Source organism: Pseudomonas sp. B20 (genome assembly GCF_020515755.1).
Classification (GTDB): domain Bacteria; phylum Pseudomonadota; class Gammaproteobacteria; order Pseudomonadales; family Pseudomonadaceae; genus Aquipseudomonas; species Aquipseudomonas syringae.
In genome coordinates this window covers 114719-171654 of record NZ_JAHPJG010000010.1, presented here as the reverse complement: position 1 = coordinate 171654, position 56936 = coordinate 114719, and the positions used below count along the sequence as shown (strand labels likewise).

Annotated in this window: 49 protein-coding genes and 3 pseudogenes (1 of these 52 cut by a window edge); 21 read left to right on the top strand and 31 right to left on the bottom strand. The window is 59.1% G+C overall.

Annotation, left to right across the window (positions count from 1 at the left end):
- The 9 genes in view from nudK to LIX91_RS13325 are tightly spaced (at most 38 nt apart) and all read right to left on the bottom strand, a layout consistent with a single transcriptional unit that may run on beyond the window.
- A protein-coding gene (gene nudK, locus LIX91_RS13365; RefSeq protein WP_100073240.1) for a GDP-mannose pyrophosphatase NudK crosses the window boundary here: on the bottom strand, positions 1 to 560 show its 5' portion. It extends 37 nt beyond the left edge of the window; the window shows 560 of its 597 coding nt (coding positions 1-560); the start codon lies at positions 558 to 560; its stop codon lies off the left edge, out of view.
- A complete protein-coding gene (gene mtnP, locus LIX91_RS13360) occupies positions 557 to 1462 on the bottom strand; it encodes an S-methyl-5'-thioadenosine phosphorylase (protein WP_100073239.1) in 906 nt (301 codons plus the stop codon). The genes nudK and mtnP overlap by 4 nt, the downstream gene beginning before the upstream one ends.
- Positions 1459 to 2571, bottom strand: a complete 1113-nt coding sequence (locus tag LIX91_RS13355) for a fatty acid desaturase family protein (protein WP_226488600.1) — start codon at positions 2569 to 2571, stop codon at positions 1459 to 1461. Before LIX91_RS13355 ends, mtnP begins: the two co-directional genes overlap by 4 nt.
- 2 nt (positions 2572 to 2573) lie before the next feature.
- On the bottom strand, positions 2574 to 3272 hold the full coding sequence (locus LIX91_RS13350) for an HAD family hydrolase (protein ID WP_003417731.1): 699 nt from the start codon (positions 3270 to 3272) through the stop codon (positions 2574 to 2576).
- Complete coding sequence (locus LIX91_RS13345; protein WP_226488599.1) at positions 3269 to 4639, bottom strand: NAD(P)/FAD-dependent oxidoreductase; 1371 nt, start codon at positions 4637 to 4639, stop codon at positions 3269 to 3271. The genes LIX91_RS13350 and LIX91_RS13345 overlap by 4 nt, the downstream gene beginning before the upstream one ends.
- Entirely contained in the window at positions 4620 to 5726 is a 1107-nt protein-coding gene (locus tag LIX91_RS13340) for a DegT/DnrJ/EryC1/StrS family aminotransferase (RefSeq protein ID WP_226488598.1), read from the bottom strand. Before LIX91_RS13340 ends, LIX91_RS13345 begins: the two co-directional genes overlap by 20 nt.
- Entirely contained in the window at positions 5723 to 6235 is a 513-nt protein-coding gene (locus LIX91_RS13335) for an NUDIX hydrolase (RefSeq protein WP_003417728.1), read from the bottom strand. The genes LIX91_RS13340 and LIX91_RS13335 overlap by 4 nt, the downstream gene beginning before the upstream one ends.
- Positions 6236 to 7348: a DegT/DnrJ/EryC1/StrS family aminotransferase gene (locus LIX91_RS13330; protein WP_004410948.1), complete on the bottom strand. Its 1113-nt coding sequence runs from the start codon at positions 7346 to 7348 to the stop codon at positions 6236 to 6238.
- 38 nt (positions 7349 to 7386) lie between these two features.
- Positions 7387 to 8406: a Gfo/Idh/MocA family protein gene (locus LIX91_RS13325; RefSeq protein ID WP_004410946.1), complete on the bottom strand. Its 1020-nt coding sequence runs from the start codon at positions 8404 to 8406 to the stop codon at positions 7387 to 7389.
- A gap of 835 nt (positions 8407 to 9241) precedes the next feature.
- Between LIX91_RS13325 and LIX91_RS13320 the strand changes: the two genes are divergently transcribed.
- A complete protein-coding gene (locus LIX91_RS13320; RefSeq protein WP_003417725.1) occupies positions 9242 to 10393 on the top strand; it encodes an MFS transporter in 1152 nt (383 codons plus the stop codon).
- 6 nt (positions 10394 to 10399) lie between these two features.
- On the opposite strand, the gene LIX91_RS13315 is transcribed toward LIX91_RS13320, so the two are convergent.
- Complete coding sequence (locus LIX91_RS13315; RefSeq protein WP_226488597.1) at positions 10400 to 11233, bottom strand: PhzF family phenazine biosynthesis protein; 834 nt, start codon at positions 11231 to 11233, stop codon at positions 10400 to 10402.
- Positions 11234 to 11336: 103 nt separating this feature from the next.
- Positions 11337 to 11816: a multidrug/biocide efflux PACE transporter gene (locus LIX91_RS13310; RefSeq protein WP_226488596.1), complete on the bottom strand. Its 480-nt coding sequence runs from the start codon at positions 11814 to 11816 to the stop codon at positions 11337 to 11339.
- Between the two features lie 99 nt (positions 11817 to 11915).
- Between LIX91_RS13310 and LIX91_RS13305 the strand changes: the two genes are divergently transcribed.
- The 3 genes from LIX91_RS13305 (at position 11916) to LIX91_RS13295 (ending at position 15443) form a co-directional block, all read left to right on the top strand.
- Positions 11916 to 12800, top strand: a complete 885-nt coding sequence (locus LIX91_RS13305; protein ID WP_024649341.1) for a LysR family transcriptional regulator — start codon at positions 11916 to 11918, stop codon at positions 12798 to 12800.
- A gap of 108 nt (positions 12801 to 12908) precedes the next feature.
- On the top strand, positions 12909 to 13133 hold the full coding sequence (locus LIX91_RS13300) for a DUF6434 domain-containing protein (protein WP_032703038.1): 225 nt from the start codon (positions 12909 to 12911) through the stop codon (positions 13131 to 13133).
- Between the two features lie 216 nt (positions 13134 to 13349).
- Positions 13350 to 15443, top strand: coding sequence for a PAS domain-containing sensor histidine kinase (locus tag LIX91_RS13295; protein ID WP_226488595.1), 2094 nt, complete (start codon positions 13350 to 13352; stop codon positions 15441 to 15443).
- A 12-nt stretch (positions 15444 to 15455) separates the two neighbouring features.
- Here the strand turns inward: LIX91_RS13295 and LIX91_RS13290 are convergent, their stop codons facing one another.
- Together LIX91_RS13290 and katB are read right to left on the bottom strand one after the other, a co-directional pair.
- On the bottom strand, positions 15456 to 16031 hold the full coding sequence (locus LIX91_RS13290; RefSeq protein ID WP_003412261.1) for an ankyrin repeat domain-containing protein: 576 nt from the start codon (positions 16029 to 16031) through the stop codon (positions 15456 to 15458).
- Between the two features lie 60 nt (positions 16032 to 16091).
- On the bottom strand, positions 16092 to 17597 hold the full coding sequence (gene katB, locus LIX91_RS13285; RefSeq protein ID WP_003344123.1) for a catalase KatB: 1506 nt from the start codon (positions 17595 to 17597) through the stop codon (positions 16092 to 16094).
- Positions 17598 to 18172: 575 nt separating this feature from the next.
- Between katB and LIX91_RS13280 the strand changes: the two genes are divergently transcribed.
- The 4 genes and pseudogenes from LIX91_RS13280 to LIX91_RS13270 all read left to right on the top strand — a co-directional run bounded on the left by LIX91_RS13280 (position 18173) and on the right by LIX91_RS13270 (position 21749).
- Complete coding sequence (locus LIX91_RS13280; RefSeq protein ID WP_226488594.1) at positions 18173 to 18898, top strand: GNAT family N-acetyltransferase; 726 nt, start codon at positions 18173 to 18175, stop codon at positions 18896 to 18898.
- A gap of 118 nt (positions 18899 to 19016) precedes the next feature.
- Positions 19017 to 19871 (top strand): annotated as a pseudogene (locus tag LIX91_RS25840) (MCP four helix bundle domain-containing protein); the annotation flags it as partial.
- Positions 19866 to 20729 (top strand): methyl-accepting chemotaxis protein, encoded by an 864-nt coding sequence (locus LIX91_RS25835; protein WP_404944258.1) that lies wholly within the window; start codon positions 19866 to 19868, stop codon positions 20727 to 20729. The pseudogene LIX91_RS25840 and the gene LIX91_RS25835, both read left to right, overlap by 6 nt.
- A gap of 138 nt (positions 20730 to 20867) precedes the next feature.
- Entirely contained in the window at positions 20868 to 21749 is an 882-nt protein-coding gene (locus LIX91_RS13270) for a CAP domain-containing protein (protein ID WP_003412256.1), read from the top strand.
- Between the two features lie 88 nt (positions 21750 to 21837).
- Here LIX91_RS13270 and LIX91_RS13265 read toward each other — a convergent pair whose 3' ends face one another.
- Together LIX91_RS13265 and LIX91_RS13260 are read right to left on the bottom strand one after the other, a co-directional pair.
- Positions 21838 to 23466: a methyl-accepting chemotaxis protein gene (locus tag LIX91_RS13265; RefSeq protein ID WP_003417716.1), complete on the bottom strand. Its 1629-nt coding sequence runs from the start codon at positions 23464 to 23466 to the stop codon at positions 21838 to 21840.
- Positions 23467 to 23597: 131 nt separating this feature from the next.
- Positions 23598 to 24215, bottom strand: a complete 618-nt coding sequence (locus LIX91_RS13260; RefSeq protein ID WP_003412253.1) for a TetR/AcrR family transcriptional regulator — start codon at positions 24213 to 24215, stop codon at positions 23598 to 23600.
- 184 nt (positions 24216 to 24399) lie between these two features.
- Here LIX91_RS13260 and LIX91_RS13255 point away from each other — a divergent pair, with 184 nt between their 5' ends.
- Complete coding sequence (locus LIX91_RS13255) at positions 24400 to 24921, top strand: DUF3237 domain-containing protein (RefSeq protein WP_003412250.1); 522 nt, start codon at positions 24400 to 24402, stop codon at positions 24919 to 24921.
- Positions 24922 to 24978: 57 nt separating this feature from the next.
- On the opposite strand, the gene LIX91_RS13250 is transcribed toward LIX91_RS13255, so the two are convergent.
- The 3 genes from LIX91_RS13250 to LIX91_RS13240 form a co-directional block, all read right to left on the bottom strand.
- Positions 24979 to 27099: a TonB-dependent siderophore receptor gene (locus LIX91_RS13250; protein WP_226488593.1), complete on the bottom strand. Its 2121-nt coding sequence runs from the start codon at positions 27097 to 27099 to the stop codon at positions 24979 to 24981.
- 120 nt (positions 27100 to 27219) lie between these two features.
- Positions 27220 to 27660 carry a GNAT family acetyltransferase gene (locus tag LIX91_RS13245; RefSeq protein WP_003412247.1) on the bottom strand — a complete coding sequence of 147 codons (441 nt, stop codon included), beginning with the start codon at positions 27658 to 27660 and terminating at the stop codon, positions 27220 to 27222.
- Between the two features lie 54 nt (positions 27661 to 27714).
- Entirely contained in the window at positions 27715 to 28659 is a 945-nt protein-coding gene (locus tag LIX91_RS13240) for an alpha/beta hydrolase (protein WP_226488592.1), read from the bottom strand.
- Positions 28660 to 29010: 351 nt separating this feature from the next.
- Here LIX91_RS13240 and LIX91_RS13235 point away from each other — a divergent pair, with 351 nt between their 5' ends.
- The 3 genes and pseudogenes from LIX91_RS13235 (at position 29011) to LIX91_RS13225 (ending at position 32296) form a co-directional block, all read left to right on the top strand.
- The gene (locus LIX91_RS13235) at positions 29011 to 29520 is read left to right on the top strand and encodes a GNAT family N-acetyltransferase (protein ID WP_003412242.1); all 510 of its coding nucleotides are present in this window, start codon (positions 29011 to 29013) and stop codon (positions 29518 to 29520) included.
- 405 nt (positions 29521 to 29925) lie between these two features.
- Positions 29926 to 30186, top strand: a complete 261-nt coding sequence (locus tag LIX91_RS13230) for a DUF1652 domain-containing protein (protein WP_032703035.1) — start codon at positions 29926 to 29928, stop codon at positions 30184 to 30186.
- Positions 30187 to 30895: 709 nt separating this feature from the next.
- Positions 30896 to 32296 (top strand): annotated as a pseudogene (locus LIX91_RS13225) (pyridine nucleotide-disulfide oxidoreductase).
- A gap of 118 nt (positions 32297 to 32414) precedes the next feature.
- Here LIX91_RS13225 and csrA read toward each other — a convergent pair.
- From csrA to LIX91_RS13210, 3 genes are all read right to left on the bottom strand, one after another.
- Positions 32415 to 32603 (bottom strand): carbon storage regulator CsrA, encoded by a 189-nt coding sequence (csrA, locus tag LIX91_RS13220; protein ID WP_002554157.1) that lies wholly within the window; start codon positions 32601 to 32603, stop codon positions 32415 to 32417.
- A gap of 521 nt (positions 32604 to 33124) precedes the next feature.
- The gene (locus LIX91_RS13215; RefSeq protein WP_003412234.1) at positions 33125 to 34477 is read right to left on the bottom strand and encodes a GntP family permease; all 1353 of its coding nucleotides are present in this window, start codon (positions 34475 to 34477) and stop codon (positions 33125 to 33127) included.
- A 98-nt stretch (positions 34478 to 34575) separates the two neighbouring features.
- On the bottom strand, positions 34576 to 35064 hold the full coding sequence (locus LIX91_RS13210) for a gluconokinase (protein ID WP_003412230.1): 489 nt from the start codon (positions 35062 to 35064) through the stop codon (positions 34576 to 34578).
- Between the two features lie 283 nt (positions 35065 to 35347).
- On the opposite strand from LIX91_RS13210, the gene LIX91_RS13205 reads away from it, so the two are divergent.
- Complete coding sequence (locus LIX91_RS13205; protein ID WP_226488591.1) at positions 35348 to 36364, top strand: LacI family DNA-binding transcriptional regulator; 1017 nt, start codon at positions 35348 to 35350, stop codon at positions 36362 to 36364.
- Positions 36365 to 36692: 328 nt separating this feature from the next.
- Positions 36693 to 37664 (top strand): YncE family protein, encoded by a 972-nt coding sequence (locus LIX91_RS13200; RefSeq protein ID WP_100073229.1) that lies wholly within the window; start codon positions 36693 to 36695, stop codon positions 37662 to 37664.
- Positions 37665 to 37711: 47 nt separating this feature from the next.
- On the opposite strand, the gene LIX91_RS13195 is transcribed toward LIX91_RS13200, so the two are convergent.
- Genes LIX91_RS13195 through glcD form a run of 4 tightly spaced genes read right to left on the bottom strand, consistent with a single transcriptional unit; the run spans position 37712 to position 41948 of the window.
- Positions 37712 to 38119 carry a heme-binding protein gene (locus tag LIX91_RS13195; protein WP_003344090.1) on the bottom strand — a complete coding sequence of 136 codons (408 nt, stop codon included), beginning with the start codon at positions 38117 to 38119 and terminating at the stop codon, positions 37712 to 37714.
- 35 nt (positions 38120 to 38154) lie between these two features.
- Entirely contained in the window at positions 38155 to 39387 is a 1233-nt protein-coding gene (gene glcF / locus LIX91_RS13190; RefSeq protein ID WP_046269923.1) for a glycolate oxidase subunit GlcF, read from the bottom strand.
- Between the two features lie 3 nt (positions 39388 to 39390).
- Positions 39391 to 40449, bottom strand: a complete 1059-nt coding sequence (gene glcE, locus LIX91_RS13185; RefSeq protein ID WP_226488590.1) for a glycolate oxidase subunit GlcE — start codon at positions 40447 to 40449, stop codon at positions 39391 to 39393.
- Positions 40449 to 41948: a glycolate oxidase subunit GlcD gene (glcD, locus tag LIX91_RS13180; protein WP_226488589.1), complete on the bottom strand. Its 1500-nt coding sequence runs from the start codon at positions 41946 to 41948 to the stop codon at positions 40449 to 40451. The genes glcE and glcD overlap by 1 nt, the downstream gene beginning before the upstream one ends.
- A gap of 138 nt (positions 41949 to 42086) precedes the next feature.
- Between glcD and LIX91_RS13175 the strand changes: the two are divergent.
- Positions 42087 to 42241 (top strand): annotated as a pseudogene (locus LIX91_RS13175) (maleylacetoacetate isomerase); the annotation flags it as partial.
- Between the two features lie 142 nt (positions 42242 to 42383).
- Positions 42384 to 43460: a 4-hydroxyphenylpyruvate dioxygenase gene (gene hppD, locus LIX91_RS13170; protein ID WP_003315852.1), complete on the top strand. Its 1077-nt coding sequence runs from the start codon at positions 42384 to 42386 to the stop codon at positions 43458 to 43460.
- Between the two features lie 60 nt (positions 43461 to 43520).
- On the opposite strand, the gene LIX91_RS13165 is transcribed toward hppD, so the two are convergent.
- Positions 43521 to 45719, bottom strand: a complete 2199-nt coding sequence (locus LIX91_RS13165) for a putative bifunctional diguanylate cyclase/phosphodiesterase (RefSeq protein ID WP_003412218.1) — start codon at positions 45717 to 45719, stop codon at positions 43521 to 43523.
- 364 nt (positions 45720 to 46083) lie between these two features.
- On the opposite strand from LIX91_RS13165, the gene LIX91_RS13160 reads away from it, so the two are divergent.
- Positions 46084 to 47658: a diguanylate cyclase gene (locus tag LIX91_RS13160; RefSeq protein ID WP_181016410.1), complete on the top strand. Its 1575-nt coding sequence runs from the start codon at positions 46084 to 46086 to the stop codon at positions 47656 to 47658.
- A gap of 81 nt (positions 47659 to 47739) precedes the next feature.
- Here LIX91_RS13160 and LIX91_RS13155 read toward each other — a convergent pair whose 3' ends face one another.
- Positions 47740 to 48531 (bottom strand): IclR family transcriptional regulator, encoded by a 792-nt coding sequence (locus LIX91_RS13155; RefSeq protein ID WP_226488588.1) that lies wholly within the window; start codon positions 48529 to 48531, stop codon positions 47740 to 47742.
- Between the two features lie 140 nt (positions 48532 to 48671).
- Between LIX91_RS13155 and hmgA the strand changes: the two genes are divergently transcribed.
- Both hmgA and fahA read left to right on the top strand, forming a co-directional pair.
- A complete protein-coding gene (gene hmgA / locus LIX91_RS13150) occupies positions 48672 to 49976 on the top strand; it encodes a homogentisate 1,2-dioxygenase (protein ID WP_226488587.1) in 1305 nt (434 codons plus the stop codon).
- Positions 49976 to 51271 carry a fumarylacetoacetase gene (fahA, locus tag LIX91_RS13145; RefSeq protein ID WP_226488586.1) on the top strand — a complete coding sequence of 432 codons (1296 nt, stop codon included), beginning with the start codon at positions 49976 to 49978 and terminating at the stop codon, positions 51269 to 51271. The genes hmgA and fahA overlap by 1 nt, the downstream gene beginning before the upstream one ends.
- Before the next feature lie 26 nt (positions 51272 to 51297).
- Here the strand turns inward: fahA and LIX91_RS13140 are convergent, their stop codons facing one another.
- Positions 51298 to 51912, bottom strand: coding sequence for a TetR/AcrR family transcriptional regulator (locus LIX91_RS13140; RefSeq protein WP_003370440.1), 615 nt, complete (start codon positions 51910 to 51912; stop codon positions 51298 to 51300).
- 194 nt (positions 51913 to 52106) lie between these two features.
- On the opposite strand from LIX91_RS13140, the gene LIX91_RS13135 reads away from it, so the two are divergent.
- On the top strand, positions 52107 to 53198 hold the full coding sequence (locus LIX91_RS13135) for an MBL fold metallo-hydrolase (protein ID WP_226488585.1): 1092 nt from the start codon (positions 52107 to 52109) through the stop codon (positions 53196 to 53198).
- A 211-nt stretch (positions 53199 to 53409) separates the two neighbouring features.
- On the top strand, positions 53410 to 54345 hold the full coding sequence (locus LIX91_RS13130; RefSeq protein ID WP_226488584.1) for a LysR family transcriptional regulator: 936 nt from the start codon (positions 53410 to 53412) through the stop codon (positions 54343 to 54345).
- 7 nt (positions 54346 to 54352) lie between these two features.
- On the opposite strand, the gene LIX91_RS13125 is transcribed toward LIX91_RS13130, so the two are convergent.
- The 3 genes from LIX91_RS13125 to LIX91_RS13115 form a co-directional block, all read right to left on the bottom strand.
- Positions 54353 to 54502, bottom strand: coding sequence for a hypothetical protein (locus LIX91_RS13125; RefSeq protein WP_002554136.1), 150 nt, complete (start codon positions 54500 to 54502; stop codon positions 54353 to 54355).
- A gap of 126 nt (positions 54503 to 54628) precedes the next feature.
- Entirely contained in the window at positions 54629 to 55306 is a 678-nt protein-coding gene (locus LIX91_RS13120; protein WP_180301314.1) for a type 1 glutamine amidotransferase domain-containing protein, read from the bottom strand.
- 167 nt (positions 55307 to 55473) lie between these two features.
- Positions 55474 to 56691: an aldose 1-epimerase family protein gene (locus tag LIX91_RS13115; protein ID WP_003412206.1), complete on the bottom strand. Its 1218-nt coding sequence runs from the start codon at positions 56689 to 56691 to the stop codon at positions 55474 to 55476.
- Between the last annotated feature and the right edge of the window lie 245 nt (positions 56692 to 56936).

Below are 56936 nucleotides of genomic sequence, written 5' to 3'. Positions count from 1 at the left end.
AGCATGATGGTCTTGCCGTCGCAGATTGCCCCGGTTTCTATCATGGCCAGCGCTTCGTCCAGCGGCAGCTCGATAACCTCGATTTCTTCGCCTTCCGCTTCCAGACCACCGCCGTCGCTCAGCTTGTTTTCATCGAAATATTCGCCGACGAAAAAGTACAGCCGCTCGGTCACCGACCCAGGACTCATGAACGCTTCGAAGACCTTGCGCACCTCCTGGATGCGATAACCGGTTTCTTCCTCGGTCTCCTTGCGGATACAGGTTTGCGGATCGTCGCGATCCAGCAAACCGGCGCAGGTTTCGACCAGCATGCCGTCGTGCTCGTTGACGAAGGCCGGAAAGCGGAATTGCCGGGTCAGGACCACCGTCTGCTTCAGCTTGCTGTAGAGCAGGATGGTTGCACCGTTGCCGCGGTCGTAGGTTTCCCGGGTCAGGGTGCGCCAGGCGCCGTTGCGCCCCTGAAAGTCATAGGTGGTCTTGCGCAGTACGTACCAGTTGTCCGAGAGCACTTCGACCTTCTTGATACGCACTCTGTCCTGAGTGGTGCCCGGATTGTTCATGCCTTGGCCCCCAGGTGAGTGGCGTTGGGGGCAACCGTCAGCAGGCGCGCGATCATTTCCGGGTCGCGATGCTCGGGGGCGGTCATGACGGCGGTGTCCAGCGCATGATCACACCCGGCTGAGCAGGTACCCTGATGTTCGCCCAGCCGCGTCACGGCTTCTGTGACCAGACGGCGTGTCAGTGCGACCGTATCGGCCATTCGCTGGGCGACCAGCGTCGCGTTGACCTGTTCATGGGACTCGTGCCAGCAGTCGAAGTCAGTGGGGATGGCAATCATCGCGTAGCAAAGCTCCGCTTCGCGTGCCAGCTTGGCTTCCGGCATGGCGGTCATGCCGATCACGGTGCCACCCCATTGGCGATAGAGGCTGGACTCGGCGCGTGTCGAAAACTGCGGCCCTTCCATGACCACGTAGGTGCCGCCGTTGCGGGCCTGCACGTCGGCGGCTTCTGCGGCGCTGGCCAGCACCGAACGCATGCGCCCGCACACCGGGTCGCCAAACGGTACGTGACCGACCAGCCCTGGCCCGAAGAACGTCTTGTCGCGCTTGATGGTGCGATCGATGAACTGGTCGATCAGCACGAAGCTGCCCGGCGGTGCATCGTGGCTCAGGCTGCCCACGGCACTCACCGACAACAGTTGAGTACAGCCGACACTGCGCAGCGCGGCAATATTGGCGCGCACATTGATGAACGCGGGCGGGATGGTATGGCCCACACCGTGGCGCTGCACGAACGCCACCGGCACGTCGTTGAGGGTGCCCAGCGTGACGGGAGAAGAGGGTTTGCCGAACGCCGTTTCGCACGCGACGAGCTGTATGTCCTTCAAACCGGGCAACTGTTGAAGGCCACTGCCGCCGATGATGCCGATACGTTGAATGTGCTGATGTGCCGGGGTATTCATACGCTGCCTCTGGTTTTCAAAGTGGTTTCTGGATGTCCGGTGGTCACCAGACGCTCATACAGTTCGGATAGCGCAGTGGGTGCGCTGCCGCGTCGCAGCAGCAGGCCCTCACTGGCGTTGTTGCTGTAGCGTGGTTCGTGGATTTTCAGGTGCCGGTCAATCGCCGGCAGGTAGTTCCAGCGCACGCCGGGGTACAGCGAGTGCGCCAGGTGGTAGGCGTCGGACGTCGGTGCGATGAACACACGGATCAGCCACCCGGTGATGCCGAAATAATCGGTGGGTCGGCCTGCCAGGTATTCAAGATCGCGTCGGTCCCTGGACGTCCCTTCGACAAACCAGCGGTGCTCGGTGAGCAGTGACACCCAGGCAAACACCGGATACGACGTTAGCAGCGGAACCAGCCAGCCAAACAGCACGCCTTTCCAGCCGCCTGCCCAGTAGAGCAGCGCGGTAACCGCCAGCAGACACACGACGCGAACCACCGTGCTCAGACGCGAGTGATTCAGCAGACTGTTGCGCGCCATGGTGCTTAGATTGACCCGGGCCCCCTGGGGCGTCAGCGGATAGAGCAGCAACCAGTAGAATTTGCCGGGGGAGATGCCGGCCACGTAGCCACCGGCATGCACCCGTGCGCGGTTGGGGTCGAGATCCGGATGATTGGGGTTGCGATGGTGTTCCAGCGTGTGGGTCTGGTGTCGGCTGCGCATGTCACGTTTGAACGCTGGAAACTGATAGAAAATATCGCTCAGCCACCACTGCCAATCGTGATGCGGGCACAACGCAAAATGCACGGCGTTATGGCCAAACTCCTGCAGCGCACGCAGCCGTCCACCGCTCCACAGCACCACCATCAGCCACGCCAGCGGCGAGGAGTAGAGTGATGCGAGCAGCACGGCGGCGACGATATCCAGCCAGGTCCAGATGAACGGCAGCGGCGCGAGCCAGCCATCCAGCGGTCGGTAGTAGTGCTCCTTGCGATCCGGTAGCCGGGGTATCAGGCGCAGCAATCGCAATATGCGCTGCTTGTCGCGGTAGTAAAAGGCAACGATCGCACGCAAGGCCAATGCAGTGGCGATCAGGCCAGACAGAACAATGTGCGATGTGGTCATGCTCAAGCACCCCCGGTTTTGGCGTGCGGTATGGGGAAGGGCATAAAGCGTTCGAGCAGATCGCCCAGGCCATCGAACAGCGGCGCGCCACTGAGTCGCAGGCGTTCGCTGTTCTGATGGCCTGTCGCAACCAGCACCGGCGACCAGCCCACGGCATTTGCGACGTCGAAGTCATGCAGCGTGTCGCCGACAAACAGGGTGCGTGAGGCCGGTGTGCCCAGGGTTTTCTGCAGCACTACGGCCTCGGCGGTCTTGCTGGTGGCCTGGTTATGGCTCAGCCCCACGACATGTTCGAAACACTCATACAGGCCCTTCGCGCGCAGGGTCTGAACCAGAACGTCACAGTGCGATGCCGACAGGATCGACACGCCGATCCCGACCCTGCGTGCTGCGTCGAGAAACTCGATCACACCCGGCTGCAGCGGGCAGTGGGCAACGTTTGCGTCGAAGTGCGCGAGGTAGTGCTGCACGATGGTAGAGAACGGCACACGGTCCAGGTCGAAGCCGAGTGACGCGTAGAACCCGGCAATCGGAAAGTCGAACCTTGCCCGGTATTGTTCGGCCGTAACAGGCGCGACGCCGAACTGTTCGCCGCAGCGATTCACGGCGCAGACGGCAAGATCGAGGTCGTCGATCAACGTACCGTTCCAGTCGAAGACCACATGCTCGATGCCGGAAAAATGCAGGATGTCGTCGATCATTGTCGGGTATTCCGGGAAAGTAGGGAATTGAGAGCGATACGCGACACAAGCGCTGGCGAATACACCCGGGCGGGGTCCATCACCAGGTTAGTCACACTGATCTGCGTTTCCAGCGCACGGCGATTGCTGGCCGAGAGCGCACCCAGCCCGGCGCCATACCAATGGTCGAAACGTGTGCGCCAGGTGCGCTCCCCGGAGGTTTCCGGGAAACGGAAATCTTCGGTCGTGGCCATGTTCCAGGCACCGTCAACGACGCTGCACAGCAGGCCCTGCAACTGATGGCAGCGGAGTGATTTATCCAGCAGTGCGTCAAGGCGCTCATCGATGCAATCGGCTTCGAGTGCCGCGATGGTCATGCCCTGGCTGTACAGCGGATTCATGCTGCTTAACGCATCGCCCACCACCAGCAGACCCTCTGGCCAGTGTTTGAGACGGTCGTAGTGAGTGCGGCGACTGCCAGGCATCTTGAACGTAAAGATCTCCGAGAGTGGCTCGGCCTCGCGGATGACGTCATGGATGTCCGGGACGGGCAGGCTGGCCAGTGCCTGAAGAAACTCGTCGGGGTCCTTGCCGGGGAAGTGGCCGAACCAGCCCCCGGTGGTGACCATCCAGCGATCGCCCTCGATCGGGCTGATGACCCCCATCGAGCGCTGGGCCGGAGCGGTTGGCAGCACCAGCAATACTTGCCATTGTTCAGCGAAGGCAGGAAGCCGTTTGTAGATGCGCGATGCGTAGCCCAGTTCTGTCTTGACCACACTGTGTTGCACGTTGCCGAAGCCTGCGTCTTTCAGCCAGGAAGGCATGTGCGTGCCGCGGCCGCTGGCATCCACCAGCAGGTCGCAGGACAGGTTGCGCTCGCCCGAGCCGTCATCGATCGCGACGCCGCTCACCTGACGCAGGTTTTCGGCACCGCAAAACTCGATGCGCGTGACCCGTGTACCGGACAGAATGCTGACCTGCGGTACGGTCGTCAGGCAACGGCGCAACTGGTTGTCGATGAGCCGGCGGCTGCAGTAGTGAGCTTCGATGCCGCTGCGATAACGGTTTTTCCAGCGGCCGCGTTGATACCACTTCACATCATGTCCGAGGTCCGCAACCTGAGCGTCGCTTTGTTCGAGCGCACTCAGCAGACCCGGATAGATCCGCTCCATGATCTGCTTGCCGCGCAACAGCAGCAGGTGCACATGATGTTCTTGAGGCAGGCTCTGACGCGGGCCTGTCTCGTCGTAAAAGTCGCCTTTTTCGACGACAGTGACACGCTCGAAGCGGCGCGCCAGCACGGCAGCGGTGAGGCAGCCGGTGACACTACCGCCTATTACTACCGCATGGCCCGAGCGCAGGGCCGGTTCAATCGGGAGAGTAGTCATTGAGCACCTTGGCGATGTAATGCAGATCGTCGTCCTGCAGATTCTGGTGCAGAGGCACCGTCGTCAGTGAGCGTAGCAATCTGGCAGCGTTAGGGCAGTCGCGTTGATACCGGGTCAGCAGCGGCAACTGGTAAAGCGGCTGGTTATCGTACTTGCCGATGTCCGATTCGATACCGTGACGTTGTTGGTAGTGCACCAGTTGGCGACCGTCATGCCCCACTGACTGCAGGAGCAGCGAGTAGGCGTTGACTGCGCCGCCTTTGACGACAGGCAGCTCGCGAAACGCCGGGTTATCGAGCATGGACAGAAGACGATCGCGGTTTCTCATCCGGCGTTCGAGGTGCGAATAGAGCTGACGCGAACGGGCCAGCCCCAGCGCCGCCTGCAGACCGCCCAGTTTCAGGTTGATGCCCAGCGATTCGCCTGTCAGGTTGCCGAAACGGGTATAGGCACGGATTCGTCTGGCCCGGTCTTCGTCATCGGTCATCACGAAGCCGCCTTCGCCGGTCGAGATGAATTTGCAGTCATGGGTACTGAAACAGCTGATATCCCCATGCTGTGCGAGCCAGGTGCCGTTCAGCCGGGTCATGTGTGCGTGGGCCAGATCCTGGATCAGAGGAATACCGGCTTGGCGCATGGTCGCCCAGGTTTCATTCGAGCGAATCGGATAGCCCCACATCGGTACTTCGATGACTGCGCAGGTACGAGGGCCTATGCAGCGCTGCAGGTCTTGCGGATCCAGGCCGAAACTGTCCGGCGCGACATCGCAGAACACCGGCACAAGCCCCAGCGAGAGGATCGGCAGGACCGTACAGATTGGCCCCGTCGGGGCGACGATGACTTCGTCGCCCGGCTGGAAGTCGACACCGGCCAGCGCAGCGGTCACTGATGCCGCACCCGAAGATACAGCGATCACATGCTTGATGCCATACAGCCCGGAAAGCGCCGCTTCGTATTCATCGACCACCTGGGAAGTGCCTGTCAGGCCCGAATGCAGCGCCCGCTCCAGCTCATGCAGGTCATCGATCGAATGCATCGGCCCTTTCTGGGTAATGGTGCGCATCCGGGTAATGGTATTCAGGCTCATGGTGCCACCTTCATTCCCACCAGATCCCACAGCGCATCGTCTGCAAAAACCCGGTCGACCATTCGCCGGAAATTGGGAAACATCTTCAGGTCTGCGGTTTCCGCATGGCTGAAGAACCGCGCATGCTCGACTTCCCGGTTGTCCGGGCAGGCCTGCAGGCTGGTTGCCGTGACATAAATCAGGTCCAGGTGATAGTGCGGGCCGCGTTTGTCATTGATGTATTCGCACAGCACCCGGTAAGGCTGATGCAGGACGGTGACATCGGTTTCGACATCGGCGAGCTCTTCATCACGCTCGCCGAGCAGCTCGGCATGAATGCCCGTCTCTTCGAAAATCTCTCTGAGTACTGCAACGTCGGGGGTTTCGCCCTGTTCGATGTGGCCGCCCGGATAGAGCCAGACGCCCAGCTTGCGGTGATGCAACAGCAGCATCTTGCGCTCCGGGTTCAAGACGAACCCGGACGCGGTGAAATGCCGATCCAGTTGTGAGCGATCGAGTGGTTCAGTCATTTATGCGCCACCGTACTGGTTGATGCGATCAGCCATATAGTCGAGCTCCGCCCGGGTAATGCCCGGATGAACCGGAATCGTCGTCATGCCTGCCAGCAGCGCTTCTGCATTCGGGCATTCGTTGCGGTACTGAGCGAGTGCCGGGAACTCATAGAGTGCCTTGCAACCGTAGCGCTTGATGTCGGAAGGGATGCCGGCGTCGTCGAGGTAATCGATGAATGCACGGTTGTCGGCGAAGTGCAGCTCAAGGTTCAGGAAGTAATAGTTAGGCAGGCCGCCGTCGATGATTTTCTTCTCCCGGACCTTGCTGTGGTCGAGCCGGGCAAGAAAGTACGCCGCGTTCTCTCTGCGTTTCTGGATCTGCTCATTCAGTGATGCCAGGCGGCTGCCGCCCAGCGCCGCTGGCAGTGCAGCGAGTTTGTAGTTGAGGCCGAAATCCTTGCCATTGAGGTTGCCAAAGCGGCTGTAGTCGCGGCAGCGCTGCGCCAATGCATCGTCGTCGGTGAGTATGAAACCGCCTTCGCCGGTTGCCAGTGGTTTGCGCTCGTGGGTGCTGAAACAGGACAGGTCGCCGAACTGCGAAAGCGGGCGGCCTTCCAGCGTTGTGCCATGCGAATGGGCCAGGTCGAGAATCAGCTTGATACCCAGCTCACGGGTCAGGGTGCGCAACTCGTCGACTTCCGTCGGATAGCCCCACATCGGAATATCGATGATGGCCTTGGTGCGTGAGGTGATGCGCGCTTTTATGGACGCCGGATCGGCACCGAAGCCGTGGGCTCGGGTGTCGACGAAGATAGGGTTGGCCCCGGCAGCGATGATCGGGTAGATCGTGCACAGCGGGCAGCTGGGCGTCAGCAGAACGTCGTCGCCAGGACCGACACCGGAGGCGTAGATAGCGACACTTAACGCGGCACCACCTGACGATACGGCAATGGCGTGTTGCGCTTCGAACCAGGCGGCCAGTTTGCTTTCGTATTCGCCGACCACATCGCTGGTCCCCGACAGCGGACGCTCCAGCGTCAGTTGCATGGTCAGCAGGTCGTCCGCATACACCGGGCGATATTTATCCGAGACAGCAGGTCGGGCAGTGGTGTTACTGGAAAGACTGGACATTGTTGCAAGCTCCGAAAACAGGCATTGGTGGCGTAGGGTCAGGCGCTCAGGGCCAGGTCGGGTCGAGCGACGGCATCTGCCTTGCAAATGCTTTCGATGACCTCATAGGTCGGCCGCAGGCTTTCGAAGCTCGCCTCATAAGCGGTGTTGTGACGAACGGCATGGAAGAACTGCTCCAGTTCGCCGAAGTAGCCACTGCGCTCATACCCGGAATCCAGAGGTCCCGGCTGCCAGGCGCCTCTCCAGCGTTTACCCGGACCGGTAGCGCTGGTGCCGTGCTCCGGCTCGTGCATGGTGATGTTCCACAGGTTATTGAGCTCGACCATCATCGAGTTCGAACTGACGATTTTCATGTCGAATTCAAAGTAGGGGAACATGGTTCCGCTGAGCAGACTGACGCTGGCGCCGGTGGTGAATTGCAGCTCCAGACTGACCAGTAACGAATCGCCATGACGTTGCACTCGCGACTCGATATCACGCAGCTCGCCGCCGCCGAACGTGACGCCCAGATCGATGGTATGGATGGCCTGTGCGAGCAGGAACGACCTCAGCGTCGAGTCGAGGCCCCAGAGTGGCGAGGTGGGTTTGCTGGCGTAGTGGTTGAGCTGGATATGCACGACCTGGCCGAATTGTTCGGCACTGGTCATCTGCCGCAACTGGCGCATGGGTTTGGCAAATTTGAAGTTCATGCCGACGCCGGTGATCACGTTCGAGCGGCGACTTGCGTCGATCAACTGGTCCAGTTCGTCAAGGGTGAAGCAAGGCGGCTTCTCGACGAAAACATGCACACCTTTGGCCATTGCCTTGAACGCAAGATCGCGGTGAGCCTGGGGCGGGCAGGCCATGACGACCGCATCGAGCCCGGCGTTTGCGAGCATGTCGTCGAAATCGTCCGTGATCATCACATTCGATACAAAACGATTGATCTGCTCGGCTCGGCGGCGATCACTGTCGCAGACCGCCACAATACGAATGTCCGGCATTTGCAAAAGCGTGGGCAGCAGATTTTCCTGCATCTGTGCGCCGAGACCAACAATGCCAACTTTGAGTCCAGTCATAATCATCTCCGTCTTGAAAAGTCAGATGTAGTTCATGGGAAAACAAGGGCGAGCGCGTACACGAATTCCGTAACGGATTAGCCGAAGGGCAAACCGAATGAGTGCAGTGTTCGTTTTGAGTCGGTAGAGCAGGGCAGCAGTGCCCTAAGGTATGAGGCCCGTCAGGCTGGGGGGACTGCCATCATGTGCTGCAGAATGGCTTGTGACGGGGGGCATCAAGTCAGGGGCGTTCGATATCCGTGGCAACCGGTCAGGCACGTTGCACAGCAGGACAGAAGATTGACGATTGAGGGGGTTCGACACGCGGGGAGGGCCGGAGCCTTTATTGTTCTGACTGATTCCGGTGAGGAACAGTACGCTGGCGAAAGACTCATGCGTTGCGTTACGCAGGGAGCGATGGTTTTCGTTCGGGCAAGTATTCATATATCGAATCCTCCATGAACATCTGGTTCTTCCGTGGCCGCTGACGACTCCCAAAGGGAACATCTCATCGGTTAGTTGCACTAACCCAGTGCGGGAATGAATCTAACCTAGCCTTTTACGCATGGCAATAAACAGGTCTAGACCAAAAAAACATAAAAGAAGGTTACGAAGATTATGCTTTCGTATTAAGTTCATTGAGACACCTTACAATGCTTTTGATATTTAACGATTTTTTCAGTTATCCTTGGCGTTTGCTGGCTTTTTGCCAATCATGGATACACAGATTATTCATGTTTAAGGTGCTTTTGAGCAGGCGTGAATCGATTGCGTACCATAAGTTTGTCTGACGCTTTGGTTTCTGAAGTGCCGAGTTTCGCGACTCGTGGCGACCCAACCCCAAAAAGGAGCATGCATGACCTCTTTCAGCACCGCAGCCCAGGATGCCAAGGCTCGGGCGGAGCAGTCTTCGACGCGTATCGCGTTTTTCATTGCCGGTTTCAGCGTCGCCTCGTGGGCGCCGCTGGTGCCTTACGTCAAACAGCGGATGGGCCTCGATGAGGGCACGCTCGGGCTCTTGTTGCTGTGTCTGGGGGTAGGCTCGATCATTTCGATGCCGTTGGCGGGAGCACTGGCCGCGCGCTTCGGCTGTCGGCGTCTGCTGGTGTGTTCGACGCTGCTGATCTGCCTGTGCCTGCCGCTGCTGGCGACGATTTCCAGTCTGCCGCTATTGATAGCCACGCTGTTTCTGTTTGGCGCGAGTATGGGCGGGGTGGATTGCACGGCCAACGTGCAGGCGGTAATTGTCGAGCGCGCCAGCGGCAAGACCATGATGTCGGGGTTTCACGGCCTGTTCAGCCTTGGCGGGATTGTCGGTGCAGCGGGCGTCGCCGGTTTGCTCAGCCTGGGTATCTCGCCATTCACGGCGATGCTGATCGTGGTCTTCCTGACGTTGGTCGCGCTGGCCAAAGCGGCGCCAAATCTATTGCCCTATGGCAGTCCGTCCGACGGGCCAGCGTTTGCGATCCCGCGTGGCGTGGTGCTGTTCATCGGCCTGCTGTGCTTCACCGTATTTCTGGCCGAAGGCGCGATGCTCGACTGGAGCGCGGTATTCCTGACCTCGTTGCGTGGTGTCGAGCCTTCCTATGCCGGGCTGGGTTATGCGGTATTCGCCGCGACCATGACCCTGGGGCGGCTGTTTGGCGATGCAGTGGTAAAACGAGTCGGTTCCAATCGAGTGATTATTCTCGGCGGACTGTGTGCCGCGGCGGGACTGGCCGTCGCGACATTGATCCCGTTCTGGCAGGCGGCGCTGCTGGGGTATGCATTGGTGGGGGCGGGTTGCTCGAACATCGTGCCGGTCTGCTACAGCGCAGCCGGCCGGCAGAAGACCATGCCCGAAAGCGTGGCGATCCCGGCCATCACCACAGTCGGCTATGCCGGGATTCTGATCGGTCCTGCGGCAATCGGTTTCATTGCCCATGTCAGCAGCCTTGAACTGGCGTTCATGATCGTTGCTGTGATGCTGGTGGGCGTGGCGATCGGGGGCAGCAAACTCAGGACCTGATCGGTATTACAACCTGCGCGCCATCCCCGACACCCGGATCGAGCTTCCCGGTTGCTGCGGGATTTCGGCGCGCAGGCGCGACGGGCTGCCCATGTCCTCGCCCTGAATAATGTCTATCAAACCGCCATGCGGCCAGCCGATATCGCGCAGATAGCCGCCCAGTGCTGCCGTGGCAGCGCCCGTGGCCGGGTCTTCGTAGACGCCGCCGAATTCAAACGGGTTGCGCGTGTGGAACAACTGATCGGTCTCGGCCCACGCCAGCAGAATCGTCGCCCAGCCTTCACGGACCATCAGGTCGTGACCCGCCTGCTGGTCATAGCGCATATCCTTGAGCCTGGCCCGGCTGTTCAACGCCAGCAGCAAATGGCCGGCACCGCCATTGATATGCGCGGGGGTAATGCGCTCATCCAGATCGGTCTGGCTATAGCCGAACAGCGCAAGGGCTTCTTCCAGCAACGGCGCGCTGACCGGCTTGCTGAACGTGGGTGGCGATTGCAGCGCCGCCGACGTCAGCGAGCCCTGCGCATGGCCCTCGACAGTAATCTGCGCCTGATTGAGTGTCAGCTGAAACACGCCATCGCCTTGCTGCGCCGCCAGCGCTGCGCCCAGGGCGACGGTGGCGTGCCCGCAAAACGGTACTTCTGCCAGCGGCGAGAAATATCGCACCCGCCAGCCGCTTTCTACAGGCGCAGTGAACGCCGTTTCGGAAAAACCGATGTCGGCGGCAATCTGCTGCATGACGGCATCATCGGGTAACGCATTGCCAATCCACACACCTGCCGGGTTGCCGCCGCGATCTCCATCGCTGAACGCCGCCAGTTTGAGTACTTCAGTTGTCATCGAAAGGTGTCCTTGCCTGGGTCAGTAGGGGACAGTGTGCAATGACGAGGATTTGATTAGCCAGTGAGAACATTTGATGCACGGTATGTGTGTGCCTGATGCCTCACACCTCACACCTCGACAGACGTCGCTGCACCAGGCGTTCACGCAGTGTGTCGTAGGCCCAGTTGAACAGCAGGGTGTAGGGCAGAAACATCAGCAGCAGACCGATGTCCAGCCAGAACGCTTCCATCAGGCTGATCGTCAGCCACCATGCGGCCAGCGGCACCACGGCCAGAATCAGTCCGGCTTCGAAACCCGTTGCGTGCAGGACGCGGACTGTCAGGCTCATGGTAAATCCGTAGCGGTTGCGCAGGCGGTCGAATAGCGCGTTGTAGGTCATGTTCCACAGCATGGCGATGGTCGAGATCATCACCGTCATGGCGCCCATCATCGCCAGTGACTGTTCCATCAGCCAGGCCAGCAGTGGTGCGACCAGAATCACACCGCCGATCTCGAACAGCGCGGCATGCATCGCCCGCTCACGCAGGGTTTTGCTGGCGACGCCGGGTTGCCGGTCGGTGTGCGATTGGCTGTTACTCATGACTACGCGGCCCTTGGTGCTGATGGATGGCGGTATTATCATCGGTGTTTGCGTTAAGCTGAAAATCAATACCATCGGTTAAACCGATATGAGAGCGCCATGAGTTATTCGCCAGAAGCCCTGGAAGCCTTCGCCCAGATTGCCGCGCTGGGTTCGTTCAGCGCGGCCGCACGCCGTCTGGGCAAGAGTCAATCGACCATCAGTGAAGCGATCGCCCGCCTGGAAATCGATCTGGGGCTGGAGCTGTTCGATCGCTCTTCCAGGCAACCGGTCCTGACCGAAGCGGGGAGGGTCATGCTGGGCCGTGTCGATGATCTGCTGTGCGCCTCGGACCGGCTGCGTCGTGCTGCCGCGCGGCTTGCGGCAGGCGTCGAGCCACGGCTGACGCTGGTGCTGTCGGATGCCAACCAGTTTGCCGATTTCGAACGGCTGATGACCGAGCTCGATCAACGCTTTCCAGAGCTGGAAATGGAATGCGTGTTCGCCGAGCATGGCGACGCCATCAGCCTGGTGCAGTCGGGCAGGGCGTCACTGGGGCTGCTGTCGGCGCAAGCCAGCTACCCACCGGAAATCGGTCACGCGACCATCGAGGAAAGTGCCGATTTCGGTCTGTTCGTGTCGCACAAACATCCACTGGCCGCGCTGGAACGGGTCGATTACCAACAGCTGGCCCGCTATCGCGCCTTGCGCCTCAATACGCTGATCGAGCACAGTATCCCCACTGACGACCTGCCCACCAGCGGCCATCGGCATTGGTCGGCCCCCAATTACCTGCTGTTGATGGACATGGCTGCGTTCGGCTTTGGCTGGTCGGCATTGCCGCGCTGGCTGGTGTCGCGCTATTCGGGCGGACTGCTCAAAGAACTGCAAGTCTCCGGTTGGCCGCGGCGCTCGGCGGTGGACGTCATCTGGTCATTCCAGCGCAGTCTGGGGCCTGCGGGTGCGTGGCTGCTGGAGTCGTTGGTGCCGTTCGCGGGAGAGTGAGGCGGGGTTGCGCAATTTCCTGTACGCCACAAGCCTTTCCAACCTCGCGACTGCAACAGAATCCGGCTATAAAGAGTGCCTGCAACCCGACAGCAGAAGGAATCAGGCATGGCTTTCGATTGGCACTCCGGCCTCATCACGCGTGATACGCCGGTGAATGACACCTATCGGAACACGCAGAACGTGAGGCGCTTCATGACCTTGCAGTGCGGGGCGTCGTTCAGGTTTGATCGGCCATTCATGGCATGGATCAACAATGGCGAGCCCAAGACCATGGGGCAAGTCGTGGACCAATGGCTGCACCTGCATGCTGCTTCCTCAGCGTCGAACTGACATCGCGCGCCGGAATGGGACAGTTCCTGCAGGGCACGCTCCTGGACTCCTGAAGGCTGTTCACACAATCGTATCTCGCTCTGATCTGGCGAAAACCCACAATATCTGAGCTCAAAACGCCATTATTTTTGCATGCGAGGGTTTTTTCTCGTAGCGTGCTCGTGCCGCCCCGCATGACGGGAAAGCGGCGCAACCAATCCCTCAGGTGCCGCCGCTTTGACCCCGACAGATTTACAACATCTTCAGAGCCGGTTAGCGGCTCTGGAGCAGGAAAACGCCTCGCTTAAAGAGAGCCTGAGCGTCACCGGTCGGGAGGCCGAATACGCCCTGGCCCAATCCCAGGAGCGCTATCGTTTTCTGTTCAACGCCATGGATGAAGGCTTTTGCATCATTGAGTTCTTTGACGGGCCGCACGGTCCGCTGAGCGATTACATTCACGTCGAAGCCAATCCGGCCTACGAATACCACGCCGGCATTTCCAATGTGGTGGGCAAGAAGCTGCGCGAGATGGTTCGTGAGGAGGCTGATGGCTGGGTGAAGTTTTACGGCGATGTGTTGCGGACCGGCAAGCCGATCCGTTTCGAGCGCGAGCTGGTGGCCACCGGGCGCTATCTGGCCTTGACCGCGTTTCGCATCGACCCGGCCAGCCGCAAGCAGGTCGCCGTGTTGTTTCAAGACATCACTGAACGCAAACGCGCTGAACTGGCGCTCAAGCAACTGAACGAAACACTGGAGGCGCGCATTGTCGAAGCCGTGGCCGAGCGCAATGTGCTGGCCGATGTCGTCAACGGCACCAATGCGATCATTCATGTCGTCGACTGCAATTTTCGCTGGATGGCCATCAATGGCGCTGCCCTGCGCGAGTTCGAGCGCCTGTTCGGCGTCCGGCCGCAAGTGGGTGACAGTATGCTCGACCTGCTCGACGACCGGCCGCACAGCAAGGCTGATCTTGAACGGCGCTGGACGCGTGCGTTAGCGGGCGAGGAGTTCGCCGAAAGCGTCAGCTTCAGTGACTCGAACGATCCGGCCAGCCATTTTGAAATACGTTACAGCACGCTGCGCAATGCTCAGGGGCAGGCCATTGGCGCTTACCTGTTTGCCTACGATGTCAGCGAACGGCTGCGCGAGCAGGAGCGCCTGAGCCAGGCTGAAGAAGCCTTGCGCCAGTCGCAGAAGATGGAAGCCGTAGGCCAGTTGACGGGTGGTATCGCCCACGATTTCAACAACCTGTTGACCGGCATCACGGGCTCGCTGGAACTGCTCAAGACACGGGTGAGCCAGGGCCGTTTCAATGAATTGGACCGCTACATAGGGGCTGCGCAGGATGCCTCCAAACGTGCGGCGTCACTGACTCATCGATTGCTGGCGTTTTCGCGTCGGCAGACCCTGGACCCCAAGCCGGTCGACGTAAACCGGTTGGTCATCGGCATGGAAGAACTGATTCGGCGCACGGTCGGGCCGCACATCACCGTGGAGGTGGTGACCTCGGTCGGGTTGTGGTCAACGTTCATCGATGCACCGCAACTGGAAAATGCCTTGTTGAACCTGTGCATCAACGCCAGGGACGCCATGCCGCGCGGCGGGCGGATTACCATCGAGACAGCCAACCGCTGGATTGACGAGCGTGGTTCGCAAAGCCGCGATCTGATCCCCGGGCAGTACCTGTCGCTGTGTGTCAGCGACACCGGCACAGGCATGTCGCCCGAGGTCATCAATCGGGCCTTCGACCCTTTCTTTACCACCAAACCGCTGGGGCAGGGCACGGGGCTGGGGTTATCGATGGTGTACGGTTTCGTGCGCCAGTCCGGCGGTCAGGTGCGCATCTATTCCGAGCCTGATCAGGGTACGAACATGTGCCTGTACCTGCCGCGTCATTACCTTGGGGCGCCGGAAGAGATCGAGTCTGCAGATGCCTCTGGGTCGGCCGCGGTACAGACCGAGCGCACTGTGATGATTGTCGACGATGAGCCGACCATCCGCATGCTGGTGGCCGAAGTGCTGGAGGATCAGGGCTACATTCCGATCGAGGCGGGCGAAGGCGCATCTGCGCTCAAGGTGATCGAGTCCGATGCGCGTATCGACCTGCTGGTGACTGACGTCGGGTTGCCGGGTGGCATGAATGGCCGGCAATTGGCCGATGCGGCGCGGATCATTCGACCCGACCTCAAAGTGCTGTTCATTACCGGTTACGCAGAGAACGCCATCATTGGCAACGGCCATCTGGATCCGGGGATGTGGGTGCTCACCAAACCCTTCACCATGGAAGCGTTTGCCAGCCGCATCTACGAAATGATCGAGCGCGAAGACTGATTCCAGCAGCCGTCAGCGGACAGGCGGCGCCTGGAATTCACCTTTGGACAAGCCTTCCACGTCATTGCCCATGCTGTCACGAATGCTCAGGTCTGCGCCCTTGTCGGTCAGTTCCTTGAGCACTTCAGTACGTTTGAACAAAGCGGCGTACATGGCTGCGGTCTGCCCGGCATTGTTGGTGAGGTTAGCACCACAATCTGCCTGCACCAGGCGCTTGGCGATGCTCAGTTCACCTTTGAAAATCGCCCCCATCAGCGCCGTATTGCCGCGATTGTCCTTGGCGCAAGGGTCCGCTCCGGCGTCTATCAGGCGTATCACCGAATCTTCATGGCCGTGATAGGCCGCCAGAATCAGACCGGTATAGCCTTGTTCGTCACGGATGTTGAGGTCGTAATGAGCCTCGATAAACGTGTCCAGCATGGGGTTGTTGCCTTCGCGGGAAGCATCGAAAAACAGCGTGCGCAGTTGGCTGGCAGTCTGTTCGGCGGTCAGCTCTGAAGGCGGTGGAGTGGGGGTGGGTGTCGATGCCGGTGGTGTGGCGTTAGCGGCTGCGGCAAACAGCAGCAAGCCATAGATCAGATGCTTCATGGGCGTTCTCCTGACGTGAACCGTCCCGGCGACAAAGCACCGGGACGGGGTATCAGATCATCAGTCCTTGAGGCTTGCAGCCAGGGACTTGACCTTGCTCAGATCGCCTTTGGCGACTTCGGCTACCCGAGTGCCGTAGTCCGGATCTGCCTTGTACAGGTACGACAGCATGATGTTCTTGCTTTCAGTGTCGGTGTCGGCCAGCGACTCGCCAAAGCTCTGCACCAGGTCAGTCTTCTCTTTCGCGCTGTAGGAGCGATACAGATCACCCGCCTGCTTGAAGTTCTGCTCACGCGTGATCTTCGCCTGCTGGGTAGTGCCACTGAGCGGCAGCTGGCTGTAGCGCGCCTTGTCATCCGCTGGACGCGGTTCCAGACGGCTCGGCTCATAATTGACGCCGCTGGTGGTGTGACCGGTATTCAGCGCACCGTCCTGATTGCCGTTGTTGACCGCAACTTTTGGCTGGTTGACGGGCAGGCTCAGGCCATTCGCGCCAAGGCGATACATCTGGGTGTCAGCGTAGGAGAACACACGGCCTTGCAGCAGACGGTCCTCGGAAGGTTCGATACCTGGAACCAGGTTGGCCGGGGCCATGGCGACCTGCTCGGTTTCCTGGAAGTAGTTATCGACGTTCTTGTTCAGGACCATCTGCCCGATTTTCTTCTCGGGAACATCCGGCCAGATCTTGGTGGCGTCCAATGGGTCGAAGTCGAATTTCGCCAGCTCTTCAGGCTTCAGCACCTGAACGTACAAGTCCCATTTCGGGAAATCACCCTTTTTGATCGCGCCGACCAGATCGTTGGTCAGGTGGCTGTAGTCCTTGGACTGGACCTGAGCGACTTCCTTGGGATCAAGGTTCTTGAGGCCCTGCAGGGATTTCCAGTGGAACTTGACGTAGTGCACTTCGCCCTTGGCGTTGACCAGTTTGTAGGCGTGTACACCGTTGCCGTCCATGAAGCGATAGCCCGCTGGGGTGCCCTCGTTCGAATACAACAGGGTCAGCGTACGGGTGGCTTCCGGTACGTGGGAGAAGAAGTCGAAGCGACGCGAATCGTTGTCCAGGTTGGTACGCGGGTCCGGTTTGAACGCGTGGACCATGTCCGGGAACTTGATGGCATCACGAATGAAAAAGGTCGGGAAGTTGTTGCCGACCAGATCCCAGTTACCGTCAGCCGTATAGAACTTGGTGGCGAAGCCGTGCGGGTCGCGCAGTGTTTCAGGCGAGTGATTACCGTGAACCACGGAGGAGAAGCGTACAAATACCGGGGTCTTCTCGCCGGATTTGAAAACGGTCGCCTTGCTCAGGTCGCTGATGTCGGCGGAGGCCGTGAACTCGCCTTTGACGCCAGTGCCACGGGCATGCACGACGCGCTCAGGGATGCGTTCGCGATCAAAGCGCTGCAGCTTTTGCAGCAGTTGCACGTCTTGCAGCAGGACAGGCCCTTCGGCGCCTGCGGTCTGAGAATTCTGATTGTCTCCAACGACGGCGCCATTGTCACGTGTCAGGGTATCGGCTGCATAAGCGGTCGGAATAGTAATCAGACCGGCTGCAGTTAGACACACCATGTGTCTGGACCAGTTTAATAACGGCATTTTGAATCCCTCATATTTTTAGTAGGCCGGATTATCTTAGGCGCGTGAGGGAAATGCGGTGATTATAAAAATGTATCGGGGTGATTGAGATAAATACTCAGGCAAAAGGTGGACCCGGTAAAGAATGTTTGTACTGAATTCGCCCGGTGCATTGATGCACGTTCAGACGTTGTAGATCACGTTATATATCCGTGTTTTCTCTAGTTCTGCATCCCTCTGAAATAAATGGATTTTTATTGAATGTCGACAGTCATTAAACGTGCTCGCTTGCCCCTCTTTCAGGTGGATGTGAATCATTATCAACTTTATTATTTGGTTACTGGCAGGTGGCTGTGGCTTGTGCTGGTACTATCGTACTGATAGTTAGGATCATCGTTCAGGTGGGTGGCTATTTGATATTCTTTTTTTCAAGTCATCGTATAAGTTGCAACTAAGTGTCGCGCTGCAGGATGCTGGCAATATGACAATATCGGTCCTGAATGCTTCGACGCGCTATCATGTGGCCACACCCTGTACAGACACACCTGTTAAACGGAGCCCCTTGTCCCATGCCGACGATCATGCTGCTACAAACCCCGCCGCCGGAATTCATCCGGAGCCAGATCCAGCAGATGGTCGTCGATTACGTGACTGACATCAGCCTGGTAGCCATCGCGCCGAGCAACCCGCTGTACAACCTTTACCAGTACGGCGTGGGCTACGAGGTGCATTTGTACCTGAATGCCATGGACGGTTCGCAGCAGCTGACCGTGGAGCTGATCGTCGCGCTGGACGATGAAGACCCCGAAACCGTATTGGGTTTTTTGCTGTACCTGCCTGTGCAGGATGATCCGCAGGCCTGCGCCGTAGCCTACATGGCGGTGCGCGACAGCCACCGTCGTCAGGGCATCGCATGCTCGATGCTGGAGAAAATGACCAGTCGCTATCCGCACGCAGAGCTGTATTGCGTGGTCGGCAAAGTCGCGTATTTCGAGGCAATGGGCTTTCAGGTGCTGGGTGCGCGTGGTCCGCAGGTCATCATGAACACGCGTGATCACGGTACTGACGGCTTGCTTGCGGTCATGGATATCGCGCCGATCTACAACTCGGTGGAGGTGCGGCAGATTCACGCTTACCTGCTCAAACAGCACGGCAACAGCGCGATGGTCGATGCGGAGAAGCAACGCGATCGCCATCTGGACCGTATGACCCTTGAGGCGAGAACGTTCGCCGAGCAACATCTTGGTAACAAGCCGCTGGCAGATGGCGCGTCGCAAACCTCGCGCCTGCACTGACAAAGAGTGCCAGTGAGGCAGGACCGATAGAGAGCGTTAGGCGCACAAGTGCGACTTGTCAAAGTTTTCTATCAAAAACGAGGAGGGGGTGGAACGATCCAAATGAGGTGAAGTCATTATGACATCATCGCTGTTTGATCAACTCATTCCGGCACTGACACCACTCCTCATTCAGCAACAGGTAAGCCCCATGAACGTCCTGCGTCAGTCCAAGTTTTCTACCAAGCTTCTCTCTGCTTTCATCATTTGTGCGTTGATCACGCTGGCCGTCGGCGCTCTGGGGATGGTCGGAGTGACCCGCCTGGGCAATAACCTTGAGCTTACGTTTTCCAACAACCTCGTCTCGGTTGGCAACACCAATGAAGCGCTGACCAGCTTCACCGCTCACAACCGCGGGCTTTACCGTTTGCTGGATGCGCAGGATGGCGGTGTCTCCGAAACGGACAAGGATCGCGTTCGTCAGGCGTTGAGTGATGACCTGGCCCGTGCGCAAAAAGTGTTTGCGATCTACCGCGCCACGCCTCTGGAAGATGACGAGCGCGCCGCCGGGGACCAGTTGGAACTGATGCTGCCCGCTTACGTTTCGGGCTCTCAACAGGTTGTCGAGCTGATGAAGGCAGGTAATTACGAGGCTGCCCGGACCCAGTTGAACAGCCTGTCCTCGGAAAGCTTTACCAAGGTGCGCAGTTACATGCGCACCATGATCGATTCCAACAACCGTCAGATCAAGGAAGGCGCAGCCGCTGCTGCCGACCTGAAGGCCAGTTCGGTATTGATGCTGGAGATTGGCGTGGTGATCGCTTTTCTGGTGGCCATCATGCTCGGCGTGCTGATTACCCGCATGATCACCCGTCCTTTGGCTGTCGCAGTCGCCAGTGCTCAGCGCATTGCGGGCGGTGACCTGACCCAGCCTATTGTTTCTAACAGTGGCGATGAGGCCGGGCAACTGTTGGACGCGCTGTCCGACATGCAGGGCGGGCTGAAAAACACCATCCAACAGATTGCCAGTGCCTCGGACCAGCTGGCTTCCGCTGCCGAAGAACTGAGCGCTGTCACCGATGAAAGCACCCGCGGGCTGACTCGCCAGAACGACGAAATCCAGCAGGCGGCAACAGCCGTCAATCAGATGACTGCCGCAGTGGAAGAAGTGGCGCGCAACGCGGTGTCCACCTCCGAGGCTTCGAAGTCTGCGACAGACGATGCCGTCGATGGTCGTGGCCAGGTCGATCACACGGTCAAGGGCATCACCACCATGGTCCATGAGATCACGGCATCCACTGGCGCTGTCTCCGAGCTGGCCGGGCATGTGCGGGAAATCAGCAAGGTGCTTGACGTGATTCGCAGTATCGCCGAGCAGACCAACCTGCTGGCCTTGAACGCCGCCATCGAAGCTGCGCGTGCCGGCGAACAGGGTCGTGGTTTTGCGGTGGTGGCTGACGAGGTTCGGGCTTTGGCGCACCGTACCCAGGCATCGACCGTGGAAATCGAAGGCATGATCAGTACCGTGCAGTCGGGTGCTGATGGCGCGGTTGCGGCGATGGGCAAGAGCCTGTCGCTGGCCACCAACACGCAGGAACTGGCCCTGCGTGCGGGCGCGGCGCTGGAGAAAATCACCCTGGGTGTAGCCACCATCAACGAGCGTAATCTGGTCATTGCTTCCGCCTCGGAAGAGCAGGCCCAGGTGGCCCGCGAGGTAGACCGCAACCTGATCAACATTCAGGACCTGTCGACCCAGAGCGCTGCCGGTGCCAACCAGACCAGCGCGTCCAGTCAGGAGCTGTCGCGACTGGCCACCTCGTTCAACTCACTGGTTGCCAACTTCAAGCTGTAAGTCGTCCTCACGAGGCATTGTCTGGCGCACGTCTGGACCCGATCGGTTGTTAAATTCCGGTCAGGCATGAAAAAGGCGTTGCGCCCGACCGGGTCATTTCGCGCATCATAGGCGGACTCAGCCCGAGAGAGACTTTTCATGCCTGTCATTCATTACCTTCTGCGCCTGTCGCTCCCGCGAGTGTCGATATCCTTTCTGGCCGTGTTGTGCTCTGGCGTGTTTGCCAGTGCTGCGCTGGCCGGCGACGAAACGCAATTGATCGAATCCCTCAATGCCTATCGCGGCCAGGCGCAGCGCTGCGGCGAGCAGGTGTCCATGGAACTGCCACCGCTGACCAGCGATGCGCGTCTGGTGCTGCCGGCCAGTGGCAATCTGGACCTGCAACAGGCGCTGACGCGTGCTTCCTACCCGATGGTCACCGTGCAGGCGATAAGCCTGTCCGGTCCGAACAATGCAGACGCTGCACTCAAGGCGGTTCTGGAGAGTTTCTGCCGTGTGGTGCTGGACCCGCAGTTCGTCGACATCGGTGTCAGCCGCGAAGGGCGAGACTGGCGTATCGTGCTGGCGCGCTCGCTGGTCGCGTCGCGTCTTGGCGACTGGCAGACAGAGGGGCAAAAGATACTGGAAATGATCAACAACGCCCGCACTCAGGCACGCCAGTGCGGCACACAATCCTTCGCCGCTACCACGCCGCTGGCCTGGAACCTGGTACTGGGGACCGCTGCACAACGTCATTCCCAGGCGATGGCCAATCAAAACTTTTTTGACCACAAGGATCGTGACGGCCGTACACCTGGCGACCGCGCCGAACTGGCCGGGTATGTGGGTCAGCAGGTGGGGGAGAACATTGCCGCGGGTCAGGACAGTGCGCGCAAGGTGGTGGATGGCTGGCTGCTGAGCCCGGGCCACTGCGCCAACCTGATGAATCCGGATTTCCGCGAGCTGGGTGCAGCCTACGCGATGGACCCGAAAAGTGACGCAGGGATTTACTGGACGGCAATGTTCGGCACGCAGCAGTAGCGTCTGCCGCTGCGCAACGGGCTGTCAAGCCTGGGCAAGCTATTCGACAAGGAAAGATGCCGGGAAGCGAGCTTTCCGGCAGAGGGGCTTAAACGCGGAATTGCTTGGTGAGACGGTTCAGGCTTGAAGCCAGGGTTGACAGTTCGGCAGTGGCGATGGCCGTCTGATTGGAGCCCTCGGACGTCTGGCTGGACAGATCACGAATGCTGACCAGGCTTCTGTCGACTTCTCGAGCGACCTGAGCCTGTTCTTCAGCTGCGGTGGCAATCATCAGGTTCCGTTCATTGATCTGGCTGATGGATTCGGTGATTTCCAGTAGCGCCTTGCCGGCGCCATTGGCCATCTCCAGCGTCTTGTGGGCCTGAACGCTGGTCTGCTCCATTGCGCTGACGGCATTGCCGGTTCCGGTCTGAATCGAGCCGACCATCTGCTCGATTTCTCGGGTCGATTGCTGAGTGCGATGCGCCAGTGCCCGGACTTCGTCCGCAACCACCGCAAAACCTCGTCCGGCTTCACCTGCGCGGGCCGCTTCGATGGCCGCGTTGAGCGCCAGCAGGTTGGTCTGTTCGGCGATGGCGCGAATCACATCCAGCACCTTGCTGATATCCGTCGCCATGACGGCCAGGCCCTGTACCTCGGTGGAGGTGATCTGCACCTTGGAAACCATCAGGTTGATCGCCGTGACGGTCTCATCGACCTGCGCGCGTCCGGCCATGGCTGCAGTGCTCGATTGCGAGGTCACTTCCGATGCCGATGCGGCATTACTGGCCACTTCTTCCACCGCCGCGCTCATCTCGTTAACGGCCGTGGCTGCCATTTCGATCTCGTTGGTCTGGCGCAGAATGGTGCGCGATGCGTCTTCCGTGACTGCATGCATTTCCTCGGAGGTGGCCGCCAGCTGGGTGGACGAGTCGCCGATCAGGATCAGGGCATTGCGCAGGTTGGCCTGCATGGTGGCGAGTGCGGCAATCAGTTTCGCCGCCTCGTCAGTACCATGTTGCGGGATATCCTTGCTCAGATCATTGGTGGCAATGCGTTGCGCGATACTCAACGAATCGCCAATCGGGCCCGTCAGACTGCGGGTGTACATCCAGGCAAGGAGCAGCGTGGTAATGACGCCGACGGCGATGAAAATACCCACCATCCACAATGTCTGCTCATAGGCAGCCTGAGCGGTAGCGCCAGCTTTCTCGGCTTTGCCGTCGTTGATGCCGATGAGTTTCTTCATCCCGGCTTCAACCTGATCGGCCGCGCTTTTCATTTCACCATTGGAGGTTGCCACTGCGGCTTCCAGATCGCCAGCCGCCACCGAGGCCAGGTAGCGGTCCTGTGCCACTTGATACCCGGCCTGTGCCTGAGACAATTCATCGAATGCCTGGCGCCCTTGCGGAGTCACGATCAATTTGCCGAGTGCGTCAAAATAGCCGGCGATCAGCGAGCGAGACTGCTGGATATCGCTGAGCGCCTTGGTCTTTCGATCCTGCGGTTCAATCGGATTGCGCACGCGGGCGTTGTTGCCGCGGATACTGACAAACTCCCGATCAATCGACCCGAGCTGCTTTATGCTCGGAAGCACATTGGTCTCGATGAATTTTTCCGCCGCATTGAGCTCGGCCGCCTGACGCAGGGCGAGCAGGCCCAAGGCAATGATCATCAGGCAGAACACGCCGAAACAGAGCGTCGAACGGGCGGCCAGGTTGAGTTTTCGCAGGATCATAGTGTTTCTCCGAAGGGGTAACCAGCTATCGCCCTCATTCGGATTAACTTGGCTGTAAAAGAGTAACAAGGTATTTCAGAAGGGTTGCAATATCGGCTCTTATCAATATCGCTTGGTTCTGTTACGCGGACTCAGCGTTTCTCCATACCCAACATGAAGGTATCCACTGCGCGTTCGACCATGGCGCGAATTTCTTCGATGCTCAGCGGCATGGGCGCCTGTTGGTAAAGGCGAATGTCGGTCTCGGCAGTCAACAGCGAGGTCAACTGCAACGCGGCGATGTGCGGATCGGTTTCACGCAACTGGCCTTTTCGCATTGCCAGAGTCATCAGTGAGGTGACTGTCTGCAGGCACTGGCTGGGGCCCGATTCGTAGAACATCATGCCGATGTCCGAGTGCCCGGACTCGGCGACCACCATGCGATACACGGCCAGTGCCTTGTCATCATTGATAAGCACCATCAGCATGCGTTCCCCGAAGCGCGTGAACAGGGTGCGCAAATCGATCGGTTTGTCATCCTGGATCACCAGCTCTGAAACCGCGTCGGCCAGATGGGCGGTTGCGAGCCTGTTGACCACGGCAATGAACAGTTCTTCCTTGGAGGGAAAGTAACTGTAGATCGTCGCCTTGGAGCCACCCATTCGTTTGGTGACCTCATTCATCGAGGCACGCTCGTAACCCATTTCGAGGAAGACACTTGCTGCGGCATCAATGATGGCTTCGCGGCGAGCTTCAGTTCGGACCTTCATTCATATCCTCAATTCTCCAGTGGGCAGATCGTATGCAAAATTCTCTAGACTGGAACTGAACCGTTCGGTACGATTTCAGTCGACTCCGTGGAGCTTACTGGAAAAGCAGGCGTAGATAAATGCCGATGGACTGCACCCGGCCATTCGTTGCCCGAATCCATTCAAAGATGGAGTGAACAGTTCTATGACCATTATCGACTTCAACAAATCCGTCAAACGTGCTTTTCGTAGTAATACGGCAGCCGCTCCTCAGCTGGAAAAAATGCTGACCGTGATTCTGAAGACCGACGCTCCTGTGCTCATGGGGATATGCAGCGACGGACTGCGTAGCAACAGCAATGTAGTGGGCGGGGAATTTTACGGCGAAAACTTCAGCGGCTCGGTACTCTCCGGCGGTAGCAACACGCTGGTTGAGTTGTCATCCGAGCTTGCTTTTCTGGAAACCCGTTTCACGCTGGTCACCCAGTTGGGTGAAATGATCAACGTTGAAAGCAGAGGCGCTCTGCTCGTTGACGAAACGGGCCAGCACGAATTGCAGAACGGAGTATGGCCAATCAGCGAAGGCCATTATCAGTGCACCTGCACACCACGCTTTCAGGTCTCTCTGGGCCCTAACGAGTGGCTGGAGAAGAGCGCATTCATCGGCAGGTTCGAATACCTGTATGGCAATGAAGCGCTGATCAGCTTTTACCGAATTAAGTTCTGATACATCCCTTCAAGTGCCACCGAGCAAGCCCGCGCAGGCCTGCTCCGTGGCAACGTCTTAAAACGTGACGCTGGCGCTCAGGCGTGCGGTGCGCGGTTCACCCACATTGACCTGCAACTGGCTGCCGGTGCTGGAAGGGTAGTACTGCTTGTCGAACAGGTTATCCACGTTCAACTGCAGGCGTGTTTTATAACCTGCCATGGGCACGTCCCAGCGCAGAAACGCATCCGCCACGGTATAGCTGCTCATGTAGAAGGTGTTGGCATCGTCGCCAGCGCGTTCGCCGACGTAGCGTGCGCCGCCACCTGCGTGCCAGTCGCCCAGACCGGACGGGACTTGCAGGTGATGGGTGAGGTACAGGCTGGCCGTGTGCTTGGGGGCCTGGCTCAGACGATTGCCCTTGTTGCTTGGATCATCCAGCACTTCGGTGTGGGTGTAGGCGTAAGTGCCGATCATGCCCCAACGCTCGGCAATTCGACCGGTCACATCCAGCTCTATGCCTTGTGAACCTGCCTTGCCGGCTGCTTCGCTGACACCGGTCACGCCGGTAGGCGTGACGACGTTTTTCTTCTCGATGTCGAATACCGCGAGGTTGAAGTCGAGTTCCGGTGCCAGTGCATATTTGGCCCCGACTTCGTAGCTGCGGCCTTCTTCCGGGTCGAAGGTGGTGCCGTCATCGTTGACGTCATCGTTGGGTACGAAAGAGCGGCTGTAATTGCCGTACAGCGACAGGTCCTCATTGACCTTGAACACCAGACCCGCCATCGGCAGGAATATATCGTCGCTGGTATCCAGGTTCACCGTGCGGTTCACGCCCAGTCCCTGTTTGATGTACTGATCGTAATGCTGGTAACGGCCACCCAGGACCAGAATCCAGCGATCATCGAGGTGCCAGTTGTCCTTGAGGTAAACGGACGACGAGGTCAGTTGATTGCTCAGGTTGCTGGTGGTCGCACTGACGACACTGGGCTCCGCCAGGCCGCCATAGCTGGGCGAAAAGATGTTGAAGCCGTTCTGCGCGGTGTTGCGGTAGGTCTTGCCGCGGTACTTGTCGGAGTCTTCCTGCTCTGCGCCGATCAGCAGATCATGTTGCTGGCCGAATAACTCCTGCTTGCCGATGAAGTCCCAACTGGCATAACGCGTTTCGTAATCGTAATGGCCGCCATTGGCCTGACGCCGCAGCACGCCGCTGCTGGACAGCGTGCTCGGCTGGGCGATCGAGAGGCTATAGCGGTCGTTGTTCCAGCCGTAGGTCAGCCGGGTTTTCCAGTCATCGCTGAGCTGGTACTCGAAGCGCGCGGTCGCGGTTTCGCTGATGCCGACGGTATTTGCCCATTTTTCGTCCAGGCGCTTGTCGTAGCTGATATCGGCCGGGTGACCGCCCGTGAACACCGTGCCACGGTCGAACGGGCTGACGTAGTCGTTGTATTCGTAAGCCAGCGTCAGGCTGGCGCGCTCCCCGGTCCAGGACAGCGACGGTGCGACCAGCGTGTGCTGGTCAACGCCATAGTTGCGCCAGTAGTCCTCGCTCTGACGCTCGGCCACCAGGCGGTAAGCCAGCCCCGAGTCGCCCAGCGGGCCGGTGGTGTCGATGCCGAAACTGCCGCCGCCTTCACTGTACGCCGAGCCACTGAGCGTGGTGCTTTGCACGTATTGCGGCTGTTTGCTGATCACGTTGATCACGCCACCTGGCTCCATTGCTCCGTACAGCAGCGAGGCCGGGCCTTTGAGCACTTCAACGCGTTCGGTCGTGGCACCGAAATTTTTCGACACCACCGAGCGCACGCCGTCACGCAGCACCGAGCCATCATCGTTGGTGCCGAAGCCGCGCTTGACCAGTGAGTCCTTGGTGTTGCCGAGCGTATTGCCCTGGCTGACGCCACTGACAAACTTCATGGCATCGTCCAGCGAGCGCACGTTGTAGTCGGCGATGGTCTGCGGTGTCACCACGTTGACCGACTGCGCTTCTTCCTTGAGCGGTACATCGCTCTTGCTCGCGGTACTGGCGCTTTTGGCGCTGTAGCCTTCCTGTGTTTCGGTCGCGGTTGCCGACACCTGCGTGGCGGGCAGCGTCGCGGTTTCGGCTGCATGCACTGCGCCGCCGGAGAACATCGCCAGAGAAAGCGCGGACAGCAGAAAAGTGCCGGGGCGGCGAGGGCATTGGAAGGAAGTGCTCAAGGGAGATGCTCTGCTAGGACGTTAATAGCAATAATTGTAATTTGATATTAATTCTCATGTAAATAAATGATTGAGGCGCCCGATGGTTTCGGTCGCCTCGGCAAACAGAGAGCGCTCGGCTCAGGACTGAGCCGTTACGTTGGCATCGATCCGCTTGCCCATGCTGATAATGAGCTCCGGCGTGTAGCCCAGGGTTCGATAGAAGGCCTGCACGCTCTCATTGAAGGTATGGATCTGCAGGTTGATCTTCACGCAGCCGAGATCCGCAAGCGCCTTTTCTGCGTGCCTGACCAGTCGGGTGCCCAGGCCGTTGCCGCGCTGTTGTGGATCAACGGCGACCGAATACAGCCAGCCGCGATGCCCGTCATAGCCGGCAAGAAGGGTACCGGCCACCTCGTCATCCGCAAGAGCAACGAAGAACAAATGGTCGTCGACAGCCCGTTTCTTGTCGATCGACAGGTCTGGACGATTGTGCGGCATGTCGTCATTGAAGACGGTCTTCCACAACTGGATGACCGCGAGGCGGTGATGCGGGTCTGAATACTCGACAATACAGTTCATTGCGGGGTCCTTTGACCATGAGTCCGAAGACTACTGCCACGTGCCCGGCGCTGTCTAACCCGAGGTCTTTGAGTCCTTGCCCTGTTTTGTCACCTGAGGCAGCGATGCCGGCGTATCGAGCAGGGCGCGAATGGCCCGGCTGTAAGCGGGCTGCCCGAGTTGCATGCTGTTGTTATGCGTACCGCCAGGCACCAATAGCAGCTTCTTGGGTTCCTGCGCGGCTGCAAACAACTGTTCGCTGAAGCGAGCCGGTACATAGCGATCCTCGGTGCCGTGCACGATCAGCACCGGCATATGGATGTCTGCAATCTTGTCCAGCGAGTCGAACTTCTGCGACAGCAGCCAGCGCACCGGCAGCGAGGTGTTGGCCAGCGCGGTGGCCACATCGGCCAGGTTGGTGAACGTCGATTCTATGATCAGCCCGCGGGCCTGAATCGGCCCATTGCCCTTTTCAGCGTCTTCGCCCAGTTCGGCCGCCAGATCCACCGCCACCGCACCGCCCAGAGAGTGTCCATAAATCAGCCTGCGCTGCGGGTCGGGTTGCAATTGCTTCAGGCGTTCCCAGGCGATGCGTGCGTCTTCATACACAGACCTTTCCGACGGCAACTGGCCCATGCTTTGCCCGAAGCCCCGGTAATCGATTGCCAGTATCGAGTAGCCCTGTGCCTTGAGTTGCTGGATACGGAACAGCTGGCCGGTGAGGTTCCATCGTGATCCATGCAGGTACAGCACCGCCGGGGCGTTCTTGTCCGCAGCGGGCCACCACCATGCGTGGATATTCTGCGAGGTACCGAATGCCGGTGTACTGAGTTCGATCTCCTGCACATCTGCCGGCAGACCGCTGTACCAGCTGGCGGTACCGGGCTCGATGCGAAACACCAGTTCGCGCTCCTTGTGTTCAAGCACTACACAGCCGACGGGCAGGCCAAGGATGATGGCTATCATGCTAATCCATCTGAGTGGACGGGCTTTGAAGCGAGCCAGAGGCGAAATCGACATAAGAAGAATAGTCCGGTCAACAAAGTGAAATAAATGCAGAATCTGCATCCGGGATGCAAGGTCAGCCGACGAACGCCGGGTTACAGGATATTGCGTACCTGCGTCGCAAGCACTGAAAGACCGAGGCGAGTAAAACCCGTGGCTTCAATACCTTGCGCGATGTGGCCCGAAGGCAGCCTGGACAACGATGCTCATTAGCACGTTTTGTTATTGAGGTAGCCCTTTTCGATAGCTGCGGATTATGCTGTGTGGGCGAGGGCGCTGTGTTTTTGTCATCTACCGTCGCCGGATTCGCCGATCTGCTTGCTGTATTCCCGCGCTTTCTTCAATTTCTTCAAGAGGTTACCGCCTATGTTCACTCACCGTCCCCTGGAAGAAAAAGACGTCCCCCTCATCTGCGAGATGCCGCAGAATGCCGATGAGCTGTTCTATATGTTCCCCAGGGCAACGTACCCGCTGACCGCCTCGCAACTCATCCATGCGCTCGAGACGCGTCATGATTCGACCGTCATCGAGATGGATGGCGAAGTGGTAGGGTTTGCCAACTTCTCTCTCTGCACCTTTCGCGGCCGCTGTTCGCTGGGCAACGTCATCATCGCACCGAAAGCCCGCTCCAGAGGGGTAGGGCGCTTCATGATCACCACCATGATGGGGATTGCGTTCGACAAGCACGAAGCGAGTGAAATGATCGCGTCCTGCTACAACCACAACGTCCCGGGCCTGCTGTTCTATCCGCGGATGGGATTCCGTCCTTTCCATATCGAAGAAAAGCTCGATAAGCGTGGCGAGCGTGTTGCGCTGATTCACCTGCGGCTGTCCGGCACCGACGCAAAAGAGAATATGCAAGACGAACAAGAGTAAGTTTTCGAGCAGGGCACGCACAACTCTTTTGAAGGAGCGGGCGTGCCTTGCGAGAGCCGCACCCGTTTCACTCTTCAACCGTTCGTCAGTCTTGACTTCCTTCTTTTACGTGCATGTTATCCACGGTGGTTCACGCCACGTGCCATTTTGTTGATGAGCAGGGCGGTGAATCGTTTTTTCCACGGGTGCGTTCAATAAGAAGCGGCGTTAAAAGGGTGATCGATATTCAGTTATGGAAGTTGCCTGAAGTGCAGCGCGCAGTGTATAACGGGTTTAAGCATCAGGTGAGTGGCGACGGATAATTGGCGGGCTGGCGCGGGCCGTTTTTAAAAAGTCATCAACAATAAAAATTATCAAAAATTTGTCACTGTCGGGACATGCTTACACACATAAGGAGATAAAGAGATGATCGCGAGTGGACTGTCCGAGTTAGAACTCAGGAGTATGGTTGAACGTGCGCTTCTGCCGTTGCGTTGCACCTGTACGATTGCCAATGATCAGATGAATGTGCAGATAAGCGATCCGGTATCGGGGCGCGCCCAGCTTCAGAAGAGCCTGCCGCTCAGCCGTATCAATACGGTTCGGGACATCGCTGACCTGGTGGCTGAATTGCGCGAAGAACCCGTAATGCCCCGTGTCTCGAAAGCGTATTACAGCGCTGCCTGATACTGCTGCACCCCGCTGATGCCCTGGCATCACGATACCTGGCCCTGATCATCGCTGATCGGGGCCTTGTCGTTTCTACGGGCCGCTTTGTCGACCGCATTCAGCGCAGGGAGAGAGGCTCGGCTGGTCTTCATGAACGCGAACCTGTGTTGGCGCACAACCGTTTTGTGCTCGTCAAATTAACAGCGTCGAAAGCTTGCTGTTTTTAGCGCAGACGATAAAAAATAAGTTGAACGCATTGAATGCGTTAATGTCAGCGAAAACTGCTCTTTTGAAGGGGCATTTATCGATCAAAAGATACAAGATCATTCAAATCATCAGGTTATAAAGCGTTCCAGACCGTTGCCGCCCATTTGACACTCCCGCTTTTCTTTGCAACTATTCAGTTGCCCGACTTATTTTGTAACGCATTGTCACTCTTTTCAGGTTGATAAAAACGTTGCCTTAAAAAGGGCGGTAGCATGATGCATTCTTCCTGTCAGGTCTGAGCTCAGGACCTGTGTCTGTTGGTCCTATTGTAATTTTTTGTGAAGAACACCTTCTCTAATCATGTCGTCCCATGGGCGCCGTGAATGAGCGCGTGTGTAGTGTGCTGCATGTGTTTCGCCTCGAATCGTGCAGGGACGCTGGTTCGCCTTATCAATCAGGTATTCGACATCCAGAACTTCTGGACTGCACCCACGTATGAAAATGACGATGGAGCATCATTATGTTTGATAACTGTATGGAAACAGCTTGCGGTTGCGTGGTGGGAGGGGCCGGGCTCGCGGGCATGGGCTTTTTGTTCAACGCCCTGAAGAGCGGCGCGATGCCCGGGCTCGCTGCCAAAGGACTGATTGTCATTGATGCAAGCGACCAGCCCGGTGCGGGTGCGCTGGGAGATTACCGGATCACTGCCAACTCGGTAGGCGATGTGTTCATTGATTGCCTTCGCGATCCGGCATTGCGCGAGGTGTTCGAACCTCTCGAGTACTCGGCAGCCTATTGGCGCATCAAGGCACAGGCACAGAGCGCGCCGCAGCTGTCGGATGTGGGCCTGCTCATGGCCGAGGCCGCCAGGCTGGTGCTGGAGCACATCGTGCAACGTTATGGCGTAGAGGTCTGGTCCGGCACGCGCCTGGATGAGGTGATTTGCGAGGGCGACGAGTTCTGTCTGCACGTTGACAGCGTGTACGGCAAAAGACGCGTGCGCTGCCAGACGCTGGTACTCAATCTGGGCGGGCGCCAGGATCCACAACACCTGATCGATGATCTTGCCCGACAAGGCCTGGCGCTGCCGGATAACTGCACTGTCCAGAGCGCTGACCGCTTGTTGCGCATGAACGCGGTGCAGTTACGCGAAGTGTTTGCCCCGGCGCTGGCCGATAACGGGCGCATCACCATCGTCGGGGGATCTCACAGCGCTTTTTCGACGCTGGAGAATCTGGCGGATGCACTGGAGTTTGCCGGCTTGCAGGAGCTGTCACTCGTTCATCGAAGCAGCATCAGGCTGTTTTAAGAAAGTGCTGAACTGGCGCACGCAGCCGGCTACGCATTCGACGCGCAGCTTGATGTCTGTCCGGTTTCAGGTCGGATCAACCGTTCCGGAGGTTTGCGTTACCGTGCGCTGGAGATCGGGCGCCAAGCGCTGCAAAGCGGACGCGTAGGCAAAACCGGGGTGCGCGTGCAGATGCTGCAGACACTGGGCGGACGCCCCGATGAACACGAGCAGGCCCGACTCGTTCTGGCCGACTCGGCTGTGATCGTACAGTGTTCTGGCTATCAGCCCGTGTTGCCCAGACTGAGTGATGCCGATGGCAACCTCGTCAGTTTGCGCGAGGCCAAGGGGGGGCTCGACTCGGACGCTGGCGGCTGCCCGTTCGATCAGCACGGTCGCCGAATCAAGGGCCTGCATCTTTTCGGTCTGGGCGCCGGATTGGGCGTCGATCCGCAATTGGGCAGCGAACCCGCCTTCGACGGCCGGATATACGGCGTCTGGCAGTTTCATCATGATGCCAGCCGAGTGGTGCTGGAGGCGGTCACACGCAGACTCGCTCATCAGCCTGTAGCTGCCGAGACGTTCATTTCGGAAGGGTTCATGCAGGCGGCTTTAGGCCTTCAGGCCGGTTAGGCCGGTGCAGCAGAGAAGCGCAGAATGGCGGCCATAAAAAACGGCGTCCCAGGGACGCCGTACGGCCGGTCTGCCAATAAACGGCAGATCAGCATTGAATAAGGGGGTAGTGCGGGAATTATTGTGGGTCCTGGTTGGGAGCCAGTTCTGCCTGGATACGTTTGTAGATTTCTTCACGATGCACTGAAACATTTTTGGGTGCATTGATGCCCAGGCGGACTTGAAGCCCTTGAACGCCAAGAATCGTGACGGTGATCTCGTCACCGATGTTTATGCTTTCGCCTACTTTGCGAGTGAGTATCAACATAATCTTTTCCTTGATGGCCTCTTGAAAACGCCTCTCTCAAGAGGCTGGCGTTTGCCTTTGCGTGGTGATTGTTGCCGAGTGCATCCAAATGCATCCGTCTTATGACGTCGCACAGGTGAATTAAATTCCCTCGGTTCATTTTCTTGTCATCGAGATTTGCATCCCGGATACGACGAGTGCGCCAATTCTGCCCGTTTCGACGTGAAAATGCCCGTATTTACTGGCGTCATATAAAAAGTAACGTCAACCGCTGCACCGTTCCGGGTCATCATCGTCTCAGCCGACGGTACCGCTCAAGCCATTTCGATATGACTATAAGCGTAGGCACGACTGCACCAGATTGCCCGGGCTTTCTGAAAATTCAAATGAAAGTGGTGAACGATTGTGTAGGAAGGGGCTGCGGATAACCGTAGTGTCCACGCTGATGCGGTGTATTGCGGGGGCTGGGAAGGGTGATGCACAGGCGTGAGGCGGGACCAGGCCTTCGCGGGCTTCAGCTCCCGCGAAGGCTCGTCCGGGGGTTACACCGCCATTGACAACAGCATGATGAAAATCAGGCCGACGACCGAGAGGATGGTTTCCATCACCGTCCAGGTCTTGAAGGTCTCGGCAACGGTCATGTTGAAGTACTGCTTCACCAGCCAGAACCCGGCGTCATTGACGTGCGAGAGGATCAACGAACCGGCGCCGGTTGCCAGCACCAGCAGCTCGCGATTGACCCCTGGAATCAGGCCGACCACCGGCGCTACGATGCCGGCACCGGTAATGGTTGCCACCGTCGCCGAACCGGTTGCGACGCGGATCACCGCCGCAACCAGCCAGGCCAGCATGATCGGGTTGATCTGCGCCTGCACGGCCATGTGCCCGATCACGTCACCGACGCCACTGGCGACCAGCATCTGCTTGAAGCCACCGCCTGCGCCCACAATCAGCACGATTGCCGCCACCGGAGCCAGACTCTGGTCCAGCAGCTTCATGATCTTGCTGCGATCAAAACCACGTGCGGCACCAAAGGTGTAGAACGCCAGCAACAGCGCGGCAAGCAGGGCGGTGATCGGGTGACCGATCAGGTCCATCCAGATGCGGAACATGTTGTTTTCCGGCAACACCACATCGGCAAGGGTCTTGAGCAGCATCAGGAAGACTGGCAGCAGGATGGTCACCAGCGTGATGCCGAAGCCTGGCAGGTTTTCAGTGCTCGACTCCTTGGCGATCTGATCCATCAGTTCCTTGGACGGTGTGCCGGGGATGCTCTTGGAAATCCAGTTACCGAAGATCGGGCCAGCGATGATTGCAGTTGGCAGCGCTACGATCAGTCCGTAGAAAATGGTCTTGCCGATATCGGCGCCGAAGATACCGATGGCCAGCAGCGGGCCCGGATGCGGCGGAACCAGACCGTGGACGGCTGACAGGCCTGCCAGCAGCGGAATGCCGATCTTGACGATGGGCACGCCGGTGCGCCGCGCAACAATGAACACCAGCGGGATCAGCAGGACAAAACCGATCTCGAAGAACAACGGGATGCCCACCAGGAAGGCAGAGAACATCATTGCCCAGTGCACTTTCTGTTTGCCGAAGGTGCGTATCAGCGTTTGCGCAATCTGGTCCGCGCCGCCCGAGTCAGCCATCAGCTTGCCGAGCATGGTGCCCAGGCCGAGGATGATGCCGACGAAGCCCAGCACGCCGCCGAAGCCGTCCTGGAAGGATTTCATGACTTTTTCGACCGGCATTCCCGAGGTCAGGCCAAGAAAGCCTGCCGCCAGGGTCAACGCGACGAAAGGGTGCACCTTGAAGGTGGTGATCAGCAGCACCAGGCCGACGATGGTCACCAACGCATCGACGAGCAGGAACGTCTCATGGGTCATACCGAACATGGGTGTCTCTCCGGTTTATTGTTTTAAGGAACTGTTAACAGCGCCGACTTCAATCGTGTGTGCGCAAGACAGCGCTGTCTTTTGCACTCACGCCTTTATCAGGCGTGAGAGCCTTTCCACCATGCTGCGGCTTGTTTGCCGATGACATCGATAGGCTGCGACGCGTCCACGATCAATGTCAGCGGTTCGCCATAGGGCGGCTCGAGCGTCGCGAACTGGCTGTCCACCAGGCTGGCGGGCATGAAGTGCCCAGGCCGATGCGAGCAGCGTTCGCTGGCGAGTTCCTTGCTGAGTTCCAGAAAAACGAAACCCAGGCCAGGCACCGCATCACGCAGGCGCTGGCGATAGATGAGCTTGAGCGACGAGCAGGTCAGGACCGGGTGTTCACCCTTGGCGAGGGCGGCAGCCATTTCTTCGCCTAGGCGGGTCAGCCAGCCGGCACGGTCTTCATCGTTGAGGGGGGTTCCGGCGCTCATCTTTTCGATGTTGGCCGGTGGATGGAACGCGTCGCCTTCGATCAGGCGGCCGCCGCTGTTCAGGGCAATCTCGGCACCCACGGCGCTTTTGCCGCAGCCAGACACACCCATCACCACAAGGGCGGAAATAGCAGTATTCGCAGTTGTCACAGTAGGCACCTCATCTGGAGACAGCGCTGTCTTCTTTCGGCTGGACATGAGTCTCGGCCTGGGCTGTTCCAGTTATTTGTCGTTGTTTTGGGCTCATCAATAAGCATGGGAGGCTGTTCTCCGCGGGACCCGAACCGGGCAACCCCTGTGAAACCAGCGATAAAGCATTGTCACATTCCATGAGACAGCGCTACCTTATGGGGCATTCGACACATTTGGCAACCCTTATGTTAGTTGGCAACGCATGATACGCATTGGTTCCCGCTCTACCGGTCGCCCCACGCTCAATGAAGTGGCGAAGCTGGCCGGCGTCTCTCCGATCACCGCCTCGCGTGCGTTGCGCGGTATCAGCACCGTGGCGCCTGAGCTGGTCGAAAAGGTCCGTGCTGCGGCGCAGGGCCTGGGTTATGTAGCCAATCCGGCAGCCAGGGCGCTGGCCTCTTCCTGCAGTCAGACCGTCGTGGTGCTGGTGCCGTCGCTTTCCAACCAGTTGTTCATCGAGACGCTGGAAGCCATTCAGGACGTATTGCGCGTGCGTGGCCTGGACGTGGTCATCGGCAACTACCATTACTTGCCTGAAGAGGAAGAGAAGCTGCTGCGCAACCATCTGGTCAATCGCCCGCGCGGTATTCTGCTGACCGGTTTCGACCACACGGCAGCGTCCCGCCAGATGCTTGAAACCAGTGGCATACCCTGTGTGCACATGATGGAGCTCGACACCCGCCTGGGCGCCTATTGCGTCGGGTTCTCGCAACAACGGGCCGGTGCCGAAGCCGCGCGTCACCTGATCGGGCGTGGCCGCCGTCGGCTGGCGTACATGGCCGCCCAACTCGACCCCCGTGTACTGCAACGTGGCGCCGGGTTCCGTCGGGTGCTGGAAGACGCCGGGCTGTTCGACCCCGCGCTGCAGGTCTCGACACGCCAGGCCTCGTCGATCGGCCTGGGCGGGGAGTTGTTTGCGCGCCTGCTTGACCAGCACCCGGATGTCGACGGGGTGTTCTTCTGTAATGACGACCTGGCGCAGGGCGCTGCGCTGGAGGCCTTGCGCCTGGGTGTCGCGATCCCCGAACGGGTCTCGCTGGTGGGCTTCAACGACCTGCCTGGGTCCGCGCACATGGTGCCGCGCCTGACCTCGATTCGCACGCCCAGAGAAGCAGTCGGGCAGCGTGCTGCTCAGGTATTGCTGGGCCTGCTGGACGGGGTCGCCCAGCACCCGCAGGTCGATCTCGGGTTTGAACTGGTGGTGCGGGAAAGCTCTTGAGTCTTTTCCCCGGCCAACCCTGACGAGCCTTCCCCGGAGCATCGCGCTGACCAATGGTAAGGGCGCTCTGCGGGCTTGATGCCTCCGGGCTGGAGTGCCCGACCGTGCTGTCCTGCACTGCCGTCGATACCCTCATTCGAACGGTTCCGGCCCATTTCGACTGTTATTTCTGACAGTACCCATCCCCCCGTGTTGAGTATTCAATGACCCTACGTTTTTGGCTCGGAGCGGCATAAGTGTCTTGGCCGCATCGTTGGATGACGGGGATATATCTTCTTATCTATTCCCCGTTCTGGCGGTCTTACAAGACCTATTGAAGGTGAGAGAAATGCAAAAAAAAGCATCTCAGAACGTTAGAGCCCTGACGCATATCGCCGACCCCGTCGGTTCAGGTGTCCCCCTGGATATCGCGTGGTTGACCGGCATTATCCCGCTGGGCTTTGTACCTGCAGAGATCGCTATCAGCCCTGATGAAACCACGTTGTATGTCGCCCATGAAAGCGGTCGCGAAGTCAGTGTGGTCGACATCGCCAGTGCCAGCGTAACGGGTGCCATCAAGCGGGCAGGGGCGGGCGCGATTACCCTGAGCCCCGATGGCAAAAGGCTTTACACCATTGGCCAGAAAAGGTGCTACGTGGTCGATACGCGCATGCGCGAAGTGATCAGGATACTGCCGGCAGCCAACGTCAACAGGATCCTGTGCAGTGCCGATGGCCGTTTTATCTGCCTTTCCTTTCAGAACGCGCTCGGCGGGTTGATTCGCCTGATCGAGACCGAGAATTACACGGTCGAAAACGAGTTCGATCTGGGCGCCCTGACCAACGCATCGCTGGCCCTCGGGATCAGCCCGTTGAACGACAGGTTTTACGCGACCATGCTGGTTGACCGGACCGCGCCTACCGATGTTCTTGCGATCAGCAAGGTCGATTACCTGCAACACGACATTCCCGGATTTTCCGACCCGCGCTCGATGGTCTTCAGTTCCGATGGCGCCTGGCTGTATGTCGGTGGCATCGACGAGGTCTACATCATCGATGCCGCGACCAACAAAACCTTCTACAGGGAAAGGATCGGCACGCAGGGCTACCCGGTGAAAGTCATCGGAGTGACACCGGATGACCGCTATGTCTACGCGATCTATACCTGTAATTACGACGTTTACCGGATCGATACGGTGAAGGGTATCGCCACCTGCATTGCCTACTTTCCGTCGGTAGGCGGCGCGGTACTCAACAAGACCGGCACGTATATCTATTCCAGCCATCCGGACATGAGCTGGATTTCGATCTACCGGCTATGAAGACTCCTGAGGTGGCCTGGCTTTCGCGTTACCGGCCGGGTCGACCGTCAGTCGGCGTCAAGCGCTGCGACACCGGCCTTGGCGACCTGAGCATCCTGTTCGGCCTTCACGCCTGAAACCCCCAGCGCACCGATTACCTGGCCGTCGACGATGATCGGCACACCGCCTTCCAGGGAAGTCAGCAGCGGCGCACTCAGGAATGCAGTGCGCCCGCCATTGACCATCTCTTCGTAACCCTTGGACTCACGTTTGCCGAGTGCCGAGGTGCGGGCTTTTTCGATCGCGATGTAGCTGCTGATCGGTGCGGCGTCGTCCAGTCTTTCGAATGCCAGCAAATGGCCGCCGTCATCAACGACGGCGATGGAAACGGCCCAGCCATTGGCCTGCGCCTCTTCGCGTGCGGCACCGAGCATCAGGCTGACTTCGGTCTGGGTCAGGACGGCTTTGATCTTCATGGGGTTCTCCGGAGCAGTGATTATTGAATAGGGTTTCAGTGTGATTCAGGCGTGCCAAGCACTGCGTCGATCAGTTCGATCCAGTGCCGCACTGGCGTTCGGCCGGCGCTGGCCAGATGGGTCTGACAGCCGATATTGGCGGTGGCAATCACCTGCGGTTTGCCGCTTTCCAGCGCGTTCATGCGGTTGTCGCGCAGTTGCCGGGCGATGGCAGGCTGGGTGATGGAGTAGGTGCCTGCAGAGCCGCAGCATAGATGACCGTCCGGCACTGTGGTCAGATTGAAGCCTAGACGAGTCAGGACGCGCTCCACTTCGCCGCCGAGTTTTTGCGCGTGTTGCAGCGTACACGGGCAGTGAAACGCCAGGCGCTGATCGGTCTTGATGCCCAGGGTTTCCAGCGGTTCGTCGCGCAGCAGTTCGACCAGATCCTTGGTTCGCGCGCTGATCTGCCCGGCCTTGTCGGCATAGGCTGGATCATGGCGCAGCAGGTGGCCGTAGTCCTTGACGAAGGCTCCGCAACCACTGGCCGTCTGGATCAGGCTTTCAGCACCGCCCTGCAGCGCAGGCCACCATGCATCGATGTTGCGCCGAGCCCGGTCCAGCCCGGTCTCCTGTGCATTGAGGTGGTAATCCACGGCGCCGCAGCAGCCCGCCTGGCTGACTGCAGTGATGCCGATGCCCAGACGATCCAGCACCCGCGCCGTGGCGCTATTGGTGTTGGGCGACAGGCCCGGCTGAACGCAACCTTCCAGCAGCAGCACCTGGCGCGCATGACCGGTGTGCGGGCGAAGCCCGGCAGGATGGATCGCCGCAGGCAGCTTGGTGGCCAGGGCCTGTGGCAGCAACGGCCTGAACTTCAAGCCCATGCCGGTCAGGGATTTGAACAGTCCGGGGTGGGGGATGACCCGACGCAAGCCGTCACGCAGCATGCGTTCCGCGAGTGGCCGCGGCACCAGCGCCTCAACCGCCGCGCGGCCGATGTCCAGCAGGTTGTGGTAATCCACGCCGGACGGGCAAGTGGTCTCGCAATTGCGACAGCTCAGGCAGCGGTCCAGATGCAGACGGGTTTTCTCGGTGACCGGCTGACCTTCGAGGACCTGCTTGATCAGGTAGATCCTGCCACGTGGCCCGTCCAGCTCATCACCCAGCAATTGATAGGTCGGACACGTGGCGTTACAGAAACCGCAATGCACACAACTGCGCAGGATACGTTCGGCTTCTTCGGCGCGCGGCAGGGTTCTGGCGTGTTCACTCAACGTGGTCTGCATATGTCAAAGCTCCGCGTACAGTCGACCGGGGTTGAAAATCCCCTGCGGGTCGAGTCGGGTCTTGAGTGCCTGATGGTAGCGCAGCACAGGTGCGGCCAACGGTTCAAACGGGCTGTCGACGACGCCTTGGCTGTAGCAGGTCGCATGGCCGCCAACCGCCATGGTGATGGCTCGAATGGTCTGTACGTCAGCGTCCGACTTGAGCCAGCGTTGCGCGCCACCCCAGTCGATCAACTGCTCGCCCGGCAGATCCGGCAGGTGGCTGTCGGCAGGTACACAGAGCCGCCACAGGGGCCGCGGGTCATCGAAGAAGGGCAGGCGGTGCGCATTCAACTGTTGCCAGTACGCGGCATCAAGCAGCTCGCCGCCAAGCCGGTCCCTGGCCGCTGCCACAGAACCTTCACCGCCCTCCAGGCGCAGGCGCAATACGTGGCCATCATGGCTGGCCGCGCTGATCGGTATCGGTTGCTGACCCCACTCGGCGAGGCGCGCCAAGGCCAGCGCGCTGTCCATTTCCAGCGCGATACTGCTGCACAGACGTGGTTTGGGCAGCACCTTGAGCGACACCTCTGTCAGCAGCCCCAGGCAGCCGAAACTGCCTGCCATCAGGCGTGAAACGTCATAGCCTGCAACGTTCTTCATGACTTCTCCGCCGAAACGCAGGTGCTTGCCAAGACCGGTGATGACTCGCGTGCCCAGCACGAAATCACGCACCGATCCGCTCCACGGGCGGCGCGGTCCCGAGAGCCCCGCAGCGACCATGCCGCCGAGCGTTGCCGCGCCGAAGTCGGGCGGTTCGCAAGGCAGCATCTGGCCTGCGACATCCAGCGTCTGCATCAGCTCGTTCAATGGCGTGCCGGCGCGTGCGGTGATCACCAGTTCTGTCGGGTCATAACTGACGATACCCCGGTGCTCGCGGGTATCGAGCAGTTCGCCAGCGGTTTCACGACCGAGAGAAGCCTTGCTGTTGCCGCCCTGAATGCGTAACGGCATGTTGTCGCGCAGCGCCTGATTGACCCGCTCGAGCAGTGCCTGGCTGACGTCGTTGTCCATCGTGCTCATCAGAAGCGCTCCAGGTCGGGGAACGGCAACTGCCCGGCGTGGATGTGCATGGCGCCAAATTCCGCGCAGCGATGCAGGGTCGGGATGTTCTTGCCGGGGTTGAGCAGGCCACTGGCGTCGAATGCCGCCTTGATGGCATGGAAGAAGGTCAGCTCGTCGCTATTGAACTGGGCGCACATCTGATTGATCTTCTCGCGACCGACACCGTGCTCGCCGGTGATACTGCCGCCGACCTTGACGCATAGCTCGAGGATTTTGCCGCCCAGTGCCTCGGCGCGCTCCAGCTCACCCGGTTGATTGGCATCGAACAGGATCAGCGGATGCATGTTGCCATCGCCCGCATGAAACACGTTGGCGACGCGCAGGCCGTATTGCCCGGATAGCTCCCTGATGCTGCGCAAGACGCCCGGCAACTCACGGCGCGGGATGGTCCCGTCCATGCAGTAGTAATCCGGCGACAGGCGACCCACGGCCGGGAAAGCGTTCTTGCGCCCGGCCCAGAAGCGGACCCGTTCGGCCTCGTCTTTGGCCTGGCGCACTTCGGTAGCGCCTGCGAGTTTCAATACCTCGCTGACCCGTTCGCAGTCGGCATGCACGTCGGCTTCGACGCCGTCCAGTTCACAGAGCAGGATGGCTTCGGCATCGACCGGGTAGCCTGCGTGAATGAAATCCTCGGCGGCACGAATCGCCAGATTGTCCATCATCTCCAGCCCGCCGGGGATGATGCCCGCGGCGATGATATCGGCAACCGCGCGTCCGGCCTTTTCCACTGAATCGAACGCCGCCAGCAGCACCTTGGCCACCTGCGGTCTGGGCAACAGCTTGACCGTGACTTCGGTAATGACGCCGAGCATGCCTTCGGAGCCGGTGAACAGTGCCAGCAGGTCGAAGCCCGGGGAGTCCAGCGTGTTGCTGCCCAGTGTCATCGGCTCGCCTTCCACCGTCAGGATCTCGACCTTGAGCAGGTTGTGCACGGTCAGCCCGTATTTGAGGCAATGCACCCCGCCGGCATTTTCCGCCACATTGCCGCCGATGGAGCACGCGATTTGCGAGGAAGGGTCGGGCGCGTAATACAGGCCGTGGGGCGCTGCCGCCTGAGAAATGGCCAGGTTGCGCACGCCGGGCTGAACCCGCGCCAAGCGCGCGGAAGGATCTATATCGAGGATCTGGTTGAAACGCGCCATGACCAGCAGCACGCCTTTTTCCAGTGGCAACGCGCCCCCCGACAGCCCGGTGCCGGCCCCGCGAGCGACCACCGGTACGCGACGTGCGTGGCACAGCCTGAGCAGCGTCTGTACTTCTTCCACATGCCGCGGCAGTGCCACCAGCATCGGTGTGGTGCGATAGGCCGACAACCCGTCGCACTCGTAAGGCCGCAGCTCTTCGGGGCGATGCAGGATGTCCAGGTCGGGCAACTGCTGTTGCAGCGCCTGCAACAGCTGCTGCTTGTCGACGGCGGGCAGCACGCCGTCGATGCGTTCGTCGTACAGAATGTTCATCAAGCCACCCTGGGTTGTTTTTGTCGGGTTAATGCATCCTAGCTCATTCGCTGCGAGGCTTGAGTTGACAGCGTAGTGCGGATCACGCAAGTTACGCATTACGTAATGTGGTTACGAAAATAAAAACACCGCATCCATGCGAATATTTACCTGCTACCCCAGTCGTACGCAGCGCATTGTTACCACGTCGACCTGACTGCGTGTGCGCGTATCAGCGGGTCGAGCACCTGGCCCTGCAGCCCCCGGCCTTTTACCAGGCACACCCTGATGCACAATCGGACAAGCCGGAGTAGGCTGCCCTCATGAAGATTCTTGGTCTGCAACTGATATTCGGTGATTTTCTCGCACGCAGCGTGCGAGGGATTCCGTGTGCGCCGCCCGCAGGACAGTGATTGCCAGGGTTACCCACTCTCACTTTCCTGCAAGGAGCCAGTCATGGCTGATCTTTACGAAAATCCAATGGGCCTGATGGGCTTTGAATTCATCGAGTTCGCCTCACCGACGCCCAACAGCCTTGAGCCTGTGTTTCAGATGATGGGCTTCACCAAAGTCGCAACGCACCGCTCCAAGGACGTGTCCCTGTTTCGTCAGGGCGCTATCAACCTGATCCTCAACAACGAGCCGCACAGCCTGGCATCGTACTTTGCCGCCGAGCATGGTCCTTCGGTATGCGGTATGGCGTTCCGCGTGAAGGATGCGCAGAAGGCCTATAACCGGGCACTGGAACTGGGTGCACAACCGCTGGAAATCGCGACAGGACCCATGGAGTTGCGCCTGCCCGCGATCAAGGGCATCGGTGGCGCGCCGTTGTACCTGATCGATCGCTTCGGCGAGGGCACGTCGATCTACGACATCGATTTCAACTTCATCGAAGGCGTTGACCGCCACCCGGTCGGTGCCGGTCTGAAATTCATCGATCACCTGACCCACAACGTGTACCGCGGACGCATGGCGTATTGGGCCGGTTTCTATGAAAAGCTGTTCAATTTTCGCGAGCTGCGTTACTTCGACATCAAGGGCGAATACACCGGCCTGACCTCCAAAGCCATGACCGCCCCGGACGGCATGATCCGCATTCCGCTGAACGAAGAATCGTCCAGGGGCGCGGGTCAGATCGAAGAGTTTCTGATGCAGTTCAATGGCGAAGGCATTCAGCACGTGGCGTTCTTTACCGATGACCTGATCAAGACCTGGGACGCGCTGAAAGCAACCGGCATGCGCTTCATGACCGCGCCGCCGGATACCTACTACGAGATGCTGCAAGGCCGCCTGCCTGATCACGGTGAGCCGGAAGCCGAGCTCAAGTCACGCGGTATTCTGCTCGATGGTTCTTCCGAAGGCGGCGAGCGTCGTTTGCTGTTGCAGATATTCTCCGCAACGCTGATGGGCCCGGTGTTTTTCGAATTCATTCAGCGCAAGGGCGATGACGGGTTTGGCGAAGGCAACTTCAAGGCGTTGTTCGAATCCATCGAACGCGACCAGATCCAGCGCGGTGTACTGACGCCGGACTGAGCGATCACCAGAAGCGTCCGCCTTGCGCGATCAGACGAGCCTGCCCAGGCTCGTTCTGAGTCATTTGTGCTTGAGCACGTCAGCTTGCCGGTTGTAACGCGAGATATAGCGCTCGGTGAATTCATGCGCCGGCATGGGGCGACCGTATAGATAGCCTTGGCCTTCGTCGCACACGTAATGGCGCATCAGACTTTCCTGCTCACGGGTTTCTATGCCTTCTGCCGTGACTTGAAGATTGAAGCCGTTCGCCAGCCTGATAACGGCCTCGATGATGACTTCGTCTTTTTTGCTGCGATCCACGCCACTCACGAATGAGCGGTCAATCTTCAGCCGTGTCACCGGATAGTCTTTCAGCAGGCTCAGGGACGCATAGCCGGTACCGAAATCGTCGAATGCAATGCCCACTCCCAATGAGCGAAGGTGGCGCAGCGGTTCCATAATGCGCTGTTCGTTTCGCAGGATGATGTTTTCCGTGATCTCCAGCTCGAGCGAGTGTGCCGGCAAGGAAAAGTCTTCAAGCGCACTTTCAACCATTTCGGCAAAGTCACGCATGCGAAACTGCGCGGCGAACAGGTTGACGCCGATGCGGAATTCTTCACAGCCGGTATTTCGCCATTGCGCCGCCTGCTCACAGGCTGAACGCAGTATCCATTCGCCCACCGGCACCGCAAGCAGACCCGCTTCCAGTGCAGGTAGAAAAACCGCCGGGGACACCACACCCAGTGTCGGATGGTTCCAGCGTATAAGGGCCTCGGCTCCGGTGATACGACCATCCGCAAGTCGTACCTGGGGTTGGTAATAAAGCTCGAACTCTTTGTTGGCCCATGCCTGACGCATCGATGAGCTGAGCGCGCCTCGTCGTGAAGCGGTCTGTCGATGCTCGGAGGTGAAGGTGCGAACAAGGGAGCGTCCGTCAGACTTGGCCTGGTAGAGCGCCAGGTCAGCATTACCGAGCATTTGCTCCTCGTCGTAGTCGGAGCCACACCTTACGGAGACGCCAATGCTGGCGCCGATGTAGACCGAATTGTCTTCAAACTCTATCGGTTCCTCGATGACCGCGATAAGCGCCAGGCCCAGCTTGATCGCCTTGTCAGGGTCTGCCGTGTCGGACAGGAACACGACAAACTCATCGCCGCCCAGACGCGAGACCATATGGCAGGCCGGTACGTGTTCGCGAAGACGGTGAGAGGTCACCTTGAGCACAAAATCACCTGCAGCGTGGCCCAACGTGTCATTGACGTCCTTGAAACCGTCCAGATCGATCAGCAGGATGGCTGCTGACAGCTGTGCATCGCACGCCTCCTTGATCCGTCTCTTGAGCGTTGATCGATTGGCAAGCCCGGTCAGGTGATCGTATTCGGCCGCATGTTTGAGTAATTTGTCCGCCTCGACACGCTGGGTGATGTCCCGAATGATCGCTCCGAATTGTGGCTCGCCGGCATACGTCCATTGTGAGAGCGAGAGCTCTATGGGGATGGTATGACCGTCGCGATGGATGGCCGTCAGGTTGATGGATTTTCCGATAATGGAGGCCGGGCCGCCTGCAGCCACCCTCGACAGACCCGCATGATGCCTGGAGCGCATTTCGGGCGGAATAATGATGTCGAGAGGCTTTCCCATGGCGTCCTCGGATCGATGCCCGAAAATGAGCTCGGCCGAATTGTTCCATGAGATGATCCGGTTTTTGCTGTCCGAGCAGATTATCGCGTCGGGTGAGGTCGAGGTGATATTCATGAAGCGGGCGTGGCTGTCTTCATTCTCGAGCTCGAGCCGACGCAACTCCATTCTTTCGATGACCATGACCGCCAGGTCCTGAAGAACCCGCTGATCTCGCTCCGAGAAGGTCTCTCGAGGTTTATTGTCGATCAGGCACAGGCTGCCCAGCACATGACCGCTGGCGGTTATCAGCGGCGCCCCGGCATAAAAGCGAATATAGGGAGCGCCAACCACCAGCGCGTTTGAGCTGAACCTCTCGTCCTGCAATGCATCAGGCACCAGAAAAACGTTACGGCCCATGAGCGCAAAATTGCAGAATGAGACGTCGCGGCCCGTTTCGCAGACATCGAGGCCAACCCGCGCCTTGAAGAATTGCCGGTCGCGATGAACCAGAGAAATCAAAACAATGGGCACGTCGAAAATCCGCGATGCCATTTGCACGATCTGATCGTATTCGTGCTCAGATGGGGTATCCATCAACGAAAAGGCATTCAGGATTCGAATACGTTCTTCGTCATCATCGCCGACTGGGTAACTATTCATTTGAGGCCATCGCTATAAGCTGATCGCACCTGAAATACGAAGCGATCGATAAGCAACGCCGCTATGCCGGCACCGGTGAAGGCACACTGCCAGCATACGCTTGCGCCACGCCGGAAAAGCAACGTTCGATACATTGGCATTGGAGCACCTCTCACAGTAGCGTATCGGCAGCTGTTTTCGGACAGCTCAGAAGCTGTATCGTCAAAAAACCGGATACCTGTAACAACTTCTTGAGCAACTAGCGTGGCGGGCATCGATACAACTAAGGCCAGTATTACCCTGGCGCAACAAGATGCTCAGGTTCAGTGTCGCAAAGGTACGAAAACTGCATAGAGGGTTTCACTGCCAATTTGATGACAATCCTATGAAGCCGCTTTCCTTTATTCCGACGAGGCTTACCCCCTCGGCGCTCAGCAAAGCTTTGATCGGCTTCATTGCCCTGGTTTGTCTATCGTTGATCCTGGCCACCGCCTGGCAGATGAACCAATCCAAGCTCGAGCGCGTCGCCACTGCGAGGATTGCGGTGTCCAATATCGTGCTCGCTGCCGAACAGCAGGCTCAGGACACCCTGCAGCAGGCTGACAATACGCTGCGTGACCTTGCCGAGCGTGTTGAGCAGGATGGCGCCGCAGGCGAGCAGCAAAGCCGCTTGACCAGACTGATGGCTCAAGACCTGGTGAACGTCAAAGGGCTACAAGGGCTGTTCATCTACGATGCTCAAGGCAACTGGGTCGCCAATTCCTTTGCCAAGGGCGTGCAGACCCGCAACAACGAAGACCGCGCTTACTTCATCTACCACCGCGACAACCCTGACCCGTCCATTCATGTAGGGTCCATTGTAGAGAGCCGCAATACGGGGGACATGGTCATCCCGGTCAGTCGACGTATCAATGCGGCGGATGGCAGTTTTGCAGGCGTTGCCCTGGCCACCGTGCCGGTGGCTTATTTCCAGGCGTTTTTCCAGCGTATGGATGTAGACGACAAGGGCGTGATCTTTCTCGCTCTGAACAATGGCGACCTGCTCGCACGGCGGCCCACCTTAACCGCACTGATGACCACCAATGTGGCCAAGGGCGATATCTTCACTCGCTATCTGCCGTACAGCGACAGCGGCACCGCGGTGATCAACTCCGTGGTGGATGGGGTGGAAAGGATCTACGCCTATCGGCGCGTGTCCGGGTTGCCCATCGTCGCCGCTGCCGGCATCTCCTGCCAGCATGTGCTCGCGCCCTGGTGGGCCTATGCACAGCGGTCCATGACCATCACCGGCATCATTATCCTGGCGCTGGTTTTTCTGGGCGTCCTGCTGTACCGGCAAATCCAGCAGTTGATCACGGCGGAGGGTGAACTGAACATCGCCAGGAACGACCTGGAGATCATCGCTCACACGGACAGCCTGACGCACCTGGCCAATCGACGCTGCTTCGATGCGGCCTTGCAGCAGGAGTGGGGGCGGGCAAGCCGGAGTCATGCAACCATCGCGATCATTTTGCTGGATATCGACTGGTTCAAACAATACAACGACACCTACGGTCATCTGCAGGGTGACGACTGCCTGAGGCAAGTGGCGGGGCTGATTGGCGACAGTCTTGACCGGTCCGGGGATATGGCAGCACGTTATGGCGGTGAAGAGTTTGTCATTTTGTTGCCTGAAACCGACCTGGCAGGCGCGCTGAGGCTCGCGGAAAAAATCAGATCATCCATTGAAGCCAGTTGTATAGAGCACTCGTCCAGCCCGCTGGGCAGGCTGAGCATCAGCTCGGGCGTGGTGGCGGTCAACGCGGCAGAGAAAAATCGGCATACCGCTGCGCTGGAGGAAGCGGATCGACTGCTTTACCTGGCCAAAACCAAAGGACGTGACCGCGTCGAAGGTCGCTTGATTCAAGGGCGGCAAGCAGACAGCCATTTTGCCAGGGTATCCACCGCTTCCACTCGATAGTCGAGCGTCATGGACAGGTAACTGCACAGGGTTGCTGTCAACATGTTCGGCAAACCAACGTGCGTCGCGGCGGGCGCAACGTCAGTCTGACGGACGGTTACCGCCCATACGATCGCTGATGGCCTGCGCCGTTTGCAAAAGTCTTCTGGCCGCCAGACTCTGGGTCTCGTCGTTCAACACCGATCCCGGCCCGACCACGGTGATCACGCCCACCAGCTTGTCACCCATGGCGAACAGCGGTGACGAGGCGGCGTTGATACCCGGCATCAGCAAGCCCTGAATCTGGTGCACGCCGGTGGTACGAATCTGCTCGACATGCTGCTCGGCCTCACGCAGCTGGATGGCGCTCAGCAACGGCACTTCCTGCTCGCGAAGCGCAGCGGTTTCGCGCCCGTTCAGAAAGCTGTCGAACACCAAACCGGTGGACGAGCCAAGCAGCGGCAGCACCGAGCCGATCTGCGTGACCAGCGTCACCGCACCCATCGAGGGCTCGACGTACACCACGGTCGGCCCCTTGTTGCCCCATACCGCCAGAAAGCAGGTCTGATTCAACTCGTCGCGCAAGCTGGCCAGCCAGGGCGCCGAGACCTTGAGGACATCCAGCTTGCCGAGCGAGGCCAGCCCGACCTGCAACGCCTCGCGCCCCAGCCCGTAGTGATTGTTGACAGCATCCTGTTCGGCAAAGCCACTGGCAATCAGCGCCTGCAGATAACGATGGACCTTGCTGGCGGGCATGCCCAAGTGTTCGGCCAGTCTCGACAGGGACGTGGCAGGGGAGAGTTCAGCGAGCGCCTTGAGCACGCCCAGCCCGACTTCGGCGGCCTGGACCTTCTGCTGGCGTCCGCCTACGGGGCTTTCGGTTTGCTGGGTCATGGGGTGCTGTGCGCCGATCGGGAAAGGCAGCTTTATAGCTTGACCGGCTGGTAAACTCAAATTACGTTATGCGTAATCGCTTTACGTAAAATAATGTTTCGTCCTGTCTCTGCCCGACCCCATGACAACAAGAGGTCCAGATGGCTATCCACTCCAGTTCCGACGCATTGGTTTATCAGTCGGGCTTTGGCAACCAGTTCAGCAGCGAGGCGCTGCCCGGCGCGCTGCCCCTTGGCCAGAATTCGCCGCAGAAGCATCCGCTGGGTCTGTATGCCGAGCAGTTCTCGGGCACCGCTTTTACGGTCGCGCGCAGCGAAGCCCGACGTACCTGGCTGTATCGGATCAAGCCATCGGCAGCCCATCCGCATTATCAGCGCATGGATCGGCAGATCGCCGGTCAGGAGCAGGGGCCGATCAACCCCAATCGGTTGCGCTGGAATGCCTTCGACATCCCGGCGGCACCGACCGATTTCATCGACGGTCTCATCCCCCTCGCCAGCACCTCGGCGGCGGAGCAGGCCGAGGGTGTCAGCGTTTACCTGTACACCGCCAACACCTCCATGCAGCGAGCGTTCTTTAGTGCGGATGGTGAATGGCTGGTGGTGCCCCAGCAGGGCCGACTCAGAATCGTCACCGAACTGGGCCTGCTGGATATCGAACCTCTGGAAATCGCTGTCCTGCCGCGAGGTTTGAAGTTCAGCGTGCACCTGCTCGACAGCAGCGCCCGCGGTTATCTCTGCGAGAATCACGGTTGCGCCTTGCGCCTCCCGGAACTGGGCCCGATCGGCAGCAACGGGCTGGCCAACTCACGTGATTTTCTGACCCCGGTCGCCTGCTTTGAAGACAGTAGCCAGCCGATGCAACTGGTGCAGAAGTTCCTCGGTGAACTGTGGTCGACGCAACTGGCGCACTCACCCTTTGACGTGGTGGGCTGGCACGGCAACAACGTTCCGTACAAATACGACCTGCGGCGTTTCAACACCCTCGGTACGGTCAGCTACGATCACCCGGACCCGTCGATTTTCACCGTGCTGACCTCACCGGGGGCTATTCACGGCCAGGCCAACATCGATTTCGTGATCTTTCCGCCGCGCTGGATGGTGGCTGAGAACACCTTCCGCCCGCCGTGGTTCCACCGCAACCTGATGAACGAATTCATGGGCCTGATCGACGGCGCGTACGATGCCAAGGCCGAAGGCTTCATGCCCGGAGGCGCTTCGCTGCACAACTGCATGAGTGCGCACGGCCCTGATAATGTCACCGCTGAAAAGGCCATTGCCGCCGAACTGAAACCGCACAGGATCGACAACACCATGGCCTTCATGTTCGAGACCGGCAAGGTCTTGCGCCCCAGTCGTCATGCGCTCGACTGCCCGCAACTGCAAGCCGATTACGATGCCTGCTGGAAGGACATGGCCAGAACGTACACCCAGGAGCCACGCTGATGAATACCGCGCTCAATCGTCGCAGCTGGGTCGAATCTGCCAACGGGCATGCCGATTTCCCCCTGCAGAACCTGCCGTTGGGCGTGTTCAGCCATGGCCAGGCCGCTCCGCGTGGTGGGGTGGCCATCGGCGACAGGATTTTCGATCTGCGCGTGGCAACAGAGTCCGGGGTGTTTCAGGGGCCGGCCGCCGACGTGGCCGAGGTTGCCAGCCGCGACCAACTCAATGATTTCCTTGCGCTGGGTGCCGCTGCCCGACGGGTGTTGCGCGCCGCCTTGTTGCAGTTGCTCGATGAAGACAGTCAACAGCGCGACAGGCTGCAGGGCATTGCCGGTTTGTTGCTGCCGATGAGTGAGTGCACGTTGCACATGCCGGCTCGGGTGGGTGATTACTCGGACTTCTACGTCGGTATTCATCATGCACTGAATGTCGGCAAGCTGTTCCGCCCGGACAACCCGCTGCTGCCCAACTACAAATACGTGCCGATCGGCTATCACGGCAGAGCGTCGACCTTGTGTCCCTCCGGTACGACGGTGCGCCGGCCCAGCGGGCAAACCCTGGTGCCAGGCCAGGAGGTTCCCGTTTTCGGTCCCTGCCAGCGCCTCGATTACGAACTGGAACTGGGGGTCTGGATCGGGCCGGGGAATGCCCAGGGCGAGGCCATCGGGATCGATCGGGCCGCCGAGCACATCGCCGGGTTGTGCCTGCTCAACGACTGGTCGGCGCGTGACATACAGGCGTGGGAATACCAGCCGTTAGGACCGTTTCTGTCCAAGAGCTTTGCCACGACGATCTCGCCCTGGGTGGTAACCGCCGAAGCACTTGAGCCGTTTCGTCGCGCGCAACCGCCGCGTCCGGAAGGCGATCCGCAACCGTTGGCGTATCTGCTGGATGACCACGATCAGCAGCGCGGGGCGCTGGATATCGAGCTGGAAGTGCTGCTGCTGACGGCACAGATGAAAGCCGAAGGGCTGGCGCCTCATCGGTTAGGTCTGAGCAACGCGCTGAACATGTACTGGACAGTGGCGCAGATGGTTGCGCATCACAGCGTCAACGGCTGCAAGTTGCAGCCGGGCGACCTGCTCGGCACCGGTACGTTGTCCGGCCCCGAGGAAGGTCAGTACGGCAGCCTGCTGGAGATGACCGCAGGCGGCAAACAATCGGTGAGCTTGCCCAATGGCGAAACGCGAATGTTCCTGCAGCTTGGCGACGAGGTGATTATGCGTGCCCGCTGTCATCGCGAAGGGCACGTCTCGATTGGCTTCGGCGAATGCCGGGGCGTTGTGCTCGACTGAAAATACCGTGGCCGATTGCTTAAGCGTCAGCGGGTTATTTCGTACCAGCCGAGAAACATGTCCAGCGTCGACTCGACCACCGTGTGCTGCTCCTCGGGGGTAAGCAATGCCGCACTGAACGTCACCTGCGGCCAGAACGCGAACGACTTGAGCAAGGCATGCATTTGCGTCGCGGCAAAGGCCGGGTCGACCGGTTTCAGACGGCCGTCCTTCTGTGCGGCGCGAATCCAGGCGCTGAAGGTTTCTTCTCGTTCATTGATACGCGCCATCCACACCTGCGCCCGCTCGGGCGAGTGAATGGTCGCGCCAACCACCACGCGGGCCAGGTCGAGGAAGTGGCTGTTGGTCAGGTTGCGCATCTTGCCCCACAGCAATTCCCGCAACTGCTCGCGCAAGCCGATCTGCGGATGAAAAACTACTTCGGCCTGCGGCGGTGCGCAGCTCCAGAGGCGCTGCAGCATCTCGGCGAACAGTTCTTCCTTGCTGGGGAAGTGGTTATAGACCGTACGTTTGGAAACCTCGGCCCGCGCGGCGATCCGGTCCATGCTGGTGATCTCGAAGCCACGATCGCCGAATTCGGCGATAGCCGCCTGGACGATGGATTCGCGTTTCTGATCGGTGAGGCGCATGGGTTCGGTCATAGGTTCGCTTCAAACGTGCGTTTAGAGAAAATTACACTCAGCAGTTTACTTGTCGCCAAGGATCATGCAAGCTTAAAACTACACCGTGTAGTGTAAAACAATGTTACATATTTTCCCTCGGACATCCTGCAACAGGATCACGTACGAAGTATGCACGGCTGGAGCCTCAACCTGCCCCCAGGAGTCAGCGAACCATGGCCTCGACGCATCAGAAAAAGGACTCTTCTTCACTGCCTGTCTTGTCCCGTCACGAAGGGCGATACCGCAATCACGCCGCCATGAAGCCATCGAGCCTGCTGCGCACGCTCGGTATTTTCTGGGATCAGGTGTTCAACAAGCCCAAGGACACACGCCCGGCAGGCGACATTCCGGTGCAGCCGCTGTCGCGTCAGCAATTGCTGGCTGCACCGAACAACACGGTGTACCGCCTGGGGCACTCGACCGTTCTGCTCAAACTGCGCGACCAGTTCTGGCTGACCGACCCCGTGTTTGCCGAACGTGCCTCGCCCGTGCAGTGGGCGGGCCCGCAGCGCTTTCATCAGCCGCCGATCAGCCTCGAAGAGTTGCCGCCGATCAAGGCGGTGATTCTTTCGCACAACCATTACGACCACCTCGATCGTATGGCTATCAAGGCGCTGACCGACAAGACCGAGCACTTTCTGGCGCCGCTTGGCGTGGGCGATACGTTGATCGAGTGGGGCGTGCCTGCGCACAAGGTGCGTCAACTGGACTGGTGGCAGTCCACCGAGGTGGCGGGCATCGAGTTCGTCGCCACACCCTCACAGCATTTCTCCGGGCGCACGCTGCTCGACAGTAACCGCACCTTGTGGGCGTCCTGGGTGATGATCGATGGCGATCAGCGGATCTTCTTCAGTGGCGACAGCGGTTACTTCGATGGCTTCAAAACCATCGGCGAGCAATACGGACCGTTTGACCTGACCTTGATGGAAACCGGCGCCTACAACGTCGAGTGGCCCGATGTGCACATGCAGCCCGAGCAGACGCTGCAGGCGCACCTGGACCTGCGCGGTCGCTGGTTGCTGCCGATCCACAACGGCACCTTCGACCTGTCGATGCATGCCTGGCACGAGCCGTTCGATCGCATTCTGGCTCTGGCCTGGGAGCAGAATGTCTCGATCACTACGCCGATGATGGGCCAGCCGTTCTATGTTCAGTACCCGTGTCGCGGTCTGACCTGGTGGTTGGCCGTGGATGAGGTGGTTGAGTCCGAAACCGAACAGGCAGACGGCGCAGAATCCCGCAGCTGCCGTCGGCAGAATGCCTGAGCGTGGAAGGCAGACACTCCGCTAGCTGCAGACGATCTCCAGAACGCCCTCAAGGGTAGTCAGACCAGACAAGCGGCATGATGGATGGCAACTGTATTCTCTCCGATGCAGGCATGATGGTAGCGAGCGGAGGGGCGTAGTGATTGCATTTTGATGCTATCTTGTGCGCGTTGACCTGACCGCCCGGTCATAGCGCCAGCGAGATACCTTGATGCTTAACAGTAATGCCCTGAGAAAGCTGGACATGCAGGACCTCATGGTCTTTGTCTCGGTGTATGAGCAGCGCAACCTGACCCTGGTCGCGGAAGCGTTGCATGTCAGCCAGTCGACGGTCAGTTACTGCCTGAAAAAGCTGCGTGCGAACTTTGAGGACGATCTGTTCATCTGCACCCGCAACGGTATGCGTCCGACCCGCAAGGCGTTGGCCATGCACGATCATGTGCAGCAGATTCTGCGCTCGGTCAATCTGTGTCATGACGGTCTCGATCTGTTCGACCCGACTCGCACACAAACGACCTTCACGGTCTGCGCGCCGGAGTATTTCGAGCTGCTGGTATTGCCGCATTTGATGCGTGACTTCGCTGCCGCCGGTTTCTCGGTGACGGTCAATGTGCAAAAACTTGAGCAGCAGTTGCCTGCGGAGCAATTGAACGATGGCCTGTTTGACCTCGCCCTGTGCTTCGGGCCTGGCTTTCACCGAGTCCCGGACAGTCTGATTTCGCAGGTGTTGATGGAGGATGATCTGGTTTGCGTCATGGACTCCAGATTCGCGCCGCTCAGCGCTCTTATCGATCTGCAAACCTTTATCCAGCACCGTCATGTCTACCCGACGCCGTGGACGTCCGACACCAACATGGTGGATGGCTGGCTGCAGCGTCAGGGGCTGGAGCGCAACATCGTCGCGCGGGCCGACAGCTACCGGGCGGCCTTGCAATTGCTGGAAGGCACCGATTTCATGCTGGTGCTGCCACGCCGTATTCAGACGCTGCTGGGTAATGAAGTGTGGATTTCCGTACTCGAATTGCCGCCTGACCTGCCTGGCTTCAGCCTGGACATGCTATGGAGTGCCCAGGCGGATCGGGACGAAGCCAGTGGCTGGCTGCGTGAACAAGTCGTTAAGGTGTGTGCCGAACGCGGCTTGCTCTGACGCAGTGTCAGTTGCCTGACTTGTCTTTCTGCGGGTCGGGGGAGGTGGCAGGTCGGGCCTGTTCACCCTGCTGATTGAGCTGTTTGTTCTTCTCGCCCACTTTGCCTGCGTTTTCCGGCTTGTGATCGAGGTCTTCGCGTTTGGATTCATCAGCCATGACCGTATTCCTTATTGTCGGGGGGTGTGGTTATTGGTCAGTGTGGCGGGTGCAAGATTCGATTTAAATGACGCGCGGTCCGTTGCCCGATACTGATAGCGTCGGACGCCGAACCGCGCAGATCGATCAGCTCAGCAGAGTGATCAGGTCTTTGGCTGCCTGCGCAGAGCTGGCCGGGTTCTGGCCAGTCACCAGCTTGCCGTCGGTCAGCACGTACACGCCCCAGTCCTCGCCCTTGGAATAGTCGCCGCCCAGTTGCTTGAGCGTGTCTTCGACCAGAAAAGGTACGACTTTGGTCAGGCCGACCGCTTCTTCTTCACTGTTGGTGAAGCCTGTGACGCGGCGACCTTTGACCAGTGGCTGGCCGTCCGGCGCTTTTACGTGACGCAATACGCCAGGTGCATGACAGACCATCCCGTGTGGCTTGTCTGCCTTGGCAAAAGCCTCGATCAGCGCGATGGAGTCCTTGTCTTCAGCCAGGTCCCACAGCGGGCCGTGACCGCCCGGGTAGAACACGGCATCGAAATCGGCAGCATTGACGTCAGACAGAAGGCCGGTGTTAGCGAGCGCTTTCTGCGCATCAGCATCGTTGGAGAAGCGCTTGGTGTCTTCGGTCTGAGCGTCGGGCTCATCGCTTTTCGGGTCCAGCGGTGGTTGACCGCCTTTCGGAGAAACCAGCGTAATGTCGGCACCGGCCTCTTTGAACGCGTAATACGGCGCGACGAACTCTTCGAGCCAGAAACCGGTTTTCTTGCCGGTGTCGCCCAGTTGGTCATGGGATGTCAAAACCATCAGGATTTTCATGTGCATGCTCTTCTTCGAAGGGTTGAGAGGGTGTAGACAGGCGAAAACCTCAAGTGTTGTGAGAATTTTTTTACCACCGGAACGAGCAGGGCCGGATGTCGACACAATGGCTTGCGTCGACATCCGGCCCTGTTTCACCGCTGCGTTGGAGAAACGTCAGATGAGGATCATTGCTCCTTGGTCAGGTCCACTAACGGCTCTTTGCGCACTTCAGTCTCGCGACCGTCCTGAATGTGCTTGACCTGCCCAAGGGCTTTGTCGACCGCGCCTTTGTCAGCCAGCAGGCTGTAGCTGATCTGGAACTGACGTTGCTCTTTCGGAGCAATGGTTGGCACCAGATTCAGCGGGCGCTGGAAGCGGCGGTTGTAGGAGAAGCTGGTCCCCGGTTCCAGTCCGGTGACGTAGCCCTGGCCTTTGGTGTCGGTGTTTTTCCACAGCGAGAACACCGGCAACTGCTTGGTATTGAAACCGACTGACACGCCCAGGCTGCCAGCCTTGTTGTGCAGCACGGTCAGCGTGTCACCCTTGGCATCGCCGTAAGGCACGATGTTGTAGACCGTCTCGTCGTAATCCGGAGTCGGTGCGCGGTAGGTCTGCCAGTCGCCGAGATCACCCTTGGCTTTGTCGTTGAACGGCGAAACCTGCTTGACCGGCGCTTCGAAACGCGCCCCTTGCTCGAGGAACGGCGTGCTGAAGTTGCTGTGGTACAGCGCCTGGTATTCTTTCGGGTAGTCGCCATTGTTGGTCAGCGTATCGTTGAGCGAAAAGCTCGTGCTGCCTGGCTCGGTGACCAGTTCGGTCTGCACCGAGAAGTCGACCTTCTTGAATGCCTGCTCCTTCAATTCGCCCTTGAGGCGGATCGCGTACGGCGGTTTTTCGTCGATCTGCAGTGTCACCTTGCTCGCCGGAATGTTGGCGGCACGGCCGTGCAGGGTCAGCAACTCGCCGTTGTCCATCCCCGGATGGCCCACCCACTCATAGCCGCAGCGAGCTACCAACTCGTTGAAACCTTCCAGCCAGCCCAGACCGCCGCGGCCATTAAGCTCGATGAAGGCCGGATTGACCACGTCCTTGACCGGCGAATCCCAGCCCATGCGCACATCGCCGACTGACGCCTGCAGCACATTCATGCCACGGGTCGGGACGACTGACAGCTTCATCGTGCCATTGTCGATATCGATGATGCTCACGCCCTCCTGACGACCGCCATGCAGCGTACGCATCGTGACAGTGAATGGCTTGTCGGTCTTGACGCCCAGTTGCTGACTGGTGATCTGCTGATTCTGCGCAGCCTTGTCGGTGTCGAGCAGCACGTAATCCCAGGCAAACACACTGGAAGCGGCTGTAAGAGCACCGAGGCCTACGAGCAGAGGAAGGGATTTCATGATGGTGGTCCTTCTGTAATTATTGGAATTATGGTGTTGCATGCCGTCTGAACAGCTATTTAACGCCGAGTTAAACGATTCAGCAATGGGCAGAGTCCAGGCAGGGCGCTTTTCAGTCTCTATGGCACTGACTATGCGGAGCGCGACATTACTTTGGCCTCATCAAAGTAACTCTCCGAGGGGCGAAAAGGTGACTTGAGTCGAACGCCAATCCACCTGATGTCGCTGAACCGCCGTGTGACGCG

Bases quoted from the DNA above. Each gene is read 5' to 3' on its own strand.
- LIX91_RS13340 (WP_226488598.1), bottom strand. From the start codon at position 5,726: ATGAGCCTGAATACCATTACCCGGATGCGCACCATTACCCAGAAAGGG.
- LIX91_RS13195 (WP_003344090.1), bottom strand. From the start codon at position 38,119: ATGAAGATCAAAGCCGTCCTGACCCAGACCGAAGTCAGCCTGATGCTC.
- LIX91_RS13165 (WP_003412218.1), bottom strand. From the start codon at position 45,719: ATGAATAGTTACCCAGTCGGCGATGATGACGAAGAACGTATTCGAATC.
- LIX91_RS25835 (WP_404944258.1), top strand. From the start codon at position 19,866: ATGCAGGGCGGGCTGAAAAACACCATCCAACAGATTGCCAGTGCCTCG.
- LIX91_RS13305 (WP_024649341.1), top strand. From the start codon at position 11,916: ATGAGTTATTCGCCAGAAGCCCTGGAAGCCTTCGCCCAGATTGCCGCG.
- LIX91_RS13120 (WP_180301314.1), bottom strand. From the start codon at position 55,306: ATGAAAATCCTGATGGTTTTGACATCCCATGACCAACTGGGCGACACC.
- glcE (WP_226488590.1), bottom strand. From the start codon at position 40,449: ATGAGCACGATGGACAACGACGTCAGCCAGGCACTGCTCGAGCGGGTC.
- csrA (WP_002554157.1), bottom strand. From the start codon at position 32,603: ATGTTGATACTCACTCGCAAAGTAGGCGAAAGCATAAACATCGGTGAC.
- LIX91_RS13215 (WP_003412234.1), bottom strand. From the start codon at position 34,477: ATGTTCGGTATGACCCATGAGACGTTCCTGCTCGTCGATGCGTTGGTG.
- LIX91_RS13255 (WP_003412250.1), top strand. From the start codon at position 24,400: ATGACCATTATCGACTTCAACAAATCCGTCAAACGTGCTTTTCGTAGT.
- LIX91_RS13315 (WP_226488597.1), bottom strand. From the start codon at position 11,233: ATGACAACTGAAGTACTCAAACTGGCGGCGTTCAGCGATGGAGATCGC.
- LIX91_RS13265 (WP_003417716.1), bottom strand. From the start codon at position 23,466: ATGATCCTGCGAAAACTCAACCTGGCCGCCCGTTCGACGCTCTGTTTC.
- LIX91_RS13335 (WP_003417728.1), bottom strand. From the start codon at position 6,235: ATGACTGAACCACTCGATCGCTCACAACTGGATCGGCATTTCACCGCG.
- LIX91_RS13125 (WP_002554136.1), bottom strand. From the start codon at position 54,502: ATGGCTGATGAATCCAAACGCGAAGACCTCGATCACAAGCCGGAAAAC.
- LIX91_RS13325 (WP_004410946.1), bottom strand. From the start codon at position 8,406: ATGACTGGACTCAAAGTTGGCATTGTTGGTCTCGGCGCACAGATGCAG.
- LIX91_RS13345 (WP_226488599.1), bottom strand. From the start codon at position 4,639: ATGACTACTCTCCCGATTGAACCGGCCCTGCGCTCGGGCCATGCGGTA.
- LIX91_RS13200 (WP_100073229.1), top strand. From the start codon at position 36,693: ATGCAAAAAAAAGCATCTCAGAACGTTAGAGCCCTGACGCATATCGCC.
- mtnP (WP_100073239.1), bottom strand. From the start codon at position 1,462: ATGAATACCCCGGCACATCAGCACATTCAACGTATCGGCATCATCGGC.
- LIX91_RS13280 (WP_226488594.1), top strand. From the start codon at position 18,173: ATGCCGACGATCATGCTGCTACAAACCCCGCCGCCGGAATTCATCCGG.
- LIX91_RS13160 (WP_181016410.1), top strand. From the start codon at position 46,084: ATGAAGCCGCTTTCCTTTATTCCGACGAGGCTTACCCCCTCGGCGCTC.
- LIX91_RS13330 (WP_004410948.1), bottom strand. From the start codon at position 7,348: ATGTCCAGTCTTTCCAGTAACACCACTGCCCGACCTGCTGTCTCGGAT.
- LIX91_RS13260 (WP_003412253.1), bottom strand. From the start codon at position 24,215: ATGAAGGTCCGAACTGAAGCTCGCCGCGAAGCCATCATTGATGCCGCA.
- hmgA (WP_226488587.1), top strand. From the start codon at position 48,672: ATGGCTATCCACTCCAGTTCCGACGCATTGGTTTATCAGTCGGGCTTT.
- LIX91_RS13130 (WP_226488584.1), top strand. From the start codon at position 53,410: ATGCTTAACAGTAATGCCCTGAGAAAGCTGGACATGCAGGACCTCATG.
- LIX91_RS13210 (WP_003412230.1), bottom strand. From the start codon at position 35,064: ATGGGTGTGTCTGGCTGCGGCAAAAGCGCCGTGGGTGCCGAGATTGCC.
- katB (WP_003344123.1), bottom strand. From the start codon at position 17,597: ATGGTGTGTCTAACTGCAGCCGGTCTGATTACTATTCCGACCGCTTAT.
- glcF (WP_046269923.1), bottom strand. From the start codon at position 39,387: ATGCAGACCACGTTGAGTGAACACGCCAGAACCCTGCCGCGCGCCGAA.
- hppD (WP_003315852.1), top strand. From the start codon at position 42,384: ATGGCTGATCTTTACGAAAATCCAATGGGCCTGATGGGCTTTGAATTC.
- fahA (WP_226488586.1), top strand. From the start codon at position 49,976: ATGAATACCGCGCTCAATCGTCGCAGCTGGGTCGAATCTGCCAACGGG.
- LIX91_RS13270 (WP_003412256.1), top strand. From the start codon at position 20,868: ATGCCTGTCATTCATTACCTTCTGCGCCTGTCGCTCCCGCGAGTGTCG.
- glcD (WP_226488589.1), bottom strand. From the start codon at position 41,948: ATGAACATTCTGTACGACGAACGCATCGACGGCGTGCTGCCCGCCGTC.
- LIX91_RS13235 (WP_003412242.1), top strand. From the start codon at position 29,011: ATGTTCACTCACCGTCCCCTGGAAGAAAAAGACGTCCCCCTCATCTGC.
- LIX91_RS13205 (WP_226488591.1), top strand. From the start codon at position 35,348: ATGATACGCATTGGTTCCCGCTCTACCGGTCGCCCCACGCTCAATGAA.
- LIX91_RS13230 (WP_032703035.1), top strand. From the start codon at position 29,926: ATGATCGCGAGTGGACTGTCCGAGTTAGAACTCAGGAGTATGGTTGAA.
- LIX91_RS13290 (WP_003412261.1), bottom strand. From the start codon at position 16,031: ATGAAGCATCTGATCTATGGCTTGCTGCTGTTTGCCGCAGCCGCTAAC.
- LIX91_RS13245 (WP_003412247.1), bottom strand. From the start codon at position 27,660: ATGAACTGTATTGTCGAGTATTCAGACCCGCATCACCGCCTCGCGGTC.
- LIX91_RS13300 (WP_032703038.1), top strand. From the start codon at position 12,909: ATGGCTTTCGATTGGCACTCCGGCCTCATCACGCGTGATACGCCGGTG.
- LIX91_RS13155 (WP_226488588.1), bottom strand. From the start codon at position 48,531: ATGACCCAGCAAACCGAAAGCCCCGTAGGCGGACGCCAGCAGAAGGTC.
- LIX91_RS13320 (WP_003417725.1), top strand. From the start codon at position 9,242: ATGACCTCTTTCAGCACCGCAGCCCAGGATGCCAAGGCTCGGGCGGAG.
- LIX91_RS13140 (WP_003370440.1), bottom strand. From the start codon at position 51,912: ATGACCGAACCCATGCGCCTCACCGATCAGAAACGCGAATCCATCGTC.
- LIX91_RS13310 (WP_226488596.1), bottom strand. From the start codon at position 11,816: ATGAGTAACAGCCAATCGCACACCGACCGGCAACCCGGCGTCGCCAGC.
- LIX91_RS13135 (WP_226488585.1), top strand. From the start codon at position 52,107: ATGGCCTCGACGCATCAGAAAAAGGACTCTTCTTCACTGCCTGTCTTG.
- LIX91_RS13350 (WP_003417731.1), bottom strand. From the start codon at position 3,272: ATGATCGACGACATCCTGCATTTTTCCGGCATCGAGCATGTGGTCTTC.
- LIX91_RS13115 (WP_003412206.1), bottom strand. From the start codon at position 56,691: ATGAAATCCCTTCCTCTGCTCGTAGGCCTCGGTGCTCTTACAGCCGCT.
- LIX91_RS13240 (WP_226488592.1), bottom strand. From the start codon at position 28,659: ATGTCGATTTCGCCTCTGGCTCGCTTCAAAGCCCGTCCACTCAGATGG.
- LIX91_RS13355 (WP_226488600.1), bottom strand. From the start codon at position 2,571: ATGACCACATCGCACATTGTTCTGTCTGGCCTGATCGCCACTGCATTG.